Origin of the sequence: Pseudomonas sp. 31-12 (assembly GCF_003151075.1) — a bacterium.
Taxonomy (GTDB): domain Bacteria; phylum Pseudomonadota; class Gammaproteobacteria; order Pseudomonadales; family Pseudomonadaceae; genus Aquipseudomonas.
In genome coordinates, this window is record NZ_CP029482.1 from 5,831,127 (window position 1) to 5,888,797 (window position 57,671).

Annotated in this window: 48 protein-coding genes, 4 tRNA genes, 3 rRNA genes and 1 pseudogene (1 of these 56 only partly in view); 27 read left to right on the top strand and 29 right to left on the bottom strand. The window is 58.8% G+C overall.

From position 1 onward, the window contains the following. The 5 genes in view from DJ564_RS27490 to DJ564_RS27510 are tightly spaced (at most 53 nt apart) and all read left to right on the top strand, a layout consistent with a single transcriptional unit that may run on beyond the window. Positions 1-831: the 3' portion of an NAD(P)/FAD-dependent oxidoreductase gene (locus tag DJ564_RS27490; RefSeq protein WP_109634789.1), read on the top strand. 417 nt of this gene lie to the left of the window's left edge; 831 of the gene's 1,248 nt are visible here — the last part of the coding sequence; its start codon lies beyond the left edge, outside the window; the stop codon is at positions 829-831. Further along, positions 828-1,643: a DUF1365 domain-containing protein gene (locus DJ564_RS27495; protein WP_109634791.1), complete on the top strand. Its 816-nt coding sequence runs from the start codon at positions 828-830 to the stop codon at positions 1,641-1,643. Before DJ564_RS27490 ends, DJ564_RS27495 begins: the two co-directional genes overlap by 4 nt. Continuing rightward, positions 1,630-2,901 carry a cyclopropane-fatty-acyl-phospholipid synthase family protein gene (locus tag DJ564_RS27500; RefSeq protein ID WP_109634792.1) on the top strand — a complete coding sequence of 424 codons (1,272 nt, stop codon included), beginning with the start codon at positions 1,630-1,632 and terminating at the stop codon, positions 2,899-2,901. Before DJ564_RS27495 ends, DJ564_RS27500 begins: the two co-directional genes overlap by 14 nt. Next, positions 2,894-3,397 (top strand): DUF2878 domain-containing protein, encoded by a 504-nt coding sequence (locus DJ564_RS27505; RefSeq protein WP_109634794.1) that lies wholly within the window; start codon positions 2,894-2,896, stop codon positions 3,395-3,397. The genes DJ564_RS27500 and DJ564_RS27505 overlap by 8 nt, the downstream gene beginning before the upstream one ends. A gap of 53 nt (positions 3,398-3,450) precedes the next feature. After that, the gene (locus DJ564_RS27510; RefSeq protein ID WP_084320418.1) at positions 3,451-3,756 is read left to right on the top strand and encodes a YkgJ family cysteine cluster protein; all 306 of its coding nucleotides are present in this window, start codon (positions 3,451-3,453) and stop codon (positions 3,754-3,756) included. 130 nt (positions 3,757-3,886) lie between these two features. Here the strand turns inward: DJ564_RS27510 and DJ564_RS27515 are convergent, their stop codons facing one another. The 6 genes from DJ564_RS27515 to hemA all read right to left on the bottom strand — a co-directional run bounded on the left by DJ564_RS27515 (position 3,887) and on the right by hemA (position 9,253). Beyond that, positions 3,887-4,405, bottom strand: coding sequence for an acyloxyacyl hydrolase (locus tag DJ564_RS27515; RefSeq protein WP_109634796.1), 519 nt, complete (start codon positions 4,403-4,405; stop codon positions 3,887-3,889). A 115-nt stretch (positions 4,406-4,520) separates the two neighbouring features. Further along, a complete protein-coding gene (murI, locus tag DJ564_RS27520) occupies positions 4,521-5,312 on the bottom strand; it encodes a glutamate racemase (RefSeq protein ID WP_109634798.1) in 792 nt (263 codons plus the stop codon). Continuing rightward, positions 5,305-6,060: a molybdopterin-synthase adenylyltransferase MoeB gene (locus DJ564_RS27525; protein ID WP_109634799.1), complete on the bottom strand. Its 756-nt coding sequence runs from the start codon at positions 6,058-6,060 to the stop codon at positions 5,305-5,307. The genes murI and DJ564_RS27525 overlap by 8 nt, the downstream gene beginning before the upstream one ends. After that, complete coding sequence (prmC, locus tag DJ564_RS27530; RefSeq protein WP_109634801.1) at positions 6,054-6,884, bottom strand: peptide chain release factor N(5)-glutamine methyltransferase; 831 nt, start codon at positions 6,882-6,884, stop codon at positions 6,054-6,056. The genes DJ564_RS27525 and prmC overlap by 7 nt, the downstream gene beginning before the upstream one ends. After that, positions 6,885-7,967 carry a peptide chain release factor 1 gene (gene prfA / locus DJ564_RS27535; RefSeq protein WP_109634803.1) on the bottom strand — a complete coding sequence of 361 codons (1,083 nt, stop codon included), beginning with the start codon at positions 7,965-7,967 and terminating at the stop codon, positions 6,885-6,887. Continuing rightward, positions 7,964-9,253 (bottom strand): glutamyl-tRNA reductase, encoded by a 1,290-nt coding sequence (hemA, locus tag DJ564_RS27540; RefSeq protein ID WP_046053450.1) that lies wholly within the window; start codon positions 9,251-9,253, stop codon positions 7,964-7,966. Before hemA ends, prfA begins: the two co-directional genes overlap by 4 nt. Positions 9,254-9,435: 182 nt before the next feature. Between hemA and DJ564_RS27545 the strand changes: the two genes are divergently transcribed. From DJ564_RS27545 to ychF, 8 genes are all read left to right on the top strand, one after another. Then, positions 9,436-11,160, top strand: a complete 1,725-nt coding sequence (locus tag DJ564_RS27545) for a tetratricopeptide repeat protein (RefSeq protein ID WP_109634805.1) — start codon at positions 9,436-9,438, stop codon at positions 11,158-11,160. A 4-nt stretch (positions 11,161-11,164) separates the two neighbouring features. After that, positions 11,165-11,782, top strand: coding sequence for a lipoprotein insertase outer membrane protein LolB (gene lolB, locus DJ564_RS27550; RefSeq protein ID WP_109634806.1), 618 nt, complete (start codon positions 11,165-11,167; stop codon positions 11,780-11,782). Positions 11,783-11,784: 2 nt separating this feature from the next. Further along, a complete protein-coding gene (gene ispE / locus DJ564_RS27555; protein ID WP_109634808.1) occupies positions 11,785-12,636 on the top strand; it encodes a 4-(cytidine 5'-diphospho)-2-C-methyl-D-erythritol kinase in 852 nt (283 codons plus the stop codon). A 36-nt stretch (positions 12,637-12,672) separates the two neighbouring features. Then, positions 12,673-12,747 (top strand) — tRNA-Gln (locus DJ564_RS27560). Between the two features lie 46 nt (positions 12,748-12,793). Then, positions 12,794-13,735, top strand: a complete 942-nt coding sequence (locus tag DJ564_RS27565; RefSeq protein WP_003208392.1) for a ribose-phosphate pyrophosphokinase — start codon at positions 12,794-12,796, stop codon at positions 13,733-13,735. Positions 13,736-13,876: 141 nt separating this feature from the next. Then, on the top strand, positions 13,877-14,479 hold the full coding sequence (locus DJ564_RS27570; RefSeq protein WP_109634809.1) for a 50S ribosomal protein L25/general stress protein Ctc: 603 nt from the start codon (positions 13,877-13,879) through the stop codon (positions 14,477-14,479). Between the two features lie 169 nt (positions 14,480-14,648). After that, complete coding sequence (gene pth, locus DJ564_RS27575; RefSeq protein WP_046030136.1) at positions 14,649-15,233, top strand: aminoacyl-tRNA hydrolase; 585 nt, start codon at positions 14,649-14,651, stop codon at positions 15,231-15,233. A gap of 22 nt (positions 15,234-15,255) precedes the next feature. Further along, positions 15,256-16,356, top strand: coding sequence for a redox-regulated ATPase YchF (gene ychF / locus DJ564_RS27580; protein ID WP_046053455.1), 1,101 nt, complete (start codon positions 15,256-15,258; stop codon positions 16,354-16,356). 200 nt (positions 16,357-16,556) lie between these two features. On the opposite strand, the gene DJ564_RS27585 is transcribed toward ychF, so the two are convergent. Continuing rightward, complete coding sequence (locus DJ564_RS27585) at positions 16,557-17,774, bottom strand: MFS transporter (protein WP_109634811.1); 1,218 nt, start codon at positions 17,772-17,774, stop codon at positions 16,557-16,559. Positions 17,775-18,106: 332 nt separating this feature from the next. Here DJ564_RS27585 and DJ564_RS27590 point away from each other — a divergent pair, with 332 nt between their 5' ends. Together DJ564_RS27590 and DJ564_RS27595 are read left to right on the top strand one after the other, a co-directional pair. Next, positions 18,107-20,164 (top strand): methyl-accepting chemotaxis protein, encoded by a 2,058-nt coding sequence (locus DJ564_RS27590; RefSeq protein ID WP_109634813.1) that lies wholly within the window; start codon positions 18,107-18,109, stop codon positions 20,162-20,164. 116 nt (positions 20,165-20,280) lie between these two features. Next, positions 20,281-20,357: transfer RNA gene (locus tag DJ564_RS27595), tRNA-Met, on the top strand. A gap of 72 nt (positions 20,358-20,429) precedes the next feature. Here DJ564_RS27595 and DJ564_RS27600 read toward each other — a convergent pair. Then, entirely contained in the window at positions 20,430-21,539 is a 1,110-nt protein-coding gene (locus DJ564_RS27600; protein ID WP_109634814.1) for a DUF2817 domain-containing protein, read from the bottom strand. 165 nt (positions 21,540-21,704) lie between these two features. On the opposite strand from DJ564_RS27600, the gene ggt reads away from it, so the two are divergent. After that, positions 21,705-23,537: a gamma-glutamyltransferase gene (gene ggt / locus DJ564_RS27605; protein WP_109634816.1), complete on the top strand. Its 1,833-nt coding sequence runs from the start codon at positions 21,705-21,707 to the stop codon at positions 23,535-23,537. 84 nt (positions 23,538-23,621) lie between these two features. On the opposite strand, the gene DJ564_RS27610 is transcribed toward ggt, so the two are convergent. Genes DJ564_RS27610 through DJ564_RS27620 form a run of 3 tightly spaced genes read right to left on the bottom strand, consistent with a single transcriptional unit; the run spans position 23,622 to position 25,743 of the window. Next, the gene (locus tag DJ564_RS27610) at positions 23,622-23,966 is read right to left on the bottom strand and encodes a gamma-glutamylcyclotransferase family protein (RefSeq protein WP_109634818.1); all 345 of its coding nucleotides are present in this window, start codon (positions 23,964-23,966) and stop codon (positions 23,622-23,624) included. A gap of 33 nt (positions 23,967-23,999) precedes the next feature. Next, positions 24,000-25,094, bottom strand: a complete 1,095-nt coding sequence (ddlA, locus tag DJ564_RS27615; RefSeq protein ID WP_109634820.1) for a D-alanine--D-alanine ligase — start codon at positions 25,092-25,094, stop codon at positions 24,000-24,002. A 10-nt stretch (positions 25,095-25,104) separates the two neighbouring features. After that, complete coding sequence (locus tag DJ564_RS27620; RefSeq protein ID WP_109634822.1) at positions 25,105-25,743, bottom strand: LysE family translocator; 639 nt, start codon at positions 25,741-25,743, stop codon at positions 25,105-25,107. Positions 25,744-25,894: 151 nt separating this feature from the next. Between DJ564_RS27620 and DJ564_RS27625 the strand changes: the two genes are divergently transcribed. After that, entirely contained in the window at positions 25,895-26,704 is an 810-nt protein-coding gene (locus DJ564_RS27625; protein WP_109634824.1) for an AraC family transcriptional regulator, read from the top strand. Between the two features lie 77 nt (positions 26,705-26,781). Continuing rightward, positions 26,782-27,150: a cupin domain-containing protein gene (locus DJ564_RS27630; RefSeq protein WP_109634825.1), complete on the top strand. Its 369-nt coding sequence runs from the start codon at positions 26,782-26,784 to the stop codon at positions 27,148-27,150. A gap of 12 nt (positions 27,151-27,162) precedes the next feature. Here the strand turns inward: DJ564_RS27630 and DJ564_RS27635 are convergent, their stop codons facing one another. From DJ564_RS27635 to DJ564_RS27645, 4 genes and pseudogenes are all read right to left on the bottom strand, one after another. After that, positions 27,163-27,762 (bottom strand): flavin reductase family protein, encoded by a 600-nt coding sequence (locus DJ564_RS27635; protein ID WP_109634827.1) that lies wholly within the window; start codon positions 27,760-27,762, stop codon positions 27,163-27,165. Between the two features lie 57 nt (positions 27,763-27,819). Next, entirely contained in the window at positions 27,820-28,380 is a 561-nt protein-coding gene (locus DJ564_RS32985; RefSeq protein WP_370655159.1) for a methyl-accepting chemotaxis protein, read from the bottom strand. After that, positions 28,360-29,184, bottom strand: a pseudogene (locus tag DJ564_RS32990) (PAS domain-containing protein); the annotation flags it as partial. The gene DJ564_RS32985 and the pseudogene DJ564_RS32990, both read right to left, overlap by 21 nt. A gap of 80 nt (positions 29,185-29,264) precedes the next feature. Then, positions 29,265-30,578 (bottom strand): MFS transporter, encoded by a 1,314-nt coding sequence (locus DJ564_RS27645; protein ID WP_109634830.1) that lies wholly within the window; start codon positions 30,576-30,578, stop codon positions 29,265-29,267. Between the two features lie 201 nt (positions 30,579-30,779). On the opposite strand from DJ564_RS27645, the gene DJ564_RS27650 reads away from it, so the two are divergent. The 5 genes from DJ564_RS27650 (at position 30,780) to DJ564_RS27670 (ending at position 37,768) form a co-directional block, all read left to right on the top strand. Then, a complete protein-coding gene (locus DJ564_RS27650) occupies positions 30,780-32,198 on the top strand; it encodes a short-chain fatty acid transporter (RefSeq protein ID WP_109634832.1) in 1,419 nt (472 codons plus the stop codon). 243 nt (positions 32,199-32,441) lie between these two features. Continuing rightward, on the top strand, positions 32,442-34,139 hold the full coding sequence (locus DJ564_RS27655; protein WP_109634833.1) for a molecular chaperone HscC: 1,698 nt from the start codon (positions 32,442-32,444) through the stop codon (positions 34,137-34,139). Positions 34,140-34,150: 11 nt separating this feature from the next. Further along, entirely contained in the window at positions 34,151-35,824 is a 1,674-nt protein-coding gene (locus tag DJ564_RS27660) for a J domain-containing protein (RefSeq protein WP_109634835.1), read from the top strand. 74 nt (positions 35,825-35,898) lie between these two features. Then, complete coding sequence (locus DJ564_RS27665) at positions 35,899-37,065, top strand: hypothetical protein (protein WP_109634837.1); 1,167 nt, start codon at positions 35,899-35,901, stop codon at positions 37,063-37,065. 178 nt (positions 37,066-37,243) lie between these two features. Beyond that, positions 37,244-37,768 carry an SET domain-containing protein-lysine N-methyltransferase gene (locus DJ564_RS27670; protein ID WP_109634839.1) on the top strand — a complete coding sequence of 175 codons (525 nt, stop codon included), beginning with the start codon at positions 37,244-37,246 and terminating at the stop codon, positions 37,766-37,768. A gap of 6 nt (positions 37,769-37,774) precedes the next feature. Here the strand turns inward: DJ564_RS27670 and can are convergent, their stop codons facing one another. Next, the gene (can, locus tag DJ564_RS27675) at positions 37,775-38,419 is read right to left on the bottom strand and encodes a carbonate dehydratase (RefSeq protein WP_109634840.1); all 645 of its coding nucleotides are present in this window, start codon (positions 38,417-38,419) and stop codon (positions 37,775-37,777) included. Positions 38,420-38,560: 141 nt separating this feature from the next. Here can and DJ564_RS27680 point away from each other — a divergent pair, with 141 nt between their 5' ends. Further along, positions 38,561-38,965 (top strand): serine kinase/phosphatase, encoded by a 405-nt coding sequence (locus DJ564_RS27680; RefSeq protein WP_109634842.1) that lies wholly within the window; start codon positions 38,561-38,563, stop codon positions 38,963-38,965. A gap of 107 nt (positions 38,966-39,072) precedes the next feature. Here DJ564_RS27680 and rimI read toward each other — a convergent pair whose 3' ends face one another. Both rimI and DJ564_RS27690 read right to left on the bottom strand, forming a co-directional pair. After that, entirely contained in the window at positions 39,073-39,525 is a 453-nt protein-coding gene (rimI, locus tag DJ564_RS27685) for a ribosomal protein S18-alanine N-acetyltransferase (protein WP_008145534.1), read from the bottom strand. Continuing rightward, the gene (locus tag DJ564_RS27690; RefSeq protein ID WP_109634844.1) at positions 39,518-40,270 is read right to left on the bottom strand and encodes an energy transducer TonB; all 753 of its coding nucleotides are present in this window, start codon (positions 40,268-40,270) and stop codon (positions 39,518-39,520) included. Before DJ564_RS27690 ends, rimI begins: the two co-directional genes overlap by 8 nt. Before the next feature lie 219 nt (positions 40,271-40,489). On the opposite strand from DJ564_RS27690, the gene mksB reads away from it, so the two are divergent. Genes mksB through mksF form a run of 3 tightly spaced genes read left to right on the top strand, consistent with a single transcriptional unit; the run spans position 40,490 to position 45,295 of the window. Next, complete coding sequence (mksB, locus tag DJ564_RS27695) at positions 40,490-41,767, top strand: Mks condensin complex protein MksB (RefSeq protein ID WP_162556247.1); 1,278 nt, start codon at positions 40,490-40,492, stop codon at positions 41,765-41,767. Continuing rightward, positions 41,757-42,458, top strand: coding sequence for an Mks condensin complex protein MksE (gene mksE, locus DJ564_RS27700; RefSeq protein ID WP_109634847.1), 702 nt, complete (start codon positions 41,757-41,759; stop codon positions 42,456-42,458). Before mksB ends, mksE begins: the two co-directional genes overlap by 11 nt. Then, positions 42,455-45,295 (top strand): Mks condensin complex protein MksF, encoded by a 2,841-nt coding sequence (gene mksF, locus DJ564_RS27705; RefSeq protein WP_109634850.1) that lies wholly within the window; start codon positions 42,455-42,457, stop codon positions 45,293-45,295. Before mksE ends, mksF begins: the two co-directional genes overlap by 4 nt. A 204-nt stretch (positions 45,296-45,499) precedes the next feature. On the opposite strand, the gene DJ564_RS27710 is transcribed toward mksF, so the two are convergent. The 11 genes from DJ564_RS27710 to pssA all read right to left on the bottom strand — a co-directional run bounded on the left by DJ564_RS27710 (position 45,500) and on the right by pssA (position 57,544). After that, positions 45,500-47,803, bottom strand: a complete 2,304-nt coding sequence (locus DJ564_RS27710) for a PqiB family protein (protein ID WP_109634852.1) — start codon at positions 47,801-47,803, stop codon at positions 45,500-45,502. Next, on the bottom strand, positions 47,796-48,419 hold the full coding sequence (locus DJ564_RS27715) for a paraquat-inducible protein A (protein ID WP_109634854.1): 624 nt from the start codon (positions 48,417-48,419) through the stop codon (positions 47,796-47,798). Before DJ564_RS27715 ends, DJ564_RS27710 begins: the two co-directional genes overlap by 8 nt. Then, positions 48,406-49,065, bottom strand: coding sequence for a paraquat-inducible protein A (locus DJ564_RS27720; RefSeq protein ID WP_109634855.1), 660 nt, complete (start codon positions 49,063-49,065; stop codon positions 48,406-48,408). Before DJ564_RS27720 ends, DJ564_RS27715 begins: the two co-directional genes overlap by 14 nt. A gap of 147 nt (positions 49,066-49,212) precedes the next feature. After that, a 5S ribosomal RNA gene (gene rrf, locus DJ564_RS27725) occupies positions 49,213-49,328 on the bottom strand. Between the two features lie 173 nt (positions 49,329-49,501). Then, positions 49,502-52,393 (bottom strand): 23S ribosomal RNA (locus tag DJ564_RS27730). A gap of 250 nt (positions 52,394-52,643) precedes the next feature. Beyond that, positions 52,644-52,719: transfer RNA gene (locus tag DJ564_RS27735), tRNA-Ala, on the bottom strand. 27 nt (positions 52,720-52,746) lie between these two features. Further along, positions 52,747-52,823: transfer RNA gene (locus DJ564_RS27740), tRNA-Ile, on the bottom strand. 83 nt (positions 52,824-52,906) lie between these two features. Then, a 16S ribosomal RNA gene (locus tag DJ564_RS27745) occupies positions 52,907-54,445 on the bottom strand. Together the 16S, 23S and 5S rRNA genes with 2 tRNA genes alongside form the textbook arrangement of a ribosomal RNA operon. Positions 54,446-54,989: 544 nt before the next feature. Further along, positions 54,990-55,610: a protein-methionine-sulfoxide reductase heme-binding subunit MsrQ gene (gene msrQ, locus DJ564_RS27755; protein ID WP_109634857.1), complete on the bottom strand. Its 621-nt coding sequence runs from the start codon at positions 55,608-55,610 to the stop codon at positions 54,990-54,992. Then, complete coding sequence (gene msrP, locus DJ564_RS27760) at positions 55,610-56,623, bottom strand: protein-methionine-sulfoxide reductase catalytic subunit MsrP (RefSeq protein WP_109634859.1); 1,014 nt, start codon at positions 56,621-56,623, stop codon at positions 55,610-55,612. Before msrP ends, msrQ begins: the two co-directional genes overlap by 1 nt. Positions 56,624-56,686: 63 nt before the next feature. Continuing rightward, positions 56,687-57,544 carry a CDP-diacylglycerol--serine O-phosphatidyltransferase gene (gene pssA / locus DJ564_RS27765; RefSeq protein WP_109634860.1) on the bottom strand — a complete coding sequence of 286 codons (858 nt, stop codon included), beginning with the start codon at positions 57,542-57,544 and terminating at the stop codon, positions 56,687-56,689. Between the last annotated feature and the right edge of the window lie 127 nt (positions 57,545-57,671).

Consider the following 57,671-nt stretch of genomic DNA (forward strand, 5'->3'; position numbering starts at 1 on the left):
GCCGCCGACACCACGCTGGACGAGTATCTGAAAAACGGCCGCTATGGCGAACGCTTCATCCTCCATTACATCGTGCCGATGGGTGCGGCGATCTGGTCGATGTCCATGGCCGACATGCTCGGTTTCCCGCTGCAGTTTTTTGTCAGGTTTTTCAAGAATCATGGCCTGCTGTCCGTCAGCAATCGCCCGCAATGGCGGGTGATCGAAGGCGGCTCAAGTGCCTACATCGGGCCATTGACGGCGACCTTTAACGAGAAGATCCGTCTCGACTGCCCAGTGACCCGGGTCGAGCGCGATGAGGATGGCGTCGTCATCCACAGCGCCGCCGGCCGCGAGCGATTCGACAAAGTGGTGTTTGCCTGCCACAGCGATCAAGCCCTGAAACTCTTGGCCAAGCCGAGCGATGCCGAACACTCGATCCTCAGCGCCCTGCCCTACGCCGACAACGAAGTGGTGCTGCACACCGACACAAGGATGCTGCCCACACGAAAACTGGCCTGGGCCAGCTGGAACTATCGCCTCGGTGGCCCGGGCCACACGCAGGCCGCCGTCACCTACGACATGAACATCCTGCAAGGCATCCAGAGCGACACGACGTTCTGCGTCAGCCTCAACCAGAGCGCGGGCATCAGCCCGAGCAAAGTGCTCGGCAAATACACCTACGCCCATCCGCAATTCAGCCTGGCCGCCGTCGCCGCGCAAAACCGCTGGGAGGAACTGGACGGTGCGCAGCATTCTTACTATTGCGGCGCCTATTGGGCCAATGGTTTCCATGAAGACGGCGTGGTCAGCGCGTTGCGCGTTGCCCGCTCGTTTGGCGAAGTGTTGTGAACAGCGCCCTCTACAGCGGCTGGATCGCCCATCGGCGGTTCGCCCCAAAGCCTCACGCCTTCCGTTACCGGATCGGTCTGCTGTACCTGGACCTCGACGAACAGGACGCCGTGCTGGGTTTGTCGCCGCTCTCGGGCAGCAGTCGCTTCGCACCGTTCTCGTTTCGCGAGAGCGATTATCTCAAGGCCTATACCGGCAACGGCACGCGCTTGATTGAAGCGGTGCGCCAACTCGTCAGCCAGGCCATCGGCCATGCACCGCAAGGTTCGGTCTGCCTGCTGACCCAGGCGCGCAGCTGGGGCCTGTCGTTCAACCCGGTGAGTTTTTTCTACTGCCATGAGGCTGACGGGCAACTGGCGGCGATTCTTTGCGAAGTCACCAACACCCCGTGGCGCGAGCGTTATCACTATGTATTGCCGGCCAAGACCCCGACGAACCTGAGCGACTTCCATCAACATTTTGCTGTGGCAAAGGCGTTCCACGTCTCGCCGTTTTTGCCGCCGGATCTGGAGTACCGCATGAGTTTCAGCCCCGCCGCAAAAAAGCTCGGCGTGCACATGGCGGACTGGCAGGGCGAACTGAAATTGTTCGACGCCACGCTCAACCTCAAACGCGAAGCACTGGATCGCGCCAGCCTGCACCGTTACTTGCGGCGCTTTCCATGGATGACGGCGAAAACCTGCCTGGCGATCTATTGGCAGGCTCTGCGCTTGTTGTTCAAACGCGCACCGATCTTTGCTCATCAGGCTGCCGATGGCAGCTTCCAGACCGCCATGGTGCCTCCCAAGGATCGCCGTCATGAAATCCTCTAGTGCCTCGGCCAAAGTCAATCTGCTCAGCACCAACGGCCTGACCGGGTCGTTGCTGCGCCGTGGCGTACTACGGCAACTGAAGCACCTCAAGCATGGGCAACTGGTGGTCATCGAAAACGGTGAACGGCAGGTCTTCGGCACCGCAGGCAGCTCATTGATCGGGGAGATCCATATCCTCGACGCGGCGGCGTGGGGACTGGTGGCGGGCAACGGGTCGATCGGCGCTGGCGAAGCGTATATCCATGGTTATTGGAGTTCGCCGGACCTGACCGCGGTGGTTCGCGTGTTTGTCAGCAACCTTGAAGTGCTGGATGCGCTGGAAGGCGGCCTGGCGAAACTCGGCCGGCCCTTCGTCCAAGGGCTGCACTGGCTCAATCGCAACACGCGCAAAGGCTCGCAGAAAAACATCGCCGCCCACTACGACCTGGGCAACGACCTGTTCGAACAGTTTCTCGATCCCACCATGATGTATTCCGCCGCGCAGTTCCTGACGGATGAAGACAGCCTGGAACAGGCGCAGTTGAACAAGCTGGAGCGGATCTGCCAGAAACTCGCGTTGAAGCCCAGCGATCACTTGCTGGAAATCGGCACCGGCTGGGGCAGCATGGCGCTTTACGCAGCGCAGCATTACGGCTGCAAGGTCACCACCACCACGCTTTCAAAAGAGCAGTACGCCTTTACCGCACAACGCATCGAAGCCCTCGGCCTGCAAGACCAGGTCACGCTGCTGCTCAAGGATTACCGCGACCTCACCGGGCAGTACGACAAACTGGTGTCGATCGAGATGATCGAAGCGGTTGGCCATCGCTTCCTGCCGGTCTATTTCAAGCAATGCGCGCAATTGCTCAAAAGCAACGGTTTGATGCTGTTGCAAGCGATCACCATCCGCGAACAGCGCTACGAACAGGCCAAGGGCAGTGTCGATTTCATTCAGCGTTACATTTTCCCTGGCGGCGCCCTGCCCTGTGTGCAGAAGATGCTGGAAGTCATCAGCCGCGACACCGACATGAATTTGCTGCACATGGAGGATTTCGGCCTGCACTACGCCCGGACCCTGCGCCTGTGGCATGAGAATTTTCGCCGCGCCCAGGGCCGTTTGATCGAGTTGGGCTACGACGATTATTTCCTGCGCTTGTGGGAATTCTATCTGTGCTACTGCGAAGGGGGATTTCTGGAACGCACCATCGGCACTGCGCAATTGCTGCTGGCCAAACCGTCGGCGATGCCCGCGCCGCTGCTGGGTCGTTTCGATGCGTGAGCGGGTAGCCAATGCCGCGTTGTTTCAGCTCGGCTGGTTTGCCTGTGTGCTGGGCGGCAACAGCCTGTGGTTGTTAGTGGCGCTGGCGGCGCTGGTGATTCATCTGCTGTGGATAAGTCGCTGGGCTGATGAGGGCCGACTGATCCTCAGCGTTGTGCTGCTGGGCACCACCGTCGACAGTTCATTGCGCTGGCTGGGGGTGTTCGACTTCGCCGATGTCGCGCCCTTGATTCCGCTGTGGCTGATGTTGTTGTGGGCGCTACTGGCAACGACCTTGCGCCATTGCCTGAAATGGACCGCGAATCCTTGGTGGCTCGGCAGCCTGCTGGGTGCCGTGGGTGGACCCGCGTCCTATTTCGCCGGTGGGCAACTGGCGGACGTGCAGTTCCCCTATGGTCAGGTGCCCACGCTGGTGGGCCTCGGGCTGCTCTGGGCCTTGCTGTTTCCCGCGCTGCATTTCATGGCGCAACGGCTGGCGGCGGACACTCGCAGCTAATCGTCCGTCAGGCCTTTCACACAGCATCGGCCCACTGCCTTACACTGCGCGGCATGAAAACCATTCCCCACACGCAAATCGCCGAGCCGGCCGTCACATGCTCGACCTGTGCAGCCTGCTGCTGCCAGCTCGAAGTCATGCTGATCACCGACACGGGCGTGCCCGAACGATTTATCGATACCGATGACTGGGGCGGGGAAGTGATGCTGCGTCTGGATGACGGCTGGTGCGCTGCGCTGGATCGCAACAGCATGATGTGCACCATCTACGAAAAACGCCCGCTGATCTGCCGGGAATTCGAGATGGGCGCACCGGAATGCATCGATGAGCGCCAAGGGATAACCACGGCGTATCGCTGAAAGTCAGGCCATTGAAGATCTATTGTGGGAGCGGGCTTGCTCGCGAAAGCGGTTTAACATTCAACATTGATGTTGACTGACAGTCCGCTTTCGCGAGCAAGCCCGCTCCCAGATTTGACCGAGTCCAGCCTTACAACGGCATCGTGTAGTGCAGCGCGTAGCTTTCTACACCGTTGTTCGGGCTACTGAGCCCGGCATTGGAATAGTGCGTCGCACGAATCCCGACTTCATGCCCGCCCGCAAAGCGCAGGCCAAAGCCGAACCGGTCTTCGAACTGAAAGGCACTGCCGAGTTGATTGTTTTCGACTTCAGTATTGGCGAACACCGCGACGCCAACGCCCAACTCCACGTAGGGCTTGACGGTCTGGCCGGAAAATTCGTAAACCAGCACCGGCGAGAACGACAGGCTGTGGTTGCTGGAGGACTCGTCGCCGTCCCAGTAGGTGTAGGCGCCGCTCCAGTAACCGGTCAAACGACCGACATCACTCTGCAACCAGCTCTTGTCCCAATCGAATTGCATGCCCAATCGATAGGTCATGGTCGACTCGCTGGTCTGGCCGACCGCGAACTCCACGCCTGCTGCCTGTGCGGTAAAACTGTGCCCCATCAGTGCGGCCGCAATCGCGGCCAAGCAGAATAGTCGCTTCATTAGAAACATCCTTTTCCGAACGATTTCGTAAGGTTTTTTTTGTTGCTCACCGCTATAGAAGTCGACGTTTAATCAGAAGTTCACCCCAATTATTCGTTTGCCCCAGGATTTTTGTTTACCCCTTGAAGCTTTGCACAACGCCGGCGCTATTCCACAGGATCGGCAAGATATTTCTGAAATGCTCCGGATCGGCACTCGTCCAGAACTGCGCAGCACGTGCAGGCCCATCGGCGAGCAATTCACGCTCGGCCAACAAGCGCTGAAGTTGCCGCGCCACAGCGGCACCGGTATCAATCAAGCTGATGTCATCGGGGATCATCTGCTTAAGCAATGGCTTTAGGAAGGGATAATGCGTGCAGCCCAGAATTATTGTGTCGCACCCGGCGCCGAGCAGCGGCCCGACGTACCCGGCCAGCAAATGACGCAATGCCTCACTGTGCAGATCGCCATTTTCAATCAGCTCCACCAGGCCGGGGCACGGCTGAGTGATGACGCGTACATCGGTGGCGAAACGGTCGAGCAAGGCGGCGAACTTGGCGCTCTGCAACGTGCCGGTGGTGGCGAGCACACCCACCACACCGCTGCGGGTGGCGGCAGCGGCAGGTTTGACGGCGGGCTCCATGCCGACGATGGGCCACTCGGGATAATCGCGTCGCAAGTCTGCAACGCCAGCGACGGTCGCCGTGTTGCACGCCAGCACCAGGGCCTTCGCGCCCTGCTGCTGGAAGAATTCGGCCATCACGCTGCAACGCTGCTGGATGAATGCCGGGGTTTTCTCGCCATAAGGAATGTTGCCGCAATCGGCGACGTACAGCAGAGACTCGTTGGGCAGCAAGCGCTGGATCTCGGCCAATACCGAAAGCCCGCCGACGCCGGAGTCGAACACGCCGATCGGCGCTTCACGCATGTTTCGAACCACAGACGCTGCAGCCCGGATCACGCTTGACCCGTAGTTCACGGAAGCGCGAGCCCAAGGCATCGATCAACAACAGGCGCCCCACCAGTGGTTCGCCGAAACCCACCAGCAATTTCAGGGCTTCCAGCGCCTGGAGACTGCCCACCAACCCAACCAGTGGACCGACGACGCCGGCTTCACTGCAGGTCAATTCGGCTTCGCTGCCGTGACCGTATAAACAGTGGTAACACGGGCTTTCCGGGCGGCGCGGGTCGAACACCGACAATTGCCCTTCAAGACGAATAGCCGCGCCGCTGACCAGCGGTTTGCCGGCGGCAACGCACGCGGCATTGACCGCTTCGCGGGTGGAAAAATTGTCGGAGCAGTCCAGCACCAAATCCACTGCAGACACGGCGGCGGCCAGGGAGTCTTCGTCCAGCGCGGTGCGATGGGCGATCAATTGGATCTCGGGATTGATTGCGCTCAAACGGCGGATCGCCGAATCAACTTTGCTCAGGCCAACGCTGTCGGTGTCGTGAACAATCTGGCGTTGCAGGTTGGTCAGGTCGACCGTGTCGAAGTCCGCCAAATGCATCTCACCAACGCCGGCTGCTGCCAGATACAACGCGACCGGTGAGCCAAGACCGCCGAGGCCGACGATCAATACGCGGCTTTCTTTCAGTCGCAGCTGGCCGTCGATGTCGACGTGTTGCAACAGAATCTGCCGGCTATAGCGCAACAATTCCTGATCATTCAGCACGGCAGGCGCCCCAGGCTGATACGTTCGTGACCGCCCAGATCGGTGCGGCTGTGGACTTCTTCAAAGCCGCGGGTCAGCAGCAAATCGCGTACGGCCACGGCTTGATCGTAACCGTGTTCGAGCATCAGCCAGCCACCCGCCTCCAGATAATCCGGCGCCTGGGCGACGATCAGACGCAAATCGTCGAGCCCGTCGACACCGGCGACCAAGGCGCTGGCCGGTTCAAAGCGCACATCACCTTCCACCAGATGCGGATCGGCGGAAGCGATGTAAGGCGGGTTGCTGATGATCAATTGAAAACGCTGACCTTCCAAGGCGCTGAACCAGTGGCTGCTCAGCACGATGACGTTGTTCAGGTGCAGGCGCTGACGATTGCGCTCGGCCAGCGCCACGGCTTCGAGCACGCGGTCCACGGCGGTCACTTTCCACGCCGGACGTTCGCTGGCCAGAGCCAAGGCAATGGCGCCGCTGCCGGTGCCGAGATCCAGGACCTTGGCCGGTGTCGCAGGCAACAATTCCAGCGCAGCTTCCACCAGCAATTCGGTATCCGGGCGCGGGATCAGCGTGTGCGGCGCGACTTCCAGATCAAGCTTCCAGAACCCTTGCTGCCCCAGAATGTAGGCCACTGGCTCACCGCCACGACGACGTTGCAGGAACTCAGCAAATTTCAGCGCCGCTTCGCTCGGCACGATGCGTTCCGGCCAGGTGTGCAGAAAGCTGCGGGACTTGCCCAAGGCAGCGGCCAGCAACAATTCGGCATCCAGGCGCGCCGTGGGCGAATCGGGCAAATCGGCGGCGCGCAACAAACTGGCAATGATCGTCATTTACTCACCTATCGCTGCCAATTGATCGGCCTGGAACTCGGCCAGTAACGGTTCGATCACCGCTTCGACACCACCCGCGAGGATTTCGTCGAGGGAATACAGCGTCAAGTTGACCCGGTGATCGGTCACCCGGCCCTGAGCAAAGTTGTAGGTGCGGATGCGCTCGGAGCGATCACCCGAACCGACCAGCAACTTACGCTCGCTGGCGATCGCATTGGCGGCGGCGCTGGTCTGCTGATCGTTGAGTTTGGCCGACAGCCAGGACATCGCCCGGGCGCGGTTCTTGTGCTGGGAACGTTCTTCCTGGCACTCGACGACGATACCGGACGGCAAGTGCGTGATGCGGATCGCCGAGTCGGTCTTGTTGACGTGCTGGCCGCCGGCACCGGAGGATCGATAGGTATCGACCCGCAAATCCGCCGGGTTGATCTCGATCGTTTCCTGCTCATCCGGCTCGGGCAACACGGCCACGGTGCAGGCCGAGGTGTGGATTCGCCCTTGGGACTCTGTGGCCGGAACCCGTTGCACGCGGTGCGCGCCGGATTCGAATTTCAGTTTGCCGTAAACGTTCTCGCCTTCAACCCGGGCGATGACTTCTTTATAGCCGCCATGCTCGCCGATGTTCTCGGAGAGGATTTCCACCCGCCAGCCGCGACGCTCGGCGTAACGCGAATACATGCGGAACAGGTCGCCGGAGAAAATCGCCGCCTCGTCACCGCCGGTGCCGGCACGGATTTCGAGAAACACGTTGCGCCCGTCATTCGGGTCCTTGGGCAGCAGCATGCGTTGCAGGCTGGCTTCGATGTCGATCAGCTGCTCTTTGGCTTCGCGAACTTCTTCCACGGCCATTTCACGCATGTCCGGGTCGCTGTCCTTGAGCAGTGCCTGGGCGCCTTCGAGGTCGTCCTGCACTTTTAGCAGCTGTTTATAGGTGGCGACAATCGGTTCGACTTCCGCGTATTCCTTGGAATAGGTGCGGAACTTGTTCTGATCGGAAATGACTTCGCCATCGCCAAGCAAGGCGGTCAATTCCTCGAAACGGTCCTGGAGGATGTCCAGCTTATTGAGCAGTGACGCTTTCATTGCGGTTTCTTATCCGAAAAGCTATCCGATGAGCCCTCATTCAGGGCAAAGAGTTCCTGGGCCATGGCCAGCGCATCGAGGCGGCCTTCGGCAGAGAGCTTTTTCAACTGCACGCTCGGGGCGTGCAAGAGTTTGTTGGTCAGGCCTCGTGCCAATTGCACCAGCACGTCTTCGGCGCTGCTGCCGTTGGCCAGCATGCGCTGGGCCTTCTGCAATTCTTCGTCGCGCATGCGCTCGCTTTGTTGGCGATAGGCCTTGAGCACATCCACCGCCGCCAGCTCACGTAAGCGGACCATGAAATCTTCGGCACCGACCGAGACCATCTCTTCGGCCGCCTGGGCTGCGCCCTGCCGGCTCTTGAGGTTCTCGGCGACCACTTCGTGGAGATCATCGACGCTGTAGAGGTAAACGTCGTCCAACTCGCCGACTTCTGGCTCGATATCGCGCGGTACGGCGATGTCTACCATGAAGATCGGTTTGTGCTTGCGCAGTTTCAAGGCGCTTTCCACGGCGCCTTTGCCCAGGATCGGCAACTGGCTGGCAGTGGAACTGATCACGATGTCGCTGCGCACCAGCTCGGCCGGGATGTCCGAGAGCAAAACGGCATGGGCGCCAAACTGCTCGGCCAGGATGCTCGCGCGTTCCAGGGTCCGGTTGGCGACCACGATACGCTTCACACCCAGTTCATGCAGATGACGGGCGACCAGGGTGATGGTCTCGCCGGCACCAATCAGCAAAGCCTGGCTGCGTTGCAAGTCACTGAAAATCTGTTTCGCCAGGCTGACCGCGGCAAACGCCACGGACACCGGGTTCTCGCCGATGGCCGTGTCGGTGCGCACTTGTTTAGCGGCGTTGAACGTAGCTTGAAACAAACGCCCGAGCAGCGGACCGATGGTGCCGGCCTCACGCGCCACGGCGTAGGCCGATTTCATCTGACCGAGAATCTGCGGTTCGCCCAACACCAGCGAATCGAGCCCGGAAGCGACCCGCATCATGTGACGAACTGCCGCATCATCTTCGTGCACATAAGCGCTCGCGCGCAGCTCTTCGAGGCTCAAATGGTGATAATCGGCCAGCCAGCGCAAGATGATGTCAGCCGAAAGGTGATCCTGTTCTATATACAGTTCACTGCGATTGCAGGTGGAAAGGATCGCAGCTTCGCGGCTGTCGGTGAGTCGGCAGAGCTGCTGCAAGGCCTCCACCAGCTGCTCAGGGGTAAAGGCCACGCGCTCGCGGACGTCTACTGAAGCAGTCTTGTGGTTGATACCGAGTGCAAGGAAGGCCATTCAAGGTCGCTGATGGTGACGTGAAGCCGGCAATTGTCCTACTTCGACAGAGCCAGAACAACTACCGCTGACTATTGTCCCAATGACCTGCCTCTATAAAGGCATCCATCGAGACTCGGTTATGTTTGGCCGAAGGCTTGTGTCATGATGATCCGACCGCAGGTTAGTCGTCCTCTCTCTATATGAATAGATCTTCCGCGTTGCTCCTCGCTTTTGTCTTCCTCAGCGGCTGCCAGGTCTTGGCACCCGTTTCGTCGGACGGTACGCCGCCGGTCGAAGACAGCACTCCGGCCCCTGAAAAGCCCAAGGTTTACAGCTCATTCAGCGAAGAAACCGTCTTCAGCCTGTTGAGCGCCGAACTGGCTGGCCAGCGCAATCGTTTCGACATTGCCCTGGACAACTACGTCACCCAGGCCATCAACACCCAGGATCCGGGCATCTCCGAGCGGGCTTTCCGCATCGCCGAGTACCTGGGCGCCGATCAGGCTGCCCTGGATACCGCTTTGATCTGGGCGAAAAACGCCCCGGACGATCTTGAGGCGCAACGCGCGGCTGCCGTGCAACTGGCGCGCGCCGGGCGCTATGACGACTCCATGGTCTATATGGAGAAAGTCCTGCTCGGCAAGGGCGACACGCATTTCGACTTCCTGGCCCTGTCCGCGTCCGATACCGACCAGGACACGCGCAACGGCCTGATGAAAAGTTTTGACCGTTTATTGCAGCGCCACCCAAACAACAGCCAGTTGATTTTCGGCAAGGCCTTGCTGCTGCAACAGGACGGTGACGCCAAAGGCGCACTGGCGTTGCTGGAGGACAATCCGCCGGACGAAGGCGAAATTGCTCCGATTCTGCTGCGCGCGCGCCTGCTGCAAGTGCTCAACCGTGGCGATGAAGCCTTGCCGCTGCTGCAAAAAAGCATCAAGAAATACCCGGACGACAAACGCCTGCGCCTGACCTATGCACGCATGCTGGTTGAACAGGACCGCATGGACGACGCCAAAGTCGAGTTCTCCAGCCTGGTTCAGCAATACCCGGAAGACGACGAACTGCGTTACTCCCTGGCGCTGGTGTGCCTGGAAGCCAAGGCCTGGGACGAGGCCAAGGGTTACCTGGAAGACTTGATAGCCCGGGAAAGTCACGTCGATTCGGCGCACCTGAACCTCGGCCGCATCGCTGAAGAGCGCAACGATCCACAAGGCGCGTTGATCGAGTACGCTCAGGTCGGCCCCGGCAATGACTATCTGCCCGCGCAACTGCGCCAGACCGACATTCTGATCAACAATGGCAAGACCGCCGAAGCCCAGCGCCGTCTGGCAACCGAACGCGACGAGCAACCCGATTACGCGATCCAGTTGTACCTGATCGAAGCCGAGACCTTGTCTGCCAACAAGCAGCCCGACAAGGCCTGGCAGGTTCTGCAAACCGCGCTGCAAAAGTACCCGGACGATCTGAACCTGCTTTACACCCGCGCGATGCAGGCGGAAAAACGCAATGACCTGGCGCAGATGGAAAAAGACCTGCGCCTGATCATCAAACGCGACCCGGACAATGCAATGGCGTTGAACGCCCTCGGCTACACCCTGTCCGACCGTACGACGCGCTACGTCGAAGCCAAGGCCCTGATCGAACAAGCGCACCAGATCAACCCGGAAGACCCGGCGGTCCTTGACAGCCTCGGCTGGGTGCACTTCCGCCTGGGCAACCTCGATGAAGCCGAGCGCTACCTGCGTCAGGCCCTGGAGCGTTTTCCCGATCAGGAAGTCGCCGCTCACTTGGGCGAAGTCCTCTGGGCTAACGGCAAGCAAAGCGAAGCCAGGCAAATCTGGAGCAAGTTCCTCAAGGAACAACCCGACAGCCCCATCCTGCGCAGCACCATCAAGCGCCTGACCGGATCAGAGACTCTTTAAGATTATGTTTTTGCGCCACCTTATTGTTTTCAGCTTCATCGCCCTGCTCGCCGGTTGCGCGGGCTTCGGCGCTCGCGAATCGGTCCAGGGCCAAGGCAACCCGGCCCAATGGCGCGATTACAAACAACAGCTGACCAGCCTTGATGGTTGGCAGATCAACGGCAAGATCGGTATCCGCGCGCCCAAAGATTCGGGCAGCGGTACGCTGTTCTGGCTACAGCGACAGGACTACTACGACATCCGCCTTTCCGGCCCACTGGGTCGCGGCGCAGCTCGCTTGACGGGTCACCCTGGCAAAGTCTCGCTTGAAGTGGCCAATCAGGGCCGCTATGACGCCACGACACCGGAAGCGTTGGTCGAAGAACAGCTCGGCTGGAAGTTACCCGTTTCCAACCTGGCCTGGTGGGTTCGCGGGCTCCCGGCGCCGGACAGCAAAAGTCGCCTGACCCTGGATGCCGACAGCCGTCTGGCCAATCTCGAACAGGATGGCTGGCAGGTCGAATACCTGAGTTATGCCGAGCAAAACGGTTATTGGTTGCCCGAGCGGATCAAACTGCACGGCACAGACCTTGATATCACGCTGGTGATCAAGGAATGGCAACCACGCAAACTGGGGCAGTGAACATGACCGCTCCTCGCTTGACGCTACCCTCCCCGGCCAAACTCAATCTGATGCTGCACATCCTTGGTCGCCGTGAAGACGGTTATCACGAATTGCAGACGATTTTTCAGTTTCTCGATTACGGCGATGAAATCACCTTCGCCGTACGCGACGATGGTGTGATTCGGTTGCACACCGAATTCGACGGTGTTCCTCACGACAGCAATCTGATCGTCAAAGCCGCGAAAAAACTTCAGGAGCAATCCTGTTGTTCGCTCGGCATCGACATCTGGATCGAAAAAATCCTGCCCATGGGCGGTGGCATCGGTGGCGGCAGTTCAAATGCCGCGACGACTTTGCTGGGCCTCAATCATCTCTGGCAACTGGGTTGGGATGAGGATCGCCTGGCTGCGCTAGGCCTGACGCTGGGCGCCGACGTCCCGGTTTTCGTGCGTGGACACGCCGCTTTTGCCGAGGGCGTAGGGGAAAAACTCACCCCTGTAGACCCCGAAGAACCGTGGTATGTCGTGCTGGTGCCGCAAGTCTCTGTAAGTACAGCAGAAATTTTTTCAGATCCGTTGTTGACACGTAACTCTTCTCCCATTAAAGTGCGCCCCGTTCCCAAGGGAAACAGTCGAAATGACTGCTTACCGGTGGTAGCAAGGCGTTATCCAGATGTACGTAACGCTTTGAATTTGTTAGGTAAATTTACCGAAGCAAAACTCACCGGAACTGGAAGTTGTGTGTTTGGGGGCTTCCCAAGCAAAGCTGAAGCTGATAAAGTCTCGGCCCTTCTTACAGAGACCCTTACAGGGTTTGTAGCAAAAGGAAGCAACGTTTCGATGTTGCATCGCAAGCTGCAAAATCTGCTCTAAAGGAATCGATTACTGGGTAATCGTTGCAACAGATACAGGGGCGTCGCCAAGCGGTAAGGCAGCAGGTTTTGATCCTGCCATGCGTTGGTTCGAATCCAGCCGCCCCTGCCATTTTCCTATACTCATCCAGGTTACCCTCAGCCTTCAGGTACTGCGCGTGTCCAAGATGATGGTCTTTACGGGGAACGCTAACCCCGATCTGGCTCGGCGTGTTGTACGTCAGCTGCATATCCCTCTCGGTGACATCTCTGTCGGTAAGTTCTCCGACGGCGAAATTACTGCCGAGATCAATGAAAACGTCCGCGGTAAAGATGTCTTCATTATTCAGCCGACTTGCGCTCCGACCAACGATAACCTGATGGAACTGGTAGTGATGGCTGATGCCTTCCGCCGCTCCTCGGCTACTCGTATCACTGCTGTTATTCCTTACTTTGGTTATGCCCGTCAGGATCGCCGTCCGCGTTCCGCACGTGTGGCTATCAGCGCGAAAGTCGTTGCTGACATGCTTACCGTAGTCGGCATCGACCGTGTTCTCACGGTTGATCTGCATGCTGACCAAATCCAGGGTTTCTTCGATATTCCGGTAGATAACATCTACGGCTCCCCGGTATTGGTGGATGACATTGAAGATCAGCGCTTCGAAAACCTGATGATCGTTTCCCCGGACATTGGCGGCGTCGTGCGTGCACGTGCTGTTGCCAAATCCCTGGGCGTTGATCTCGGGATCATCGACAAACGCCGTGAGAAAGCCAATCACTCTGAAGTGATGCATATCATCGGTGATGTCGAAGGGCGTACCTGTATTCTGGTCGATGACATGGTCGATACCGCCGGCACTCTGTGCCACGCGGCCAAGGCCCTGAAAGAGCATGGCGCTGCCAAGGTTTTCGCCTACTGCACACACCCTGTGCTGTCCGGTCGGGCGATCGAAAACATTGAAAATTCCATGCTGGACGAACTGGTGGTGACTAACACCATCCCGTTGTCCGCTGCAGCTCAAGCCTGCTCGCGTATCCGTCAACTGGATATCGCGCCGGTAGTTGCCGAGGCGGTCCGCCGCATCAGCAATGAAGAATCGATCAGCGCGATGTTCCGTTAAGGGCCCTGCCCTTCTCGACTGTCTCGTTGACGAAAAGCGCCCCGCCCCGGCATTCCTGTCGGGGCGGGGCTTTTTTGCCCATATCGCCTTTAGCGCTGGTCGCAACCGCTGGGGCGAATGTGGTTATTTTGGAGATACAACATGAACGATTTTACTCTGAATGCTGAAGTGCGTTCCGACCTGGGGAAAGGTGCGAGCCGCCGCCTGCGTCGTCTCGCAAGCCTGGTTCCAGCTGTAGTTTACGGTGGCGAAAAAGCCCCTGAATCCATCAGCATGCTGGCTAAAGAAGTTGCCAAACTGCTCGAAAACGAAGCGGCTTACAGCCACATCATCGAGCTGAACGTTGGCGGCACCAAGCAAAACGTAATCATCAAAGCTCTGCAGCGTCACCCGGCCAAAGGCCACGTGTTGCACGCCGACTTCGTACGCGTTGTAGCTGGCCAGAAACTGACCGCTATCGTGCCTGTACACTTTGTTGGTGAAGAAGCTCCGATCAAGAAAGGCGGCGAAGTTTCGCACGTTGTTTCGGAAATCGAAGTGACCTGCCTGCCGAAGGACCTGCCTGAGTTCATCGAAGTCGACCTGGCTAACGCCGAAATCGGTTCGATCATTCACCTGTCCGACCTCAAAGCCCCTAAAGGCGTTGAGTTTGTTGCTCTGGCACACGGCGATGACAAGGCTGTTGCCAACGTCCACGCTCCACGTGTTGCTCCAGAAGCTACCGAAGAAGGCGAAGCAGAGTAATTTCACTCTGTTTGCCGGAGTGACTGGAAACATCGCGGACTAGAGCGTAGCGAGAAAGCGGGCGAGAACGCGGAGTTTACATAATGGTAAATGAGCACTTGTCGTCCACTTTCGCCGCACACACTGATTACGGCGATGTTATCCACCACTCCAAGGAAGGGCCCCTATCGTGACTGCCATCAAACTGATCGTTGGCCTGGGAAATCCAGGCGCTGAATACGAACAGACCCGGCATAACGCAGGGGCCCTTTTTGTTGAGCGCATCGCGAACGCACAGGGCGTAAACCTTGTGGCGGATCGCAAATATTTCGGCCTGACCGGTCGCTATTCGCACCAGGGTCAGGATGTTCGTCTGCTGATTCCCACCACGTACATGAACCGCAGCGGCCAGGCCGTCGCGGCACTCGCCGGTTTCTTCCGCATCAAGCCTGAAGAAATCCTCGTGGCGCATGACGAACTCGACCTGCCACCGGGCGTTGCCAAACTCAAACAGGGCGGCGGTCACGGCGGTCACAACGGGTTGCGCGACATCATTGCGCAACTGGGCAATCAGAATACCTTTCATCGCTTGCGGCTTGGCATTGGCCACCCGGGCGTTGCCAGTATGGTTTCAAATTTCGTCCTGGGTCGTGCGCCACGCGCCGAACAGGAAAAACTCGATGCCAGCATCGACTTTGCCCTCGGCGTGCTGCCGGATATCCTCGCCGGGGAATGGAACCGCGCGATGAAAAACCTGCACAGCCAGAAGGCCTGACTCTTATCCGAGGGGAAACACCATGGGATTCAATTGCGGCATCGTCGGCCTGCCTAACGTCGGCAAGTCCACCCTGTTCAACGCCCTGACCAAATCCGGGATCGCGGCCGAGAACTTCCCCTTCTGCACCATCGAGCCGAACACCGGTATCGTGCCGATGCCGGATTCGCGTCTGGAAGCCCTGGCGGCCATCGTCAATCCAAAGCGCATCCTGCCGACCACCATGGAATTCGTCGACATCGCGGGCCTGGTCGCCGGCGCCTCGAAAGGTGAAGGCCTGGGCAACAAATTCCTCGCCAACATCCGCGAGACCGATGCCATCGCCCACGTGGTCCGCTGCTTCGAAGACGAGAACGTGATTCACGTCTCCAACAGCGTCGACCCGAAACGCGACATCGAAATCATCGACCTGGAACTGATCTTCGCCGACCTCGACAGCTGTGAGAAGCAACTGCAGAAAGTCGCGCGTAACGCCAAGGGTGGTGACAAGGACGCCGTGGTCCAAAAAGGCCTGCTGGAGCAACTGATCGCTCACTTCACCCTCGGCAAGCCAGCGCGCACCCTGATGAAGACCATGGGCGCCGACGATAAAGCGGTGATTCGTGGTTTCCACCTGCTGACCACCAAGCCGGTCATGTACATCGCCAACGTCGCTGAAGACGGTTTCGAGAACAACCCGCTGCTGGACATCGTCAAAGCCATCGCCGAAGAAGAAGGCGCCATGGTGGTTCCGGTCTGCAACAAGATCGAAGCCGAAATCGCCGAGCTTGAAGACGGCGAAGAAAAAGACATGTTCCTCGAAGCCCTGGGCCTGGAAGAACCTGGCCTGAACCGCGTGATCCGCGCCGGCTACGAAATGCTGCACTTGCAGACCTACTTCACCGCCGGTGTCGAAGAGGTCCGCGCCTGGACCGTCCGCGTCGGTGCCACCGCACCACAAGCCGCTGGCGTGATCCACACCGACTTCGAAAAAGGCTTCATCCGCGCCGAAGTCATCGCCTACGACGACTTCATCCAGTACAAGGGCGAAGCCGGCACCAAAGAAGCCGGTAAATGGCGTCTGGAAGGCAAGGACTACATCGTTAAAGACGGCGACGTGATGCACTTCCGTTTCAACGTCTAAGTTTTCAAGACGAAACAGCCGCACAAGAAAAAGCCGCGTTTGATACGCGGCTTTTTTGTGCCTGAAACAATCATCCGCCACACCACCAAACCAATGTGGGAGCGAGCCTGCTCGCGATGGCGGAGTGTCAAACGACATCCATGGTGAATGTGAGACCGCAATCGCGAGCAGGCTCGCTCCCACAGGGGATTTGTGTTTGGTCAGGGCTTTTTGGTTCTTGGCAGCAAGATCGCCAGCACGCCTAACAACGGTAAGAACGAACACAGGTAGTACACGTATTCGATGCCGTGAATGTCAGCCAAATGCCCGAGTAACGCCGCGCCAATCCCGCCAAAACCGAACATCAATCCAAAGAACACCCCGGCAATCATCCCGACATTCCCCGGCACCAGTTCCTGGGCGTAAACCACAATCGCCGAGAACGCCGACGCGAGGATGAAGCCAATCACCACGCTGAGAATGCTGGTCCAGAACAGATCAACATGCGGCAGGATCAAGGTGAACGGCGCAACACCAAGGATCGAGAACCAGATCACCGCCTTACGCCCAATCTTGTCGCCGATGGGTCCACCGAAGAAGGTCCCCGCCGCCACGGCCCCCAGAAACAGGAACAGATGCAGCTGCGAACTGGCCACCGACAGGTCGAACTTTTCGATCAGGTAGAAGGTGAAGTAGCTGGTGAAGCTCGCCATGTAGAAATACTTGGAGAACACCAGCAGCCCGAGCACCACCAGCGCACTGATCACCCGACGTTTCGACAGCCCGTGAGTGGCGGCCTGACCTTGCTTGAGCTTGAACAGGTTCAAGTGATTGGCGTACCAGCGGCTGATCCGATAGAGCACGAACAGCGCAAACACGGCAAACAATCCGAACCACGCCACATGGCCCTGGCCGAACGGAATGATGATCGCCGCCGCCAGCAATGGACCAAAGGCTGAACCGGCATTACCGCCCACCTGAAAGGTCGATTGCGCCAAGCCGAACCGCCCACCCGAGGCCAGCCGTGCCACACGAGAGGCTTCGGGATGGAAGGTCGACGAGCCGATGCCGATCAACCCCGCCGCGAGCAGAATCATCGGGAAGCTCCCGACCACCGACATCATCAAAATGCCGATCAGCGTGCAGACCGTTCCCGCCGGCAGCAGCCAGGGTTTGGGATGGCGATCGGTGTGGTAACCGACCCACGGTTGCAACAATGACGCGGTCAGCTGAAAGGTCAGGGTAATCAATCCAACCTGGGTAAACGTCAGGCCATAGTTGGCCTTGAGCATCGGATAAATCGACGGCAGCACCGACTGGATCAAATCGTTGATCAAATGCGCCAGCGCCACCGCGCCGATGATGCGCATGACCAGCGGGCTGCTTTGTGGAGTCGCGGGTGCCGACGTCGCGCCGGTCTGAGCGTTCGTAATAGCCATGAGATTTTCCGTACAGCAGATGGGTGCACACGGGCAGGTGCGTCAATGTGCCATTTTTCAGTGCAGCAGCGCCATCCCCTTAGCCTGCTAACGACCTCGACTTTCATCGCCGAGAAGGTGATAGCGCAACGCCATGGTCTGAATCTTGCCTTGTTAATCCGCTTCAACGCGGCCCCTTACAAAGGGGACCGAGAATGGGAAGTTTCGCCACAGAGTCGGCCTACAGAGCTGACAAGGGTGAACTTTCGAGGCCTTTTAAAGGGGCACAAGTCGCGGTCGCAACGACCCCGACGCACGCCATTGGTGCGTGGTGTCCAGAGGAGTCATGGGGCATGCAGGCTTTTTTATCACCGGGGATTGGATTGCTGGGGCGTTTTGGCTTCGCACGCAAATTTCAGCTGTTGTTCCTGCTGTTTATCCTGCCGCTGGCGGGCAGCCTGTTGATGATCGGTCAGGACTATCGGGCCAAACTTAATTTGATCTCCGGCGAACGTGCCGGCGTTCGTCAACTGCTCGCCCTGGATGCGCTGGATAACCTGCTCGCCGCCCAACGTGACCGCGCGGCGCGTTGGCGCGCGACGGAAACCAATCGCCAGCCAACGCCTGCGACCCTTGCCGCGATGGCCGCGTTCGATGCGGTTCAACCCGCCGTCACCCAAGCCACCACAGACCTCGGTAATGCGCTTAAAACCGAAGGCGCCGAGGGTGAAACCCTGACCCGTTATCAGGCGCTGCAAACCGCACTCAACGGCCTCGACTCGAAAAACCTGAGCAGCGTCGGCTGGTGGCCGGATGGCTACGATCGTTTCACCAATGCCTTGAGTGCGCTGCAAGCCTTGCGCGAGCAGATCGCCATGGACAATCGCCTGACGCTCGCGCCGTGGCTGGAAACCTACCTGCTGACGCAAATCTCGACGCAACATGCGCCGGACCTGATTGAGCGGGTTGGCCGCCTGGCCAGTGTCGGCCAGGCGTCAGTAGTGTCCGGGCAGTTCACCCTGCAAAGCCGTCTGCAATTGCGCGACTTGCGCAGCCGCATCGGCGATGCCCGGGAACAGTTGGTGAAAACCGCCAGCCTCCTGGAAGCACGCCTGCCCAGCGCCTTGCAAAGCTGGGCCGGGCAATACCACGACAGCCTCAAGCATCTGGACGCCGAACTGAAAGTCCTCGATGACGGGGTCTTCGGCGGCAGCATCAAGCTCAAGCCGGAAGAGTTCGAACGCAGCCTCGACAGCCTGCTCACCGACCTCGCCTCACTGCGCCAGCAGTCGCTGGTGTCGCTGGATCAGCGTCTGGATTACTACCATGGCTCGGCGATTCGCCAGTTCATTCTGGTGGCGACAATCTTTGGCTGCCTGCTTTTGGCCGCGCTGTACCTGTTCATCTGCTTGCAGGCCTCGATCCGTCGCAGCGCCAGCGGTATCACCCTGCTGGCCGAAGCGTTGCGCGACGGCAACCTCAGCCTGCAAGTGCCGGTGCAGGGCCGCGACGAACTGGCGGCCATCAGCACCGCGCTGAATGTAGCGGTGGTGCAACTGCGCAACAGCTTGCTGGGGGTCGATCACGAAACCTTGCAGGTGAGCAATGCGGTGCGCACCCTCAACCATCACTCCAGCGGCGCCCTTGGCGAAGTTGAAGCGCAGCAGTTGCAGATCAGCCAGATCGCCGCTGCAGCCACGCAATTGGCGGCCACCTCGCAAGGGGTCGCCCAGAGTTGTGAACAGGCCTCCGGCAGCGCTCAACACACCCAGCGCATTGCGGCCGACAGCAGCCGCGACAGCCAACGCACCACGGCGAGCATTCAGCAGCTCAACCAGCGTTTGAACGAGACGGCGGCAGCACTTGGCCGGGTCAGCGAACAAGGGCAACAGATTCAATTGGTGGTCGACACCATTCGCGGCGTCGCCGAACAGACCAACCTGTTGGCGCTCAATGCGGCCATCGAAGCGGCTCGCGCTGGCGAACAAGGTCGCGGCTTTGCAGTGGTCGCGGATGAAGTGCGCAGCCTCTCGCAACGCACTCAATCCTCCACCGCGCAGATCGCCGGCACGGTCGACAGCCTGCGCAGCACGGTGAATGAAGCGGTAAACCTGATGGAAGCGGCCTGTAACCAGGCGCAAAGTGACGCCCAGTCGGTGACCGGTTTAGGCGAACGCCTCGGGGAAATTGCCCTGGCGGTACAAGGCGTGACCGACACCCTGGCGCAGATCGCCACGGCGGTTGAGGAACAGGCCTGCACTGCCGATGAAGTCAGTGGCAACATCCAGCAGGTCGATCAGGCAGCGGTAAGATTGCTCGAAGGCGCGCGGGCGGTGAACCTGGCAGCGGACACCTTGAGCCAGGGCAGCAAGGCCTTGAGTGCCAATACCGGGAGATTTCAGCTCAGTTGACGCCCTCCTCCGGTCCGGATTTTCGGCTCAGGTGGATAAGCGGTTGAAAGCGTAGAGAAATATTTTAGATTTACGCTTGACGCATCTGCATTACCGGTGAATAATGCGCGCCACTTGGCTACATAGCTCAGTTGGTTAGAGCATAGCATTCATAATGCTGGGGTCCGGGGTTCAAGTCCCTGTGTAGCCACCAAGTACTAAAAACGGCTTACCGAAAGGTAGGCCGTTTTTTTATGCCTCGAGAAAAGTGCCTCTCAACAGCACTTCAAGAACGAATCGTCGGCAACGCCGACAAGGCGCGCTCCCAAATCTGCCAGGTGCGCAGCCAGACCATCGCCTGCCAGTCGCTGTCGGCGGGATAGAACTGCTCCAGCAGATTCAATTTGATCTCCCGCCCTACCGCATCACCCGGATTGCCGTGCAGATGCAGCCAATGATCATCGCGCAAATGACGATGAACGTCCGGCCCCGGATACGTCCCGCACTCGATCACGAACGGCATCAGTTTTACCTGCGGCAGCGCATTGATCAGCGCCTGCGAGGTGTAGCCCGTAGCGGTGGCCGCCACACCGGTCTCACTCAAGGTGTCGGCGCTCGTGAGCAACGTGTAGAGCCACGGACCGTAGATGGCCTGCGCATCGGGCAGCGCGGGATAAGCGCCCTCGGTGATGGTCAGCAACATCGGATGACCGTATTCGCCAGCACCGGTGTGCAAGTCGAAACACATTGCGACCTCGCCATGGGAAACATGCTTATGCAGGATTTCGTGCAGCGTACGGTTCGACCAGCTCGGCGCCAGCCCGCCATAAAACAGACCATCGGGATGACCGTGCTGGCCACCCTCGACAATCGACATCACCGCCGACCAGCCGTGCTTTTGAATCTGCCCGTCGAGCAAGGCATCGGCGCGGTCACGTTCGGGCCCCCGCAACTCAGTGAACGCATAGATATCATGCAGCGCTGCGTAATCCCGATTGTCCGGCAGCGGACGTTCGAAGTTCAGGTGATTGCGGTTCAGGTCGATGTTGTCCTCGTTGACCCGACGCAGCCACGCGGTGCCCCAGGGATTGATCAGATGGATCATCACCACCGCGACATCGGCCGGCAGTGAACGCTTGCCCAACTCCTGCATCCATTTGATCTGGCATCCCGAACCATAGAAACCTTCCACCCCATGGGTGCCGCTCAACGCGATCAGAAGTCGCTTGGCGGCCGGATCGCCCAACACCGCCACATCGGTGCTCAAGGGCTCGCCGAATGGCCCTTTGAGTGGGTGAGGATACTCGGTCAACGTCGCTCCGGCCGCGGTCGCTGCCGCGAGGAATTGCTCACGTTGAGTGCGATAACTCGGCTGCGTGGGAAACTCGGTCTGCATGGCTGCCTCTTGTTGATCTTCTGACCCGTCTGTTGCCTTCGACCCTACAGAAAATCCGTCGACTGATGAAGGACAAAAGCGCCTGTGCTGTAGTCCGTGATTTGCACCTCGCTCTGACGGCCGATAAAGTCCCATGATCTTTTCCCACGGACGGAGTGCCCCCACGTGTTCTCAGCCTTCCACTTGAGCCGCTATCGCCTGTCAGCCCTTTCGCTGATCGCCACCGCGCTGACCCTCGCTGCCTGCAGCGCTCCGCCCACTTCGACATTGCCAATCGCGCCGGAAGTTGCGTCGGGTTATCGCACCGACCTGAAAACCCAATACGCCTCGAAACACATGGCCGCAGCGGCCAACCCTCTGGCAACCGAAGCCGGCCGGGAAATACTGCGTCAGGGCGGCTCGGCGATTGATGCCGCGATTGCCATGCAAGCAGTGCTGACGCTGGTGGAGCCGCAATCCTCGGGTATCGGCGGCGGCGCGTTCATTGTGTTGTGGGATGGCAAGAACGTGCGCACGTACGACGGTCGCGAAACCGCTCCGGCCGGCGCCACAGAGAAGCTTTTCCTACAGGCCGACGGCAAACCGATGGCCTTCACCCAAGCACAGATTGGTGGCCGCTCGGTGGGAACGCCCGGCGTATTACGGGCGCTTGAGTTGGCTCATCAGAAACACGGTCGCCTGCCGTGGGCGCAGTTGTTCGAACCGGCCATCCGGCTCGCGGAGCAAGGTTTCGCCATCTCACCGCGCCTGCATCAGTTGATCGCTTCAGACTCATCCATGCGCCGCTCGCCGGACATGGTGGCGTATTTCCTGAATGCGGATGGCAGCCCGAAAGCGGCCGGTACTCAACTGAAAAACCCGGCGCTGGCCGCGGTGTACAAACGCATCGCCAAAGAAGGGCCGGATGCGTTGTACAAAGGGCCGGTTGCGCAAGAAATCGTCGCCAAGGTTCAGGGCCATGCCAACCCCGGCAGCCTGTCGCTGAACGACCTCCAAGGCTACCAGGCCAAGGAGCGCGCGCCGCTGTGCACTGACTATAAACGCTGGCAGGTTTGCGGCATGCCGCCGCCGTCGTCGGGCGGGATCGCCGTGGCGCAGATCCTCGGCACACTCCAGGCGCTGGAAGTTCGCGATCCGCGCTTCGCCTTGGCCTCAATGAAACCGCTCAAGACCGATAAATCCGCCGGCACCGAGCCGACGCCAGAAGCCGTGCACCTGATTTCCGAAGCCGAGCGCCTGGCCTATGCCGACCGCGCGCTGTATCTGGCCGACGCCGACTTCGTACCCGTCCCCGTCAAAGGCCTGGTGGACCCGACCTATCTGGCCAGCCGCGCCGCCCTGATTGGCGATCGCAGCATGGGCACGGCCAAACCAGGGACTCCGCCGGGCATCAAGGTCGCCTACGCGCCGGATCGCTCGCCGCTGCGCATCTCGACCTCGCAAGTGGTGGCGGTCGATGACGAAGGGGGCGCGGTGTCCATGACCACCACCGTCGAATCCGCGTTCGGCTCGCACGTGATGGTGCAGGGCTTCCTGCTCAACAATCAGATGACCGACTTCTCGTTCATCCCGGAAGAAAACGGGCAGAAAGTCGCCAACCGCGTCGAACCCGGCAAACGCCCCCGCTCGTCCATGGCACCGACGCTGATCTTCGATCGCCAGAGCGGCGAATTCCTCGCCACCGTCGGTTCACCCGGCGGCTCGCAGATCATCGAATACGTCGCCAAATCCACCATCGGCCTGCTCGACTGGAACCTCGATCCGCAAGCGGCCATCAGCCTGCCCAACTTCGGCAGCCGCAACGGCCCGACAGAACTGGAAGAGGGCCAGTTTAGCGCCGGGTTGATTCAGGCGCTGAAGGACAAAGGGCACAGCGTGAGCGAGATCGACATGACCAGCGGCACCCAGGCGATTGTTCGGGTGAAGGATGCGCAGGGGAAAGCGTCGTTGGCGGGCGGGGCCGATCCTCGGCGTGAAGGGGCGGCGTTGGGGGATTGAGTCCTACAAGTGAATAAGCATGGGCTTACCGGGAGGTAGGCCCTTTTTCACATATGCCATTCGGGATAATGATGTGTTGCGCAACTAGGCGCTCACATACACCCACGCTTCAATCCCGGATTGAAGGACCACACTGACACGCTTGTAATCCGACACTTCATAGCGGTCAGCGGCGGCCAGTTCCTCGGGTGTGATCTGGAACACCATCCCCGGAATCGGCGCGCTGCTGTCGCTGCCCGGCCGAAGAATCGGGTGTTGCGTCTTGCCACTGGTGGCCAACACCGCGGGGTCGGTGATTTCCACCAAGGACTGCTCGTAACCCAGCATCGCGTCGGCACGGCCAGTCAGTTCGCGCCCGAAGTTGGCCAGTTGTACGGCTTTGTCCTGCAAGGTGCCGTAGGAAAACAGGTTCACCGTTTTATCGCTCATCCAGAAATCCTTGATTGAATAGTCGCGTGCCGCTCAGCGAGTGATCTTCAGCGCTTGCCGTGCCTTGTGCTTCTCCAGCGCCAGATCGATCAAGCGGCTGACCAGCTCGCTGTACGTCATGCCGGTGGCTTGCCAGAGTTTGGGGTACATGCTGATTCGGGTGAAGCCGGGCAACGAGTTGATTTCGTTGATCAGCACTTCGCCGCTGTCGGTCAGGAACACATCGACCCGCGCCAGCCCGGAACAGCCCAGCACCTGAAACGCTTCGACGGCCAAGGCGCGGATGCGCTCACTGGCTTCGCTGCTGATGTTGGCCGGTACGACGACCTCAGCCGCTTGAGCGTCGATGTATTTGCTGTCGTAGGAATAGAAGCCGCTGCGCACCACGATCTCGCCACAACCGCTGGCAATGGCGTCCTCGTTGCCGAGCACGGCACACTCTATCTCGCGGCCACTGACAGCGGATTCGATCAATACTTTTTCATCGAAACCCAGGGCCAGCTCCACGGCCGCCGTGTATTCGGCTTCGTCACTGACCTTGCTCACGCCCACGGACGAGCCCTGGTTCGCCGGTTTCACGAACAATGGCAGGCCGAGTTTGCCCTGGACTTCGGCGAACCCTGTACGCGCCGCGCTGACACGGTTCAATGTCACGAACGGTGTGACCGCAATCCCCGCGTCACGCAGCAGGCGCTTGCTGATGTCCTTGTCCATGCACACCGCCGAGCCAAGCACGTCGGAGCCGACAAATGGCAAATCCGCCATGCGCAGCAGGCCTTGCAGGCAACCGTCTTCACCCAGCGTGCCGTGCACGATCGGGAAGATCACGTCGACGTGGCCCAGCAGTTCCTGACTGGAGGTTTCAACCAATTGCTGGCTGGCCTTGCCCGGTACCACGGCCAGTTCCCGGTTGGACTGGTTGAGGGCGATCAGGGCCGGATTTTCCTGGTTGAGCAGGAAATTCGAGGGGTCGTTGAGGTGCCAGTGGCCTTGCTTGTCGATACCGATCAGCACTGGTTCGAACCGCGACCGATCCAGCGCGTCAACGATGTTTTTCGCCGACTGCAGCGACACTTCGTGCTCTGCCGAACGACCACCAAAAATCACACCTACCCGCAGTTTACTCATTCAAAACTCCTCAACGATTGGCCACCAGATGCGCGCCGAACAGCAAGTAACAACTGCCGGCGAAGCGATCCAGCCATTTACGTGAACGATCATAGGCCCCCGCCACCCGACGGCTGGCGAACAGCAGCGCCACACTGCAATACCAACCGAATGACAATGTCGCCATCGTCAGCACGGCCAGCGCCAGCAGCATCGGTGGCGGGGAGGCAGGCATGGCAGTGGCGAAAATCGTCGCCACGAACAGCGCAGCTTTGGGATTGGTCATATTGCCTACAAAGCCCCGGCCATAAGCCGACAGCAACGTGCGCCCTGCCCCGTTCAACGAACTGTCCCCCGGCATCACCGCCGGTTTGCGCTTGAACTGTTTCAGGCCCAGGTAAATCAGGTAACAACCACCGGCAATCTTGAAGCTCAGGTACAACGTCGGTGCCGCGCTGAACAGTGACTTGATGCCAAGGCCTCCCGCCAGTCCCCAGAGTACGGTGCCCGTCGCCACGCCCAACGCAGCCACTACGCCATGGCGGCGGGAGCAACTGGCGGCCAATTGCGCGGTATTGAAAAAATTGGGGCCCGGCGTCACTACCGCCACCGTCCATAAAAGCGCCAGGGACAACAGCGGTGCGGCGTAGCTCAGAGGAGTCATTTCCATAATATCGGCGCCTTCGTGGCTTCAGAGAATGCTCGATACCTTGCAACATTTGCCCACGGTTTTCTACCGGCCCAATGGCTTTTGTCGGGCAGCAGACAGGTGGCCGGTCCCTGGGTTACCGTGTTCGCATTGAGTTCAAGACAACGACACCATGGCCAAGCACACGCCTCCCATCGACTGGTTCCACCGCGCGCCCGACGTGGGCGGGGTTAAGCGTTTCGAGGCGTTTTTTGCGGGCCACGGCTACGACCTCCACCGCCATGACACCTATGCAATCGGCCGCACCCTGGCCGGCGTGCAGAGTTTTCAGTACCGCGGCGGCTGGCGCCACAGTCTGCCGGGCGGGACGTTGGTGCTGCACCCGGACGAAGTCCACGATGGCGAGGCCGGCACCGAGGCCGGTTTCAAATACCGAATGATGTACATCGAACCGGCGCTGATCCAGCAGATACTTGGCGGGCAGCCGCTGCCGTTCATCAAGACGGGATTGTCGACCGACCCACGCCTGTTCGCCGCCACCGACGTGCTGCTGCGAAGCCTGGATTGTCCCCTCGACCCGCTGGAAGAACAGGACGCGCTGTTCGATCTGGCGCACGCCTTGAGCAGCGTCTCCGGCGCGCCAGACAAACGCCAGCGCTTCGACTACGTGGCGGCAGAACGCGCGCGGGAGTTTATCCACAGCGCCCTGGATCGCACGGTGACACTGGAGGAACTGGCGCAACACAGCGGCCGGGATCGCTGGAGTCTGTCGAGGGATTTTCGCCTGTTGTTCGGCACCAGCCCTTATCGATACCTGACGATGCGCCGCCTGGACCTGGTCCGCGCACTGCTCATCCAGGGCCAGTCGCTGGTCAGTGCCGCGCTGATCGCCGGCTTCACCGACCAGAGCCACATGACCCGGCAATTCAGCAAGACCTACGGCCTGTCGCCCGCCCGCTGGATGAAAATGCACCAGCGCTGAGCCACGCACAATCGTGCAAGAAACCCGCTGTCGTGCCGACTATCGTGGATTCACGATCAACCACGAGAGCTCGTTTCATGAACGCCTACCAAAGCCTGAACTTCGCTGAAAAAATCGCCCGGATCGACTCGCACTGGAGCCCGCGGGTCATCGCCGAAATGAACGACTACCAGTTCAAAGTGGTGAAATTGCTGGGGGATTTCATCTGGCACGATCACCTGGATACCGACGAGACCTTCATCGTGCTTGAAGGGCAGTTGCGCATCGACTTTCGCGATGGCCACGTTCTGATAAACGCGGGCGAAATGTACGTGGTGCCAAAGGGTGTCGAGCACAAACCCAGCGCCGAACAGGAAGTGAAGTTGCTGCTGATTGAGCCCAAGGGTGTGTTGAACACGGGCAGCGAGGGTGGCGAACGCACGGCGCAGAATGACGTCTGGGTGTGAAAGGCAGCCGGTTTACGGCTGCAGGGTCTTGCCGTCCACCGGGTCACCGATTGTCAGGAAATGCCCGCCAGCCACGTGGTGCAAGGTGCGCAGTGCGTCGTGCCCTTCGAAGTGCCAACGGCCTTCGCTGAACACGCGCTCATCGGCCTGGGCGGCAATCACCTCGGCCACGAACAGATCGTATTGCTGATGATTGTTGGGCTCCGGCAGCAGTCGGCATTCCAGCCAGGCGACGCAACCTTCAAGCATCGGTGCATCGATCAGCTCACCGCTGAACGTCTGCAGGCCATAGACCTGAAACTTGTCCTGACCCTGGCCTTGAGTCAGTTCCAGTCCCGACGTCGAGCCCACAGTCTGGGCGATATCGGCCTGTGCAGCGCAGGGAACGTTCAACACGAAGGTTCCCGACGCTTCCAGCAGTTGTCGGGTCCAGGTGGACTTGTCCAGCACCACGGCGATTTTCGGCGGCTCGAAATCCAGCGGCATCGCCCACGCGGCGGCCATGATGTTGCGCTGACCGTCATGCGCCGCGCTGACCAGAACGGTCGGCCCGTGATTGAGCAGGCGATAAGCCTTGGACAAGGGAACCGGACGGCGATGGGAAACGCTCATGAGGGCTGCTCCTGTGGAAAACGCCGATTGTAGCGATTTCCAAAAGGAGCGCAGGTATCAAGTCGCCAGTTGATTGGCGAACTGCCCGACCGCGTTCACCACTTTCTGCGCGCCGTCCTGGATCTCGACGATCACCGTGCCCGCCTCCGCCGCCAGCGCCAGGCCTTGTTCAGCCTGGAGTTTGCCGTCGGTCATCAGGGCCACGGCATTGCGCGCCATGTCCTGGTTCTGACGCACCACGCCGACGATTTCATCGGTGGCCTGACTGGTGCGCGAAGCCAGTTGCCGGACTTCATCCGCGACCACGGCAAAACCCCGGCCCTGCTCACCGGCGCGCGCCGCTTCGATCGCCGCGTTAAGCGCCAGCAGGTTGGTCTGTTCGGCAATGCCGCTGATGGTTTTGACGATGGTGCCAATGACCAGCGACTGCTCGTTCAGCGCTTCGATGCCTTCGCCGGCGGTCTGCATATGCCGGGCGAGATCACGCATCACGTCCACGGCTTGAGTCACCACGGCGGTGCCGCGCTGGGCGCTTTGATCGGTTTGCTGGGAGGTGCTGTAGGCGATGTTGGCCGCTTCGGCGACCGCCTGCTCCTGATTGACCTGATCGGTAATCACCGTGGCGAACTTCACCACTTTGTACAGCGTGTTGTTGGCATCGACCACCGGGTTGTAGGACGCCTCCAGCCAGACCACACGACCGTGGCTGTCCACACGCTTGAAGCGGCCCGCCACGAACTCGCCAGCGTTCAAACGGCGCCAGAAGTTCTGATACTCAGCGCTGCTGTACTCCTCAGGTTCGCAGAAAGTACGGTGATGTTTGCCTTTGATCTGCGCCAGGCTGTAACCCATGCCGCTGAGGAAGCGCTCGTTGGCCGCCAGCACGTTGCCATTGAGATCGAACTCGATGACCGCCGTCGAACGCACCAGCGCACCGATCAGGTTCTCATGCTCGCGGGACGCCTCGATGGTGCGGGTCAGGTCGCTGGAGTAAATCGAGAAGTGCTTGATGCGCCCTTCCGAGGACCGCACCGGCTGCGCGATCGAGCGCAGCCAGGCTTCTTGGCCATTGCCACGCAACAAACGCACAGTGCCGGCGAAGTGCTCGCCACGGGTCAGCGCAGACTTGAAGCGGTGGTGGAATTCGTCCGATTTCACATGGGGAGGGACGATGTCTTCGATGTGCCGGCCGATCAGGTCGCTGCTCTTGTAGAGCATCTCGCCGAGGAAGTTCTGGTTGACCGATTGAATCCGCCCATCGGGATCGAGGGTCAGGACCAGCATCTCGCTTTCCAGACTTTCCTTCACTTGCTGAAGGCTGGAGAGTTCTTCGCGAAGAGCCGACAGCTCCTGCTTCAAGCGTTTGTTGAACATGGAAAGCACCGATGGACAGGGAAGGAAAGCGGCATGCAGCCTAGCCATCGGCCTTGCGGATATTTTCTGAAGAGTGTTTCAGGTTTGTCCTACAAAAATAGTTGGGACACGCCTGCCGGGTTTTTCATTCATGCCGTGCCGGTGGCCGGGCAGTGTTCAACCCGTGGCATGCGTGTGCCGAAATACGCCGCGCTGCTCACGCCCACCGCGCCCATTACCGCGCTGAAGATCACGCAAATCCACGGACTCCACGGCATCAGACCGATCAGCAACAGCGGTGTGATGCTTGCCCATGCCGCATAGGCAATGTTGTAGGTGAAGGAAATCCCCGAGACGCGAATCCGCGCCGGAAACAGGCTGACCATCACTGACGGCACCGCGCCGACGACCCCGCAACCGAGACCGGCAATCGCGTACGCCAAGCCGATCCAGTCGCCGCCGGTGATCAGGCACGTATAAAGCACGCCAATGCCCAGCGGCAGCAGCAGGCTGTAAAGCATGACCGTGCGCCAGGCACCGATGCGATCGACGAGCAGCCCGGCGAGTACGCAGCCGATGTTCAGGAACACAATGCCCAACGCGCTCAAGGCGAAGGTGTGGCTGGCGGTCATGCCGAAAGTTTTCTGCATCATGGTCGGGGTGATGACCACGAACACCACCACCGCCGATGTCAGTACGCAGGTGAGGATCATCGCCGGTAATATCGCCAGGCGATGTTCGCGCAAGACCGTGCGCAACGGCAGTTCGACAGCGGCATCGCGCTTCGCCTGCATGGCCATGAACACCGGGGTTTCGCTGAGCCAGCGGCGCAGCCAGACACCAATCACGCCAAACACGCCGCCCAGCAGGAACGGGTAGCGCCAGGCGTAATCGAGGATTTCCGCCGGGGTGAACGCCTGCGCCAGAAAGGTCGCCGTCAAGGCGCCGATCAGGTAGCCAAAGGTCAGCCCGGCCTGAAGGAAACCCAGGGCATAACCGCGATGCCCGGCCGGCGCATGTTCGGCGACGAACACCCAGGCGCTCGGCACTTCTCCGCCGACTGCCGCGCCTTGCAAGACCCGCAGGGCCAACAGCAAAAGTGGTGCGAAATAGCCGATCTGGGCGTAGGTCGGCATGATCCCGATCAGCAGGCACGGCAGCGCCATCATCAGGATGCTCAGACTGAAGACCTTCTTGCGCCCCATCCGGTCGGCGAAGTGCGCCATCAGAATGCCGCCCAATGGACGCGCCAGATAACCCGTCACGAAGATCCCGAAGCTTTGCAGCAAGCGCAACCACTCGGGCATTTCCGGCGGGAAAAACAGCTGGCTGAGGGTCAGCGCGAAAAATACGAAAATGATGAAGTCGTAGATTTCCAGCGCGCCGCCAAGGGCCGCCAGGCCAAGGGTCTTGTAGTCCGAGCGGCTGAACGGCGCCGGGCGCGAATCGGTGTTGGCAGTCATGAAAAGAACTCTGGCACGGGCAAAAAACCAAGGCGCCCATGGTCTACGCAAATGCGCCCACGGACAACCCGTTAGACGAAAGTCTCAGACCGGTTAATCTTCGTCACAAAATATGACTGATTGATTTACTGTTGGCACCTGTCCAGACGGGCCTTTGCCGCCCCAAAGACCACAATAAACATAAAAATTCGAGGTACTCCCGTGGCCGCTGATATCGAAGATACCCGCTCCGCCCGTTTTGCCCTGCGCTGCTCAAGTTTTGCCGAACGCTGGTTCCCCGACTCCTGGGTATTTGCCGCGCTGGCGGTGATCATCGTCACAGTGGCCACCCTGTTCATGGGCGCCAAACCGACCGATGCGGCGATGGCGTTTGGTGACGGTTTCTGGAGCCTGATCCCGTTCACCATGCAGATGGCGTTCGTGGTGATCGGCGGTTATGTGGTCGCCAGCTCCCCGCCCGCGGTGAAGCTCATCGACCGCTTGGCGCGGATCCCGAAAAACGGGCGCTCGGCCGTGGCCTGGGTCGCGTTGATTTCCATGGTTGCGTCGCTGCTGAACTGGGGTTTGTCGCTGGTGTTCGGCGGTCTGCTGGTGCGCGCCCTCGCTCGCCGCACCGACCTGAAAATGGATTACCGCGCCGCCGGTGCTGCCGCGTATCTGGGTCTCGGCGCCGTGTGGGCTTTGGGCCTGTCGTCGTCCGCCGCGCAATTGCAGGCCAACCCGGCCAGCCTGCCACCATCGATTCTGTCGATCACTGGCGTCATTCCCTTCACCCAGACCATCTTTCTCTGGCAGTCCGGCGTCATGTTGCTGGCCCTGATCGTGATCTCGCTGATCATCGCCTACGCCACCGCGCCGGGGCCGAAAACAGCCCGCGACGCCGAAGCCTGCGGCATCGACCCAAGCTTCAACCTGCCGCCGCTGCAACCGCGCACCCGCCCCGGCGAATGGCTGGAGCACAGTCCACTGCTGACGATTTTGCTGGTGCTGCTGGCGGCGGGATGGTTGTTCCACGAGTTTTCGACCAAGCCTGCGATCAGCGCGATCTCGGGCCTGAACACTTACAACTTCCTGTTCATCATGCTTGGCGCGCTGTTGCACTGGCGTCCGCGCAGTTTCCTCGATGCCGTGGCGCGAGCCGTGCCGACCACCACCGGCGTGCTGATCCAGTTTCCACTGTACGGCTCGATCGCCGCGCTGATGACCACGGTCAAAGGCACTGACGCTCAGACGCTGGCGCACCACATCTCAACGTTTTTCGTCAGCATTGCGTCCCACGACACTTATGCGCTGCTGATGGGCGTGTACTCGGCGATCCTGGGTTTCTTCATCCCGTCCGGCGGCGGTAAATGGATCATCGAAGCGCCGTACGTCATGCAAGTGGCCACCGACCTGAACTACCACCTGGGTTGGGCCGTGCAGATCTACAACGCGGCGGAAGCCCTGCCGAACCTGATCAACCCGTTCTACATGTTGCCGCTGCTGGGCGTGCTCGGGTTGAAGGCGCGGGACTTGATCGGCTTTTCATTCGTGCAGTTGTTGGTGCACACGCCGCTGGTGCTGTTTTTGCTGTGGGCGCTGGGAACGACGCTGACGTATACGCCGCCGGTGATGCCTTAATCCCGACCTGATAATCACCACAAAACTACTGTGGGAGCGGCGGTGCGACGATTCGACTTGCTCGCTCCCACATTAAAATCCCGGTTGTATTCAAAACAGTTGTCCTCTGAGGATCAACTGCGTCCCGTCGCAAATAATAGCTCAGTGCCACTACTTTCCTTTACCGCCCCGCTGCTCCGGTAATATCCTTGCGCGAATATTATCTGTTTCAACTTTTTGCAGGCCGGAAAGGGAGTTCATCGCATGATCGTAGGGATTGACCTGGGGACCACCAACAGCCTCGTCGCCGTCTGGCGTGGGGAGTCCAGCGAGTTGGTGCCCAATGCACTCGGCCAGTTCCTCACCCCCAGCGTGGTCGGGCTCGATGCTCAAGGCCGCGTTCTGGTCGGCCAGGCCGCCCGCGAGCGTTTGCACACTCACCCGCGCCAGACCGCTTCGCTGTTCAAGCGGCACATGGGCAGCGCCACGGAAGTGCGACTGGGAGACCGGTCATTCCGCCCCGAGGAGCTTTCGGCGCTGGTGCTCAAAAGCCTGAAGGAAGATGTCGAGCGGGCCTTTGGTGAAACCGTGCATGAAGCGGTGGTCAGCGTGCCGGCCTACTTCAGCGATGCCCAGCGCAAGGCCACGCGCATTGCCGGTGAACTGGCCGGTCTGAAAGTTGAAAAACTGATCAACGAGCCGACTGCGGCGGCGCTGGCCTATGGGCTGCATCAACGGGACAAGGAAACCTCGTTCCTGGTCTTCGACCTCGGTGGCGGCACCTTCGACGTGTCGATCCTGGAGCTCTTCGACGGAGTGATGGAAGTGCGCGCCAGCGCCGGCGACAACTTCCTCGGTGGCGAAGATTTCGACAGCGTGCTGCTTGAGCACTTTCTCGAACACCATCGCAACACCGACAACTTTCCTGACCGCACCAGCATCATCCAGCCGTTGCGTCGTGAGGCCGAGCGCGTGCGCAAAGCCCTGGGTCAGGACAGCAGCGCCGAATTCAGCCTGCGGGTCGATGGCCAGCAATGGACGCAAACCATCACCCAACAACAATTGGCGACGCTCTACACGCCGTTACTCGAACGCCTGCGCACACCGATCGAGCGGGCCCTGAGAGACGCGCGGATTCGCGTCAGCGATCTCGACGAAATCCTGCTGGTGGGCGGTACGACGCGCATGCCGCTGGTTCGCAAACTGGCGGCCGGCCTGTTTGGGCGTTTTCCTTCGATCACTCTCGATCCGGACGAAGTCGTGGCCCACGGTGCGGCGATTCAAGCGGCGTTGAAAGCACGCTCCGCAGCGCTGGAAGAAGTGGTGCTGACGGACGTCTGTTCCTACACCTTGGGCATCGAGACGACTACCCAGATCGGCCAGCAATATGAAAGCGGTCACTACCTGCCGATCATCGAGCGCAACAGCATCGTGCCGGTGAGCCGGGTCAAGACGGTGTACACCCTGCAAGATAATCAGGAGCACGTGCTGCTGAAGATCTTTCAGGGCGAAAGCCGCCTGGTCAAAGACAACGTTGCGCTGGGCGAGTTGGACATCAAGGTACCGAAACGCAAGGCCGGCGAAGTCGCCCTCGACGTGCGCTTCACCTACGACAACAACGGTTTGCTCGAAGCCCAGGTGGTCATCCCGCTGACGGGCGACAAGCATTCGCTGGTCATCGAAAACAACCCCGGCGTGCTCACGCCCGAGGAGATTCAGCAGCGCCTGGAGGGCCTGGCGCTGTTGAAGATTCATCCGCGCGATCAGCAGGTCAACACGGTATTGACGGCACGTCTTGAGCGTCTCTATCAGGAAAGCCTGGGGCAGATGCGTGAGCAGATCGGTCATTGGGCCAAACAGTTTCAGCACGTGCTTGATTCACAGGATGAACGCCGGATCCGTGAAGCGCGTAGCGAACTGACCCGGCAACTGGGCACGCTGGACAACGGCCTCTGGCAGTAAGGAGCGGCAACATGGATTGCTGGTCTGTGCTGGAACTGCCCGAAGACGCCGACGCGCGCACCATCAAGCGAAGTTATGCGCGACTGCTGAAAACCTTCCGGCCCGACGAAGATCCGGAAGGCTTTCAGCGCTTGCGCGAAGCCTATGAGCGAGCGCTGGATGTTGCGCAATGGCGAGCCGAATATGCCGCCGAAGAACCTGAAGTCGCAACAGCCGAAGTCGTCGAACAGCCGAATCACGCCAACCTCCAGGCGTGGTCCGATGTGCTCGATCTGCGTCCGCTGAGCATTGAAAGTCCACCCCCTCTTCGCTCGCTGAATCTTGCACTGTCCGATCCCCAGGCCTTGCACGAACCGGACGTCGCGCCGGATGAGTTGGCGGCACGTGCGTTACTCGACGGGCTCTCGGCGCAGAACCTGTCCGAGCGCTGGGCGCAAGCACAACAACAGCACTGCGCCCAGGCGTTTGAGAAGTTGCTGCTGGCGTTGTGCTTCGATCATCCGGGCTTGCGCAATTCGATTGCCTCGTGGGCGGTCCAGCACCTCGATTGGCTCGCGCCCTGGCAAAACATCGAGATGACCGATTGGCAGCGAGATGCGCTGGCCAGCGGACTTCTGCAGGATTATCGGCAGTCGTTGCAGGAATTACTCGAAGGCGGCAAAGAGCGGGAAGTCCTTACGCAGCTCAAAAGTTACACAGAACAACCCTGGCTGCAGGTGTTCGATCGGCGTCAGGAGTGGCAGCGAATCCTCCTGCAACTGTTCAACGACTCCAAATGGAGCCTGCCGCTGTTCGACCGTGTCGGCCAGGTGTTTGGCTGGGACGATGAGAAGGGCATTCATCCTGAACCGGCGTCGCTCTGGCAGGCACTGATCGAGCGCTGCAATCAGGAAAGCTTCTACGCAAGCCTGCAGGCCAAGGCGCAAGACAGCCGGACCTGGGCCGCTGACGTTCAGGCCGCGCATTTGCTGATGAACCCGATGAAGCCCGGGCAGCAGAAGAAAATGATCGATGGCTTTGGCCAAAATGAATGGCAGGCCTGTCATGACCTCGCGCAAACCCTCAAGTGGCGTTACCCGGAGTTGCGCTTACGATTGCCCCACGCCGATGTTTTTCACTGGCGACGTTTCCTGCCGCGTCCCATTGCCGACGAGACCTGGGTGCAAGTCTGGGCGGGCATCGCGCTGGCGCTGTTCTTGTTTTATTTCCCGACCGAGCACAAATCCCTGGGCTACAGCATCAGCATCCCGTTGATATTCGCCTGCGTTCCGGTCTGGTTCCTCCGTTTCGCCATGAGCTGGTGGGTGCCGATCATCTCGCACGTCATTGTCCATGACCTGTGGCTGACCGAAGGCCTGGTCCCCCGCCACTGGAACCCGGATACCCGCTGGCTGGTAATCCGACATGGTATTCCCCAAGCCATCCTCACGTTGCTGTTCGGGATTCTGTTGGGTTGGCCGGGGGTGGTGACTTATGTCGGTTTTATGCTGATCGGTCTCTTGCACAAGCGCCGTATCGGTCAGCTTGACCCTGAACTGGCCGCGAGGCGTCCATGGCTGACCGCGCTGCATTGGGCGCACTTCAGTCCGTTACAGTTGGTGTTTTTGCTGGTGATGGTCGGCGTCACCTTCGTGTGCCGGATGTATTTCCCGGAGTATCACCTGACTCATTTGATGTTCAGGTGAGCGATTGCCGGCCGATCTGCTTAAGTAACTATCGCCCGCGATCAACGCGGTCCCACGCTGAAAAGGATCTGAGCATGTTCAAACTGACAGGACTTACCCTCGCAGCCCTCACCCTGAGCGCCGCCGCCCACGCCAATGTCGATCTGAAACTGGGCAGCACCGAACGCGTCACGCGGCTGTTCGCCTACCCAAACAATTGCAACGTGATTTGCTTTCGCAACTGGACGCTCGAGCAGACGGTCGAGCATTACCTGACCCAAAGCGTGCAACGCGACGGTTACAGCACCGCGAAGGTACGGGTCAAAACCGATAACGATCAGCTGTATGCCGACATCAGCGGCGTGCCAAAGGGTTACGAAAAACCGCTGGCCGCGCTGCTCGATGCGGGTGATCTGGCCTACACCGGTGCCAAAAAACTCAGCGTTGATGGCAAGTGGGCTTACAGCTGGTATCTGTTCCTGCCGTTGGGCATGGCCCTGGAAAACCGCAAAAGTGTCGAATTGCTGCATTTCCCGCCGGATTACTCCCTGACGCAGGCCCAGGATTACCTGCGGTCCGCCACCACCGATCGCTGGGCCACGCTGCTGACCGACAACGGTATCCCCGCCGATCAGACGCCGGGCTACCAGACCATCATCGATATCGCGCCGATTGCGGCACCTTCCAGTGCTGGCAAGGATCTGGAAGGGGTCTACGACTACTTCAAGGACTACCAGACCACCATGGTCAAGGAAGTCAGTCAGAACGCCCGCGGCGCGGCATTGCCGATGGTCGCGTTCGGCGCACCGGTGCGTAACTGGATCAAGCAGCAATACGGGCCGACCGTTGATGTGCTGGGCCTGGCCACCATCAGCCCGAGCGCCGGGGTGAAGGTGCCGGTGCTGGGTTCCAACCACCCGAGCTACATCTGGTACGCCGCCGACCCGGAGAGCTACACCGGCGAGGATGCTCAGGCCAAGGCCGACGCCGCGGGCCTGAAAGTCATGGGCCAGGACTTGAGCGCCGCCTGCTGGCAGGCGGGCATGGGCAGCAAACCCGGGACTGACCCGACCGTTCAGCTGAAAGGCTGCACGCAGACGTGGCAAGTGACCCGGAAAGAAAAAACCTGCGAGCTGTTCTACACCTCGATCCGTAACCTGACGCCTGAACAAGCGGTGGCCAAGTGCGCGACGACGCCGATCCAGTCCGAACTCAAACAGTTGCAAGCCCCGCCACCTGTGACTGCGGCACCTGCGCTGTAATCACCCTTGCACTTTTGCGCGTGAGCGAAGGCTTACGCGCAAAAGCGCACTTTCCTCCTGTCAGTTCTGACAGTAGACCCCTCGTTTCATTTGCGAGATCTTGAGGTGACACCCTGTGTTGCTGGGCTGACAGGACGTCAGTTTTTGAAATCGCAACGCGCTGCCGACAAGGATCGTTATGAAACCTAACCCCCTGCCCGGGACCGTTGCGCAACCTCCCGATGGAATCTACCCATTCCCGGAGCTGCCGCTGAGCCTTGGATTTCCCTCTCGCGCGGATTTCGAGATTATCTACAACGCCAATGGATCAGCGGTGGCCGTTGCGGCCCTGCGCGATTTCCCACGGATCAGCCGAATCTGCCGCGTGTCGGGGCATCTGCTGCCTTACCGCAATCAGCATACCCGGCAGCTGGCGCCGGGCATTCACGTCTACGACCCACATTTCAGCGGACTGCTGGAACACTCCTGCGCACCCAACATCTTTTTCGACATGAGCGAACTGTGGCTGTGGGCGCTGAAGGACATCCGCAAAGGCGACCACTTGACCATGGACTTCGCCACAACCGAAGACAAGCTGCTGCGCCAATTCGCCTGCTGTTGCGGTCGTCCCGAATGCCGAGAGTGGATCACCGGCTACGATGAGCCGCCAAACGCCGACGGCCAGTTGTATTACCACCACTGGCGTCGGCGCAGTCTTTGCTGAACGGCGTTACAGCGTCTCGACCGGACGCAGACGGTACTGCGGCGGCAATTGCTCAAAACCACTGATGGTCGTGTTCAGGCTTTTCCAGCGACCATCCTTGATGCCATAGATGCAACCGTGGATCGACAGGTTCTGCCCGCGATGCCAGGCGTTTTGCACAATGCTGGTGTGGCCGACGTTTGCCACTTGCTGGATCACGTTGAGCTCGCAGAGACGGTCAACCCGCTCTTCTTCAGTCGGTAACTCGGCCAGTTGTTCGCGCTTTTCGTAATAGAGGTCACGAATCGAGCGCAACCAACCGTCGATCAGGCCCAACTGACGATCCTGCATCGAGGCGCGCACACCACCGCAGCCATAGTGGCCAGTGACGAGGATGTGTTTGACCTTGAGCACGTCGACTGCGTACTGAATCACCGACAGGCAGTTGAGGTCCGTGTGCAGCACCACATTGGCGACGTTGCGGTGGACGAACAGGTCGCCGGGCAGCATGCCGACGATCTCGTTCGCCGGCACCCGGGCGTCGGAACAACCAATCCACAAGTATTCCGGCGTCTGTTGGCGGGCCAGCTTGGAGAAGAAGTCCGGATCTTCCTGTTTGATCGCCTCGGCCCAGCGTTCGTTGTTATCAATCAGATCTTGTAATTCGTTCATGCTGTAAAGCCTCAAGAATGATGCGCTGGTTTGACAGACAACCGCCCGTCGGGGTCACGCGCTTGATGCAAGTATGGCCGGTGGAATTCTCAGGAGTTCAGTGGGTCCACCCTAGTAAGGCCCACAGTATGAGGAATTGCCATGACTGATTCACGACGTCCGTACGATGCGGTGCAACCCGAGCCCATCGATGATAACGAAGACCGCATGGGTTCGATGCATGAGCTGGACTTCGACGAGGAAGAGCCCAGCGCGAAAATCGGCGACGAGTTACCGGAAAACGAACGCGAGCGCCTGATGCCTCGCGAACGCGTGCGTGAAGCCGGCATGACCGGCGCCTCGACCGATGACCATGAGTCTACCGACGACGACATGAGCCCGGAAACGTTGATCCGTGAAGACGGCGCGCGGGATGCCCATGAGGCCGGTGAAGGCGATCAGGCGGATTGGGATTTGAGCATTGTCGATGAAGACGATATTGGCGGGGGCAATGGGCTGGATGAAGAGGAACTGGCGAAGCGGGATCCGATGGATGGTAATCGTTGATCTGTGGCGAGGGAGCTTGCTCCCGCTCGGCTGCGAAGCAGTCGTAAAATTTCAGGATCGCTTCGCGGCCTAGCGGGAGCAAGCTCCCTCGCCACAATAGCTGTAGTTCAATCGACGAGGGTGCAGGCCATAACCACGGCATCTTCTCGCCCGCCCACCGCCGGATAATAATCCCGACGACGGCCAATCTCGTTAAACCCATACCGCTCATACAACTTGAACGCCCCACGGTTACTGTCGCGCACTTCCAGGAAACACTCTCGCGCCTTGGCGTCATACGCCCGGGACATCAAATGCTCCAGCAGCGTCAAACCCAGGCCACGGCCCTGATTCTCCGGCTTGACGGTGATGTTCAGCAGGTGCGCTTCATCAAGGATGATCTGCACCACGCCATGACCGACTTGCTGCTGGCCTTCGAACATCAGCCAGATCTGATATTTACCCAACCCATCGAGAAAAATCCCGCGGGTCCAGGGATGGCTGTACGCCGCGTATTCGATTTTCAGTACAGCGTCCAGGTCCGCCTCGGTCATCGGGCGGAACGATACAGCGTCACTCATTTGATTCTTTCCAGCGCGCCATCAGCCGACGCATGGCTTGCCAGACATCAGCCTTACGCTGTGGCTCTTCCATTAATAATTCCAGGCCCGGCAGGGCCCAGACCGAGCCCAGGCCTTCGACCTGGAGTTCGCGGTTGAAGGATTCGGCATTTGCCTCACCGGCAAAACGCACGGCCGGCAAGCCGATCAGCCACACGCAGACACACGGAGCGTCTTCCAGTCGGGCCGAGAGGAAACCTTGCACGAAATCCCGAGCGGCTTCCGGGCCCTGGTCCATGGTACCCCGGACCAGCAGCGGCCAGCGTACCGGCTCACCGATGATCTGCGGGCTGTCCGGCAGACCGGCGGCGCGCAGCATGTCCTTGAGCAGCAGATAGGCAGGGTCGCGGGTCTGGAACGTTTCGCCTGTGGGTAACTCGACCAACAGCAGGCAACGACCGGCGCGCAGCAATTGCAGGGAAAAACGCGGTGGCGGCACGACCGGCGCTTTGACCGCGACCGGCGCGGCCTCTTCTTCGACCTTGGCGTTCGTGCGCGTGCTGGCCAACGAGGGGCGCGGCACTTCGATCTTGACCCGTTCCGTCGGCGTCACCACCGGCGCAGCGGCGGCGTTGGCGGTAGGAGCTGGCGCAGAAGCAGGCACCACCGGCGCGACGACCAGCGGCTCCGGCATCTCCAGCAACTCGGGACGCGAGGGCGCGGCAAAGGGCAATTCGGTGCGCGGCAGCCAGTTGACCACCTGCATGGCGGTCAAATAGGCGCGGCGACGGGACTCGATTAGCAAAGGTCGGCCACTTGTGGATAACTAAAGTGCGGTGATTCTACCGCCCTTCGCTCAAGATCGCCCACGCTTGATCGATACTCTTTCCCTTAGAAACAGCTACAGCCCGTCCCGAGAGTGAATCGCATCGGTCCCGATGCAGTACAATCGCGGCTTTTAATCGCCAACCAGCCGGCCATTCCGATGATCGAACCCAAGCGCGTCTTGCGCGCCCTCGCTGAACACTGGGCACTTCTGGAGCCACTGTGCGAGCACTTCGACCAAGGCACCTTGAGCCTCAACGAACTGCGTTCACAGTTGGCCGCCCAGCAACTCGACAGTACGCCGCAGGACATCACCAGCCTGCTGGACGTGTGGATCCGCCTCGACATTCTGGTCCCCGTGGCGAAAAGCCCGAACCGTTTCGAGCTCAACGCGCAGATCCACGACTTCCTCGCGTACCTGCGCCGTGAGCACCGTCTGGGCCTGTGCCTGGAAATCGAAGCCTATCTGCGCCATCTTGAGCGCCTGGCCGGTTATATCCAGGACGCTTTCGATATCCGCGACGGCCACGACCTTGCCCGTCAGTTGCGTCTGCTCGACATGCGCGTACGCGATGTTCTGAAGAAACTGGCCAACGACGAACAGGCCCTGGTGGCCGTCGCCGAACGCGCCAAGACCAGCGATCGGCAGATCCCGCTACGTCAGCGTTACGCTGAAGTACTGGCGACCTGGGACGAATACGTCGAGCCGATGATTCAGCTGGTGAACGCCGACGGCGCCTTCGAGCAAGGCGTGCGCAAAGTCGAAAACGTCCTGCTGAAGATGCTCACCGAGCAGCAGCGACTCGGCCACCTAGTCGATGACGACATGCTGCTGCGCACCCACGCGCGCATCCTCGAAATGCAGACCAGCGCCCAGCTGACCCTGCGTCATGCCCGCGAACTGCTGCTGCCGCTGCGTGAAGAGGCCCGTCGGCACAACGCCGTGACCCGTGGCGCGGCGCTGGCCTTGTCGGCCATCCGTCGCAAAGGCATCGACGCGGTGCCACAAGCCGCGATGCCGATGTTCACCCGCCCGCAAAGCACCTTCCTTGGCAGTGCCAGTCAGGTCGAAGCCTACGTGTACGCCCTGGCCCGATTCGAGCCGAAACCGGCGCGGTTCCCCAAGGCTCACAAGACGCAGAAAGGCGAAGCCCCGCGCGCGCCACGCACCGTTCGCGAAATGCTCGAACGCTGCGAAGATGCCCTGCCGATGCCGGACCTGATGACCTGGCTGCTCGAGCAGGAACCGGACGGCGCTACCGACGAATTGCTTTACTGGTTCTCGCGCCTGTCGCGGGAAAAGCGCTTCACACGCGAGCGTCTGGAACGCCGCGATTACCACACTCACGAGCACCAGGTCAGCCTGCGCTCCTTCGCCCTGCTCTCGGCCCGCGATACCGCCGCCGAGGATTCTGCGAGCACCCCACATGCATCTTGATCTATCCGAACTGTCCCAACTCGCGCCGATCTTCCGCGAACTGTTCAAGGGCTATCACGTCAGCCGCCGCGATCCGGAACTGTACGCGCAGCTGTCGAACTTCCAGGACCAGTACCGCACGCTGTTCCGGGCGCTGGGTTATGAGTTGGTCTGCGACACTCGCGGTTTCTACTATTTCGTGCCGGACCTCGCCGCCGCAGCAGTGAACAAGACCGCACAACGTCTGGCGCTGTTTACATTCATCCTCGTCGAGCACCTGGCGGATCAGGGCCGTGACCCGGTCGCCGTGCTCGACGGCGGCAGCCTTGGCCGTGATGAGTTGCCGTCCTTGTTGGAAAAATACCGCGACCTGTTTATCCAGGCCGAAGTACAGACCGTCGAAGAACTCGAAGAAAAAATCATGCGCCGCATGACTCAGCTCGGTTTTGCCGGCGAAGAAAACGGCGTCTACCGTTTCCTACCGCCGATGCACCGCTTCCTTGATGTCTGCCTGTCGGTTCAGCAGGACCGCGATCTGGCGGCCAGCCTGCACAGCGTGTTGCCGTTGCCGGTTCCAGTATTGATCGACGACGATAGCGACGAAAAACTGCTGCAAACCGACGACCCGCTGGACCTCAGTGACTTCGAAGAAGACAGCGAAGAAGACGCCATGGCCCGCGCCATTGCCGAAGAACAGGAGACCGACGCATGAGCAAGGAACGCTACGGCATTCGCCGCTTCGCCCTTTTGAACACCGCCGGTTACAGCCTCGGCTTGTTCCCGCTGGAAGAACCGTTGTCGGTCTACGGCGCGAACAACCTCGGTAAATCCGCATCGATCAACGCCTTGCAGTTCCCGATTCTGGCGCGCATGTCGGACATGAGTTTCGGCAAGTACAGCCTGGAACAATCCCGCCGTTTCTACTTCGCTTCGGACACCAGTTATATCCTGGTCGAAGTGTCCCTCCCCCACGGCCCGCACGTGATCGGCGTGGTCGGTCGCGGCCCGGGCGGTGGTTTCGGTCACCAGTTCTTTGCCTACGCCGGCAAACTGGATCTGGCGCATTACCAGAAGAACGACACCTGCCTGCGGCAGAAAGAATTGTTCACCAACCTTGAGCGCGAAGGCCTGAAAGCCTACGAACTCAAACCGGATGAACTGCGTCGTTTGCTGGTCGGCGGTCACACCTCGATCCCGCTGGACCTGACGCTGATCCCGCTGCGCTCCACCAGCGAGCAGAGCCTGAAGACCTTCCGCGCCCTGTTCATCAACTTGCTGCACATGCGTGAAATCACCGCGGCCAAGCTCAAGCAATTGTTTCTGGATGCGTTTGAACACAGCCTGCGCTCCGGCAGCGTCGATTACATCGCCGCGTGCGAAGAAGCGTTCCGCGATGTCCGTCGCATGGAACAGGACTACAACTCGCTGGTGACTGCCGGCCCATTGGTCGAAGCCCTTGCGGCAGGCGTGACCCAGCGCAATATCCTGCGCGGCAAGCTGCACCGGATCTCGCCGCTGCTCGATTCGTTGCTGGGCACCTGGTCGGATTACGCCAGTGCGCGCAAGGAAGAGTTGACGATTCAGGCCGAGCACTACCGCAACGAGCAGGACGCGCTGCAAAACGATCAGCGCGGCGGCACTCAGGAGCTGATGCGCCTGGAGCGGGAAATCACCGGCATCCAGCGCTGGCTCGGCGAGCTGTCGGTGCTCAAGCATCGCTTCGCGTTGGTTGATGACGTCAAAGTGCTGGAACAGCAACTGCTCGCGGCCAAGGACGCGCACGACGAACTGGCCGGTGCACTGGCGCAGTCGCGGCAGTTCTCTGCCGAAGACCTGGAAGAACGTCTGCGGGACCTGGAAAAACGCCTGAAGTCGGTGAAACAGCAACTCGATCACGCCGACAACAACAGCTACGCCCGTCTGCGCGAGGAATTCTCGCAACAGGACGTCGAGCGTCTGATGCGCCTGTTCAACAGCGCACTGTTCAGCCTGCCGCTGGGCGAACACGGCATTACGCTGGACGAGGACGGTCAGTGGGTCAAGTCCATGGAGTTGATCCTCGACGGTTTCAAAGGCGAGCGCTTCGAAGTGCCGGGACTGTCCATCGACATCTCGCACATCGAGCCGCCGGCCCTGCAAGCTTTGGCTGACCGCGCGGCATTGCGCGATCAGAAAGAGCGTCTGGACAAAGAACTCAAGCAGCTTAAAACCCAGGCGGCCGTGGCCGCCGACCGTGCCGCGAGCAAGACCCAGACCGAAGCGCTGTACCAGCAAGTGCTGGACGCGCAGAAAGCCCTGGAAGATTTCCGTCGCGCGCAAACCCTGAGTGCCGAGGAAGGCGACAAACTCGAACAACTGGCGCAGATGGAAGCGGCGCAGGACGAATTGAAGCGTTCCAGCGATGCCTTCACCGAACGCGTCCAGCAACTGTCGGCCAAGCTGCAACTGGTCGGCCGGCAGATCGGCGACATGGAAGCCAAGCAACGCACCCTCGACGACGCCTTGCGCCGCCGCCAGCTGTTGCCGGCAGACCTGCCGTTCGGCACGCCGTTCATGGACCCTATCGATGATTCCATGGACAACCTGCTGCCCCTGCTCAACGACTACCAGGACAGTTGGCAGGGTTTGCAGCGCAGCGACGGTCAGATCGAGGCGTTGTACGCTCAGGTCCGTCTCAAAGGCGTGGCCAAGTTCGACAGCGAAGACGATATGGAGCGTCGCCTGCAACTGCTGATCAACGCCTATGCGCACCGTACCGACGAAGCCCTGACTCTTGGCAAGGCCCGCCGTGCGGCGGTCACCGACATCGCCCGGACCCTGCGCAACATCCGCAGCGACTACGACAGCCTCGAGCATCAACTGGCGCTGTTCAACCGTGAGATCAACAAACGTCAGGTCTCCAACCTGCAGAGCTTCCGCATCGTGCTCGCGCCGAACAAGGAAGCGCTCAAGCACATCGACCAGATCATCCACAGTGCCGGCCAGTACGAAGAAGGCGAAACCCTCTCCGTCTTCGACCTGAGCCAAAGTGCCGATCAGGACAACAAGAACGAAGAAGCCAAGGAATACCTGGCACGGCTGGTGGCGGCGAACCACAACCAGCTCGGCCTCAAGGACTTGTTCGAACTGGCGTTCGAGATCACCAAGGTCAACGGTCAACCGGTGATTCACACCGACATCGACGGCGCGGCGTCCAACGGCACCACGATGACCATCAAGGCGCTGACCAACATGTACTTGTTGCTGCACTTGATGGACCGCGACCAGGCCGGTCGTGTGCGCCTGCCGTACTACCTCGACGAGGCGGCGGACATCGACGAGAAGAACCAGGCCGCGTTGCTGGAAACAAGCCTGCAACTGGGCTTCGTGCCGATCCTGGCGAGTGTGAAGCCGCAGGTCTGCGCCAGTGTGGCGATCGACCTGGAAGGTGGCAGCGGGCCGAACGGGATCTACATCGATGAGGCAGACTGGAAGTACATTCGCCGGCATGATGAGGTGAAGGCTGCTGTTGTTGCACAGGCGGACGAGCCGGAGCTGGATGCGGTCTGATTTGGCGTTAAATCGAAGGCAATAAAAAAGGCCGCGATCCAATGGATTGCGGCCTTTTTTATGGTGAGAGACTTGTAGTGGACTCCAAGGCGGCCTCTTCGCGAGCAAGCCCGCTCCCACATTGTTTCTGCGCCGTGCACAAATTCAGTGTGGGAGCGGGCTTGCTTGCGAAGGCGTCATCACAGACGCCCAATCAACGTCCCGCTATTTACCGAGTGAAATCTTCGGCGCCCAGGTCAGCCACTCATCTTCAAACTTGTCGAACAACGGGAACGTCTGCTCAGGCCGTGCCGGGCTGCCCATGCGATCACCGTCCGGCGTAGCAAAGGCGATACCGCCCTGAATCAACGTCTCCAGGGATTCAGTCCTTACCGTCGCGCCTTTGAACAGGCCGTAGTCGAAACCGAAACCGCTGGTGTTCCAGAAACGCGTGCCGCTGCGCACCAATGGCGCGTACTTCGGCTCGATCAGAATGTGTACCAACACACGATCAGCGGTCTGGCCCAATTCATAGCCCGTCACTTTGCCCACGGTCACCTCGCGGTACGTCACCGGCACACCGGTTTTCAAGGACCCACGGCGAGCGGCGCTCAGAACCAGACTCAAACCGGCTTCCTGTTTGGCCGATTCCGGTGGAGTGGCCAGGGCGACGAAGTTCTTCTGCGGGCCGAGGTTCTTCGGCGCGGGCTGTACTTCAATGTATTGGCCGGTGACCAATGTTTCCAGGTTAGAAGTCTTGATCAGGCCCAGCTCAGGCTTGACCACCCAAAACTGGCTGCCGACCCGGGCAATGCGCTCCGGCACTTCGGTGATTCGTGCGGTGAGCATCACCGATTGCAGGTCATCACTGAGGTCGACGTCTTCAATCTTGCCAACGTCCAGGCCTTTGAATCTCACGGGGGTGCCGCTGTGCAAACCATCGGCGCGATCAACCTTGATGGTGACCACGGTGCCTTTCTGATTGGCCTCCTCATGGTTGGCGAACAGGCGAAAACGTGGAATGCGCTTCTGCAACGGCGCCTTGGCTTCCGGGGTTTCGAAAGCGATACCGCCGGCCATCAGGCTTTGCAGCGACTCGCTTTTGACCTGGATTCCGCCAGTCAATCCGCCTGTGAGCGTGATGCCGCTGGCGTTCCAGAAGCGGGTCGACGCGTTGACCAGGCCTTCGTACTCTTTCTCGATGTGGACACCGATCACCAGTTGCTTCTTCTTCTTGGAGAACTGATAGCTCTGCACCGAACCGACCTTGACCTGCTTGTAGAGAATCGGACTGCCGACTTCCAGCGACCCCAGATTCTCGGTGAACAACACCAGGTGCAGGCCGGGCGAACGCAGGTCCAGCGGCGGCGCCTTGGGCCTGGCAACGAACTCACGTTGCGGCGCAGCCCCTTTGTCGCCCGGTCGCACAGCGATGTAGTTACCTTTGACCAAGGCCTCCAGACCGGTGATACCGGCAAGGGAAATCGACGGTTTGACTACCCAGAACTGAGTGCCTTCGACCAGATAATCCTCGGCCAGTGGGTCAAGGGTCAATTCGGCAGTGGCGGCATTCAGGTCCGCATCGACCTTCAGCGCTTTCAGGTTGCCGACCTGGATGCCTTTGTACATGACCGGTGTACGGCCGGCCTGCAGGCCTTCGAAATCGCTCAATTTGACCTTTACCCGAATACCGGCAGCGGCGGCATCGAAATCCTCGTAGAGACGGAATGGCAGGCTCGGATCGGTGGGCGGGCTGTCCTTGCGGTTCTCCGGCGTGGCGAACGCCATACCTCCTGCGACGATGCTGGCGAGCGATTCGCTGCGCACTTTCACACCCGACAGGTTGGCGTCGATGCTGATGCCGCTGGCGTTCCAGAAACGCGTGTGTTTGCGCACCAGATTGGCGTAGGTGGGCTCAATGAAGACTTTGAGTTCGACAGTGCTTTGGTCTTCCGACAGCAAGTAGCTTTTGACCTGGCCAACTTTGATCTGCTTGTAGAACACCGGGCTGCCACGGTTCAGTGAACCGAGACGATCAGCCTTGATGGTGAGGTGCAGACCGGGTTGGGAGTCTGACAGCGGGGGCTCTTCGGCCAGGGCCTTGAACTTGCGGGTCGGCTCGCCCTCGCCCGGGCTGATGGCCACGTAGTTGCCGGACACCAGCGTTTCCAGCCCGGTGATACCAGCCAGGGTCACGCTGGGTTTGACCAGCCAGAAGCGGGTGCTGGTCTTGAGGTATTGCTCCACGTCCTTGTTCATCTCTACGGTGGCGATCACCCCTTTGGAGCTGCCTTCATCATCGAGCTTGAGGGTTTTCACCTTGCCGACTGACATGCCTTTGTAGACGACTTCAGTCTTGTTGGCCTGAATGCCTTCACCGCTTTCGAAACGCACCTGAATCTCGATGCCGGTTTCGCTGTAGGCACGCCAGCCGAGCCAGCCGCCGATGATCAAGGCGATCAGGGGCAACACCCAGATGGCAGACCAGTTCGAGGCCGGTCGGGTTTTAGCTGTAGGCAAATCAGTCATGGTCGTCGTCCGACTCCGTGTTATCCCAAATCAGTCGGGGATCGAAAGTAACTGCGGCAAGCATCGTCAGAATCACCACACTGGCGAAAGCGATGGCGCCAAGATTGGCTTCGACGCTGGCGAGCCGTCCGAAATTCACGACCGCCACCAGGATGGCGATCACAAAGATGTCCAGCATCGACCAGCGGCCGATGAACTCGATAAAGCGGTACATCCAGATTCGCTGGCGTGCCGAGAGTGGCTGGCGACGTTGCACTGAAAACAGCAGCAGCGCGATGCCTACCAGTTTGAACGTTGGTACCAGAATACTGGCGATAAAAACTACGGCGGCGATGGGAATCATGCCGTGCTGAACCAGCTGGATGACACCGGACATGATCGTACTCGGATCGCCCTGCCCCAATGAGCTGACGGTCATGATCGGCAGCACATTGGCCGGGATATAGAGAATCGCGCCGGTTATCAGCAGCGCCCAGGTACGCACCAGACTGTTCGGACGACGGGCGTGCACCAGCGCACCGCAACGGGTGCAGGTCTGCTCGTCGGTGTCGGCTTCCTGCTTGTTCAATTCATGGCATTCGGTGCAAATCAGAATGCCTGCATCAATCGCCCGCATGGGCATCCTCTCCTGACAAAGCCTGCCAGATCTGATGAGGTGACATCACAACCTCCAACCAGACCTGGACCAACAACAAACTGATGAAACACGCCAAACCAAGGCCTACGGTAATGGCCGCCATATCTGCCAGCTTGACGATCGCTACCAGTACGCCCATGAGGTAAACCTCGAGCATCCCCCAGTCCCGTAGATGGTGGTAAATGCGGTAGAGCAACAAGCCGTAGCTGCGTCCGATATCAAAGCGGATGGTCAACAGCACGGCCAATTGGCAGAGCAGCTTGAGCAGCGGAATTCCCATGCTGCACAGGAACACAATCACCGAGACGCCTTGCATGCCGGTATCGAACAAGCCGACAACGCCGGTCCAGACGGTGTCTTGCGACGATTGCCCGAGTAGATTGAGCTGCATGATGGGTAAAAAGTTCGCAGGGATGTACAACAGCAAAGCGGCGATGACCAACGCGAGACTGCGCTGCACCACGTTATGGCGATGGGCGTAGAGCTCGTAACCACAGCGTGGGCATAAGGCTTTCTCGCCATGGGCGAGTTGGGGCTTGCGCATGAGCAAGTCACACTCATGGCACGCCACCAAGTCGTCCAGCGGTAATTCTGACAGCCCAGGGGCGTCAACCGGATCTGGCATAAAGGCTCTGGCCTCCGAAAAAGTTGGGCCTATTCTAGTGTCATGGCTCGAAAATAACTGTGCAAATTTGTGTTGTACCGAAGCAGTACTTTCCTGCGGGCAAAACAAAACCCCAATTGCTTTCGCAATTGGGGTTTCGGAATTTAATCTTGACGATGACCTACTCTCACATGGGGAAACCCCACACTACCATCGGCGATGCATCGTTTCACTGCTGAGTTCGGGATGGGATCAGGTGGTTCCAATGCTCTATGGTCGTCAAGAAATTCGGTAGCCAGGTCGTGGGCCCTTGCGGGTTCACGCTCCAGCGAATGGGTATGTGACAGCTTGGTGTTTTGTGAGTATCTCGAACTTTCGGTTCGTTTCGTCTTCACACACCGCAATCTGGTGCTCTTTCGCCTTTGGGCTCGAAGCAAGCAAATTGCTTGGGTGTTATATGGTCAAGCCTCACGGGCAATTAGTATTGGTTAGCTCAACGCCTCACAGCGCTTACACACCCAACCTATCAACGTCGTAGTCTTCGACGGCCCTTCAGGGGACTCAAGGTCCCAGTGAGATCTCATCTTGAGGCTAGTTTCCCGCTTAGATGCTTTCAGCGGTTATCTATTCCGAACATAGCTACCCGGCAATGCCACTGGCGTGACAACCGGAACACCAGAGGTTCGTCCACTCCGGTCCTCTCGTACTAGGAGCAGCCCCTCTCAAATCTCAAACGTCCACGGCAGATAGGGACCGAACTGTCTCACGACGTTCTAAACCCAGCTCGCGTACCACTTTAAATGGCGAACAGCCATACCCTTGGGACCGGCTTCAGCCCCAGGATGTGATGAGCCGACATCGAGGTGCCAAACACCGCCGTCGATATGAACTCTTGGGCGGTATCAGCCTGTTATCCCCGGAGTACCTTTTATCCGTTGAGCGATGGCCCTTCCATACAGAACCACCGGATCACTAAGACCTACTTTCGTACCTGCTCGACGTGTCTGTCTCGCAGTCAAGCGCGCTTTTGCCTTTATACTCTACGACCGATTTCCGACCGGTCTGAGCGCACCTTCGTACTCCTCCGTTACTCTTTAGGAGGAGACCGCCCCAGTCAAACTACCCACCATACACTGTCCTCGATCCGGATAACGGACCTGAGTTAGAACCTCAAAGTTGCCAGGGTGGTATTTCAAGGTTGGCTCCACGCGAACTGGCGTCCACGCTTCAAAGCCTCCCACCTATCCTACACAAGCAAATTCAAAGTCCAGTGCAAAGCTATAGTAAAGGTTCACGGGGTCTTTCCGTCTAGCCGCGGATACACTGCATCTTCACAGCGATTTCAATTTCACTGAGTCTCGGGTGGAGACAGCGCCGCCATCGTTACGCCATTCGTGCAGGTCGGAACTTACCCGACAAGGAATTTCGCTACCTTAGGACCGTTATAGTTACGGCCGCCGTTTACCGGGGCTTCGATCAAGAGCTTCGCGTTAGCTAACCCCATCAATTAACCTTCCGGCACCGGGCAGGCGTCACACCCTATACGTCCACTTTCGTGTTTGCAGAGTGCTGTGTTTTTAATAAACAGTCGCAGCGGCCTGGTATCTTCGACCGGCATGGGCTTACGCAGTAAATGCTTCACCCTCACCGGCGCACCTTCTCCCGAAGTTACGGTGCCATTTTGCCTAGTTCCTTCACCCGAGTTCTCTCAAGCGCCTTGGTATTCTCTACCCAACCACCTGTGTCGGTTTGGGGTACGGTTCCTGGTTACCTGAAGCTTAGAAGCTTTTCTTGGAAGCATGGCATCAACCACTTCGTGTTCTAAAAGAACACTCGTCATCAGCTCTCGGCCTTAGAATCCCGGATTTACCTAAGATTCCAGCCTACCACCTTAAACTTGGACAACCAACGCCAAGCTGGCCTAGCCTTCTCCGTCCCTCCATCGCAATAACCAGAAGTACAGGAATATTAACCTGTTTTCCATCGACTACGCTTTTCAGCCTCGCCTTAGGGACCGACTAACCCTGCGTCGATTAACGTTGCGCAGGAAACCTTGGTCTTTCGGCGTGGGTGTTTTTCACACCCATTGTCGTTACTCATGTCAGCATTCGCACTTCTGATACCTCCAGCAAGCTTCTCAACTCACCTTCACAGGCTTACAGAACGCTCCTCTACCGCATCACCTAAGTGATACCCGTAGCTTCGGTGTATGGTTTGAGCCCCGTTACATCTTCCGCGCAGGCCGACTCGACTAGTGAGCTATTACGCTTTCTTTAAAGGGTGGCTGCTTCTAAGCCAACCTCCTAGCTGTCTAAGCCTTCCCACATCGTTTCCCACTTAACCATAACTTTGGGACCTTAGCTGACGGTCTGGGTTGTTTCCCTTTTCACGACGGACGTTAGCACCCGCCGTGTGTCTCCCATGCTCGGCACTTGTAGGTATTCGGAGTTTGCATCGGTTTGGTAAGTCGGGATGACCCCCTAGCCGAAACAGTGCTCTACCCCCTACAGTGATACATGAGGCGCTACCTAAATAGCTTTCGAGGAGAACCAGCTATCTCCGAGCTTGATTAGCCTTTCACTCCGATCCACAGGTCATCCGCTAACTTTTCAACGGTAGTCGGTTCGGTCCTCCAGTTAGTGTTACCCAACCTTCAACCTGCCCATGGATAGATCGCCCGGTTTCGGGTCTATTCCCAGCGACTAGACGCCCTATTAAGACTCGCTTTCGCTACGCCTCCCCTATTCGGTTAAGCTCGCCACTGAAAATAAGTCGCTGACCCATTATACAAAAGGTACGCAGTCACCCAACAAAGTGGGCTCCCACTGCTTGTACGCATACGGTTTCAGGATCTATTTCACTCCCCTCTCCGGGGTTCTTTTCGCCTTTCCCTCACGGTACTAGTTCACTATCGGTCAGTCAGTAGTATTTAGCCTTGGAGGATGGTCCCCCCATATTCAGACAAAGTTTCTCGTGCTCCGTCCTACTCGATTTCATGACTAAGAGATTTTCGCGTACAGGGCTATCACCCACTATGGCCGCACTTTCCAGAGCGTTCCGCTAATCTCAAAGCCACTTAAGGGCTAGTCCCCGTTCGCTCGCCACTACTAAGGGAATCTCGGTTGATTTCTTTTCCTCAGGGTACTTAGATGTTTCAGTTCCCCTGGTTCGCCTCTTAAGCCTATGTATTCAGCTTAAGATAACCATCTTATGATGGCTGGGTTCCCCCATTCAGACATCTCCGGATCAAAGTCTGTTTGCCGACTCCCCGAAGCTTTTCGCAGGCTACCACGTCTTTCATCGCCTCTGACTGCCAAGGCATCCACCGTATGCGCTTCTTCACTTGACCATATAACCCCAAGCAATCTGGTTATACTGTGAAGACGACATTCGCCGAAAATTCGATAATACTCAATTAAGAGCAACTCACAAATTTTACCTTAGCCTGATCCGTTACCAGTGAAAGTAACGTTCAGTCTATCTTTCTATCACATACCCAAATTTTTAAAGAACGATCTAATCCAAAGACTAGAAATCAACATTCACCATCATCACAATGGAATGCTCATTTCTAAGCTTTCAACAAACAGAAGCAGTAGTGGTGGAGCCAAACGGGATCGAACCGTTGACCTCCTGCGTGCAAGGCAGGCGCTCTCCCAGCTGAGCTATGGCCCCGTATTTCTACAGGTTCCCACACAAAATTGGTGGGTCTGGGCAGATTCGAACTGCCGACCTCACCCTTATCAGGGGTGCGCTCTAACCAACTGAGCTACAGACCCAATTTCGGGCTGCTTCTTTATCGTCTTCTTCAATGAATCAAGCAATTCGTGTGGGAACTTATGGAGCAGCTGATGTCGTCGATTAAGGAGGTGATCCAGCCGCAGGTTCCCCTACGGCTACCTTGTTACGACTTCACCCCAGTCATGAATCACACCGTGGTAACCGTCCTCCCGAAGGTTAGACTAGCTACTTCTGGTGCAACCCACTCCCATGGTGTGACGGGCGGTGTGTACAAGGCCCGGGAACGTATTCACCGCGACATTCTGATTCGCGATTACTAGCGATTCCGACTTCACGCAGTCGAGTTGCAGACTGCGATCCGGACTACGATCGGTTTTCTGGGATTAGCTCCACCTCGCGGCTTGGCAACCCTCTGTACCGACCATTGTAGCACGTGTGTAGCCCAGGCCGTAAGGGCCATGATGACTTGACGTCATCCCCACCTTCCTCCGGTTTGTCACCGGCAGTCTCCTTAGAGTGCCCACCATTACGTGCTGGTAACTAAGGACAAGGGTTGCGCTCGTTACGGGACTTAACCCAACATCTCACGACACGAGCTGACGACAGCCATGCAGCACCTGTCTCAATGTTCCCGAAGGCACCAATCCATCTCTGGAAAGTTCATTGGATGTCAAGGCCTGGTAAGGTTCTTCGCGTTGCTTCGAATTAAACCACATGCTCCACCGCTTGTGCGGGCCCCCGTCAATTCATTTGAGTTTTAACCTTGCGGCCGTACTCCCCAGGCGGTCAACTTAATGCGTTAGCTGCGCCACTAAGAGCTCAAGGCTCCCAACGGCTAGTTGACATCGTTTACGGCGTGGACTACCAGGGTATCTAATCCTGTTTGCTCCCCACGCTTTCGCACCTCAGTGTCAGTATCAGTCCAGGTGGTCGCCTTCGCCACTGGTGTTCCTTCCTATATCTACGCATTTCACCGCTACACAGGAAATTCCACCACCCTCTACCATACTCTAGCTTGTCAGTTTTGAATGCAGTTCCCAGGTTGAGCCCGGGGATTTCACATCCAACTTAACAAACCACCTACGCGCGCTTTACGCCCAGTAATTCCGATTAACGCTTGCACCCTCTGTATTACCGCGGCTGCTGGCACAGAGTTAGCCGGTGCTTATTCTGTCGGTAACGTCAAAACACTTACGTATTAGGTAAATGCCCTTCCTCCCAACTTAAAGTGCTTTACAATCCGAAGACCTTCTTCACACACGCGGCATGGCTGGATCAGGCTTTCGCCCATTGTCCAATATTCCCCACTGCTGCCTCCCGTAGGAGTCTGGACCGTGTCTCAGTTCCAGTGTGACTGATCATCCTCTCAGACCAGTTACGGATCGTCGCCTTGGTGAGCCATTACCTCACCAACTAGCTAATCCGACCTAGGCTCATCTGATAGCGCAAGGCCCGAAGGTCCCCTGCTTTCTCCCGTAGGACGTATGCGGTATTAGCGTCCGTTTCCGAGCGTTATCCCCCACTACCAGGCAGATTCCTAGGCATTACTCACCCGTCCGCCGCTCGCCACCAGGTACAAGTACCCGTGCTGCCGCTCGACTTGCATGTGTTAGGCCTGCCGCCAGCGTTCAATCTGAGCCATGATCAAACTCTTCAGTTCAAACATCTTTGGGTTTTTAAGAAACCCTAAACTTGGCTCAGCAATCGTTGGCTACATCTTTGATTTCTCGCGGAGTAACTTGTGATGCTGATAATCTTGTTGACTATCAGTCTGACCCCACAAGCACCCACACGAATTGCTTGATTCAGTTGTTAAAGAGCGGTTGGTTAAGATCTTTCGTCTCAACCGAGGCGCGCATTCTACAGCAGCCTCTGTTGCTGTCAAGCGGTTATTTTCAGAAGTTTTCAAAGTTTCCTTTGCAACTTCAACCACTTGCGCTTCCGATCTCTCGTTAGCGGGAGGCGAATTCTACAGCGTTACTCGCTGCTGTCAACACCTCTTTTTCTCCGCTTTCGACCGAGAAGATCGAACCGTCAATCAAGCCAAACAAACCCGCTTGATCAACTCCTTCTGGGCTTCGATGACCTGAAGCAACTCACTGCCGAAAACTGCGTAACTCTTTGTTTACCAAGGAGTTTTCCGTTTCGACTGCGCCGGAAGTGGGGCGAATTATAGACTTCCAGAATCTGCCGTCAACTCCTATTTACGCTTTTCTTGCAGAAGGTACCTTTTTAGCTATTAAGCGCGGGATTCGGCGAGCAATCGGGGGAATGCGCAGCACTAATAGCAGCGCGCCTATAGAGGCATAGACAGACCATTCCTTCAAATCCGCTCGAACGATCCAAAGCATATGCAGCAAGCCGAGCCCGAGAATCACATAAGCCAGCCGATGTAACTTCTTCCAACGCACACCCAAGCGTCGCTGACTATAACGATTGGAAGTCACCGCCAATGCCAACAAACCAAGAAATCCCAACGTCCCGACAATGATGTACGGCCGCTTGCGCAACTCGACACCCAGCTGCGACCAGTCAAATCCAAGAATGAATGCTGTATAGCCGCTCAAATGCAGAACCACATAAGCGAAACACCACAACCCCAGTTGCCGGCGTACAGCGATCCACCCCGCCCAACCGGTAAGTTTCTGCAGAGGCGTCATGCTTAAGGTTATCAATAGCAGGACAAGCGTCCCCAACCCGAGACGGTCAACCAACACCTTGCCCGGGTCGGGGCCCAGCACATCCTGCCAAGCCTGATACAACCAAAGCAGCGGCCAGATCGCAGCCGCTATAAAGACGCCCACTCGCCAAAACAGATAACGCATCAGTAGTTCTTCCGCAGATCGAGCCCTGTATAGAGAGAAGCGACTTCATCCGAGTAGCCGTTGAACATCTGCGTATCCCGAACATTGGGCTTGAACAGACCGCTCGGCAACCGACGCTCCCGCGCCTGGGTCCAGCGCGGGTGATCGACGGTAGGGTTCACGTTCGCGTAGAAGCCGTACTCATCCGAGGCAATGCTCTGCCAGGTGGTTTTCGGCTGTTCACTGACCAGACTGATCCGCACGATGGATTTGATGCTCTTGAAGCCGTACTTCCAAGGCACCACCAACCGTAGCGGCGCCCCGTTCTGATTCGGCAATTCGCGCCCATACATGCCCACCGCAAGAATCGCCAGCGGATTCATCGCCTCATCCAACCGCAGCCCCTCTACATAGGGCCACTCGATCAAGGCAAAGCCGGAGCGCTGACCCGGCATGCTCTTGGGATCTTGCAGCGTTTCGAAACGGATGAACTTCGCCTTGGACGTAGGTTCGACCTCCTTCAGCAAAGCCGAGAGAGGAAAACCGATCCACGGAATGACCATCGACCAGGCCTCAACACAGCGAAGACGATAAATCCGCTCCTCCAATTGATAAGGCTTCATGAAGTCTTCCAGCGCATACCGCCCCGGCTTACCCACCTCCCCGTCTACTACCACGGTCCAAGGTTCAGTCTTCAACGAACCGGCATTGGCAGCAGGGTCGCCTTTATCAGTGCCGAACTCATAGAAGTTGTTGTAGTGGGTCGCATCCTTGAATGGCGTGATCGCCTCATCCTTGACGTTGACCGCCCCCCACTTGGTAGAAGGAAGCTTTTCGGCAAACCAGGAAGGTGCCTTGCCAGGCTCGACATCGGCGTAGCGAGCGGCTTCGTCAGCACTGGCCCAACGCGGCAGACTGCTCACAGCCAGACCGGCTACGGCAGCACCCAATAGATTGCGTCGAGAAAGATAGAAGGATTCAGGCGTGACGTCCGACTCGTGGCAGTCAGACGCTTTGGGGACTTTGATCAGCATGGCAACTCCGCAGCATTGGAGGACAGATGCACCAATAGACTGCGGAGTATGAGGGAAATTACATCACTCGGCTTTTTTGTGCCGACGAAGATGCAACAGGTATTGCACCGGACCGGACGCCGCGTAAGCGAGGAAAACCAGCAGCAGAATGCGCGGTGGATCACTGAAGACCACGGCAAACACCAGCACCACCGCCAGGATCGCGACAAAAGGCACTCGTCCCTTCAAGTCCAGTTCCTTGAAGCTGTTGTACTTGATGTTGCTGACCATCAGCATGCCGGCGGCGGCCACCATCAGCGCAACCAGGAAGGACATCTTGGACCCCTGAATGCCGTAATCGCTGAACGCCCAGACAATCCCCGCGACCACACCCGCGGCAGCCGGGCTGGCCAGACCGATGAAGTAGCGTTTGTCCGCAGTGCCGACTTGCGTATTGAAGCGGGCCAGACGCAATGCCGCGCCAGCAACATAGATGAAGGCAACCATCCAGCCGACCTTGCCCATGTCGCCCAAGGCCCAGCCAAACGCCAGCAATGCCGGCGCGACACCAAAGGCGACCATGTCCGACAGCGAGTCGTACTCGGCGCCGAAGGCACTCTGGGTATTGGTCATACGGGCGACTCGACCATCGAGGCCGTCGAGCACCATGGCGACGAAAATCGCGATAGCGGCAAACGCGAAATACTTGCTCGCGCCAACCGAATCACCGGCACTCAAGGCGCTCTGGGCGCTCATCGAACTTATGATGGAATAAAACCCTGCGAACAGGTTCGCAGTGGTGAACAGATTCGGCAGAAGATAGATACCACGATGCCGGACTTTACGACCTTCAGCGTCGTGCCCTTCCTCGATGTGTTCATCGATGGGCAGCAGGCTTTCGGCGTCAGAAGCCTTGTTTGGCTCTTCGGGACGTTCGCTCATGGACATTACCTTGCAACGGGGTGGAAAGTTTCGACAGGTGTCTGGGACGACGGTTCGGCCGCAAACGATGCAGCTTTATACCAGAACCGGCCACCCAAACGAAAAAACGCGGCCTAAGCCGCGTTTT

Bases quoted from the DNA above. Each gene is read 5' to 3' on its own strand.
- ddlA (WP_109634820.1), bottom strand. From the start codon at position 25,094: ATGAGTAAACTGCGGGTAGGTGTGATTTTTGGTGGTCGTTCGGCAGAG.
- can (WP_109634840.1), bottom strand. From the start codon at position 38,419: ATGAACGAATTACAAGATCTGATTGATAACAACGAACGCTGGGCCGAG.
- rimI (WP_008145534.1), bottom strand. From the start codon at position 39,525: ATGAGTGACGCTGTATCGTTCCGCCCGATGACCGAGGCGGACCTGGAC.
- prfA (WP_109634803.1), bottom strand. From the start codon at position 7,967: ATGAAAGCGTCACTGCTCAATAAGCTGGACATCCTCCAGGACCGTTTC.
- DJ564_RS27715 (WP_109634854.1), bottom strand. From the start codon at position 48,419: ATGCGGGCGATTGATGCAGGCATTCTGATTTGCACCGAATGCCATGAA.
- DJ564_RS27585 (WP_109634811.1), bottom strand. From the start codon at position 17,774: ATGGCTATTACGAACGCTCAGACCGGCGCGACGTCGGCACCCGCGACT.
- DJ564_RS27600 (WP_109634814.1), bottom strand. From the start codon at position 21,539: ATGCAGACCGAGTTTCCCACGCAGCCGAGTTATCGCACTCAACGTGAG.
- DJ564_RS27690 (WP_109634844.1), bottom strand. From the start codon at position 40,270: ATGCAGGTGGTCAACTGGCTGCCGCGCACCGAATTGCCCTTTGCCGCG.
- msrP (WP_109634859.1), bottom strand. From the start codon at position 56,623: ATGCTGATCAAAGTCCCCAAAGCGTCTGACTGCCACGAGTCGGACGTC.
- DJ564_RS27680 (WP_109634842.1), top strand. From the start codon at position 38,561: ATGACTGATTCACGACGTCCGTACGATGCGGTGCAACCCGAGCCCATC.
- mksB (WP_162556247.1), top strand. From the start codon at position 40,490: ATGATCGAACCCAAGCGCGTCTTGCGCGCCCTCGCTGAACACTGGGCA.
- DJ564_RS27625 (WP_109634824.1), top strand. From the start codon at position 25,895: ATGGCCAAGCACACGCCTCCCATCGACTGGTTCCACCGCGCGCCCGAC.
- DJ564_RS27645 (WP_109634830.1), bottom strand. From the start codon at position 30,578: ATGACTGCCAACACCGATTCGCGCCCGGCGCCGTTCAGCCGCTCGGAC.
- hemA (WP_046053450.1), bottom strand. From the start codon at position 9,253: ATGGCCTTCCTTGCACTCGGTATCAACCACAAGACTGCTTCAGTAGAC.
- DJ564_RS27620 (WP_109634822.1), bottom strand. From the start codon at position 25,743: ATGGAAATGACTCCTCTGAGCTACGCCGCACCGCTGTTGTCCCTGGCG.
- DJ564_RS27660 (WP_109634835.1), top strand. From the start codon at position 34,151: ATGGATTGCTGGTCTGTGCTGGAACTGCCCGAAGACGCCGACGCGCGC.
- DJ564_RS27570 (WP_109634809.1), top strand. From the start codon at position 13,877: ATGAACGATTTTACTCTGAATGCTGAAGTGCGTTCCGACCTGGGGAAA.
- DJ564_RS27505 (WP_109634794.1), top strand. From the start codon at position 2,894: ATGCGTGAGCGGGTAGCCAATGCCGCGTTGTTTCAGCTCGGCTGGTTT.
- DJ564_RS27590 (WP_109634813.1), top strand. From the start codon at position 18,107: ATGCAGGCTTTTTTATCACCGGGGATTGGATTGCTGGGGCGTTTTGGC.
- DJ564_RS27655 (WP_109634833.1), top strand. From the start codon at position 32,442: ATGATCGTAGGGATTGACCTGGGGACCACCAACAGCCTCGTCGCCGTC.
- DJ564_RS27720 (WP_109634855.1), bottom strand. From the start codon at position 49,065: ATGCCAGATCCGGTTGACGCCCCTGGGCTGTCAGAATTACCGCTGGAC.
- murI (WP_109634798.1), bottom strand. From the start codon at position 5,312: ATGCGTGAAGCGCCGATCGGCGTGTTCGACTCCGGCGTCGGCGGGCTT.
- mksF (WP_109634850.1), top strand. From the start codon at position 42,455: ATGAGCAAGGAACGCTACGGCATTCGCCGCTTCGCCCTTTTGAACACC.
- ychF (WP_046053455.1), top strand. From the start codon at position 15,256: ATGGGATTCAATTGCGGCATCGTCGGCCTGCCTAACGTCGGCAAGTCC.
- prmC (WP_109634801.1), bottom strand. From the start codon at position 6,884: ATGACGATCATTGCCAGTTTGTTGCGCGCCGCCGATTTGCCCGATTCG.
- DJ564_RS27670 (WP_109634839.1), top strand. From the start codon at position 37,244: ATGAAACCTAACCCCCTGCCCGGGACCGTTGCGCAACCTCCCGATGGA.
- DJ564_RS27545 (WP_109634805.1), top strand. From the start codon at position 9,436: ATGAATAGATCTTCCGCGTTGCTCCTCGCTTTTGTCTTCCTCAGCGGC.
- DJ564_RS27710 (WP_109634852.1), bottom strand. From the start codon at position 47,803: ATGACTGATTTGCCTACAGCTAAAACCCGACCGGCCTCGAACTGGTCT.
- ispE (WP_109634808.1), top strand. From the start codon at position 11,785: ATGACCGCTCCTCGCTTGACGCTACCCTCCCCGGCCAAACTCAATCTG.
- msrQ (WP_109634857.1), bottom strand. From the start codon at position 55,610: ATGCGTTATCTGTTTTGGCGAGTGGGCGTCTTTATAGCGGCTGCGATC.
- DJ564_RS27515 (WP_109634796.1), bottom strand. From the start codon at position 4,405: ATGAAGCGACTATTCTGCTTGGCCGCGATTGCGGCCGCACTGATGGGG.
- DJ564_RS27630 (WP_109634825.1), top strand. From the start codon at position 26,782: ATGAACGCCTACCAAAGCCTGAACTTCGCTGAAAAAATCGCCCGGATC.
- pssA (WP_109634860.1), bottom strand. From the start codon at position 57,544: ATGAGCGAACGTCCCGAAGAGCCAAACAAGGCTTCTGACGCCGAAAGC.
- DJ564_RS27635 (WP_109634827.1), bottom strand. From the start codon at position 27,762: ATGAGCGTTTCCCATCGCCGTCCGGTTCCCTTGTCCAAGGCTTATCGC.
- DJ564_RS27610 (WP_109634818.1), bottom strand. From the start codon at position 23,966: ATGAGCGATAAAACGGTGAACCTGTTTTCCTACGGCACCTTGCAGGAC.
- DJ564_RS27500 (WP_109634792.1), top strand. From the start codon at position 1,630: ATGAAATCCTCTAGTGCCTCGGCCAAAGTCAATCTGCTCAGCACCAAC.
- DJ564_RS27510 (WP_084320418.1), top strand. From the start codon at position 3,451: ATGAAAACCATTCCCCACACGCAAATCGCCGAGCCGGCCGTCACATGC.
- lolB (WP_109634806.1), top strand. From the start codon at position 11,165: ATGTTTTTGCGCCACCTTATTGTTTTCAGCTTCATCGCCCTGCTCGCC.
- DJ564_RS27665 (WP_109634837.1), top strand. From the start codon at position 35,899: ATGTTCAAACTGACAGGACTTACCCTCGCAGCCCTCACCCTGAGCGCC.
- mksE (WP_109634847.1), top strand. From the start codon at position 41,757: ATGCATCTTGATCTATCCGAACTGTCCCAACTCGCGCCGATCTTCCGC.